A 57,115-nucleotide genomic window follows, 5' to 3' on the forward strand; every position below is an offset into this window, starting at 1 on the left:
GTGGCGCCCCCGCGAGAGGGTGTGGGGGGGGGTGGGGTGCCCCCCCTTTGTCGGGGCCCCCCCCCCACACCCCACCCTTTTCCCTGTGCATGCGAGGCGGCACTCGCCCGTCGGAAAACCCGAAAACACCACCGCACCCCCGAAATGAAAACCAACTCTCCGGGTAGGAGTGAGACAAGCCGGGACGGCCGTGAAGAATGCGGGAGTCATTCGCACCTCCACACGACCGCCCCGGCCCACGCGTCGGGTCAGGTGATCTGGATGCCCACCACGCACGTGTCGTCGTCGGTGTCCGCCCGGCTGTGGGTGAGGAGTCGGTCGAGGCGTTCGTCCAGGGTGGCGGTGACGGCGCGTGCGGCGGCCAGGAGTTGGTCGAGGGAGCTTTCGAGGCAGTGGTCGCGGCGTTCGATCAGGCCGTCGGTGTAGAGCAGGAGTGTGTCGCCCAGGGCGAGGTGGATTTCCTCCTCGGCGTAGCCGGCCTCGGCGAAGGCGCCGAGGAGGGGGCCGTCGAGCAGGGACAGGCGTTGCGTCGTGTCGTCGCGGATCCACACCGGGGGCAGGTGGCCGGCACGGGCCCACCGCATCGTGCGCGTGCCCGGGTCGTACAGGGCGCACACGACGGTGGCGGTGACCTGGTCGGTCAGATGGTGCGTCACGGTGTTGAGCCAGGTGAGCAGTTGCGCGGGGCCGGCGCCGGTGATGGCCAGGCCGCGCAGCGCGTTGCGCAGCACGATCATGCTGGTCGCGGCGTGGATGCCGTGTCCGGCGACGTCGCCGACACACAGCAGGATCTTCTTGGACGGCAGGACGAGGGCGTCGTACCAGTCGCCGCCGACGGCGGTGTCGGATTCGGCCGGGCGGTAGCGCACGGCCACCTGGAGACCTTCGACGTTCAGCGGGGCGGGAGTGGACGGCATGATCGCGTGCTGGAGCTGGCGGGCGAGGCGGTTTTGTTCGCCCACCTGTTGTTCGCTGTGCGCGAGGCGGTCGCGGGTCGCGGCGAGGGCGACCTCGGTCCAGTGTTGGGCGGAGACGTCCTGGTAGGCGCCGCGGATGGCCAGCAGGCGGTTGTCGGAGTCCAGGACCGGTTCGGCGACGATCCGGAAGCGTCGGGTGACACCGTCGGTGCGTTCCAGGCGGAAGGACACGGTGGCGTGGCGGCGGCGGTGGACCAGGGTGTGCAGGAATCGGGCGAGCGCCGCGGTGTCGTCGGGGTGTGCGTGGTTCGGCAGGTCGGCCAGAGCCACGGGGATGGCGGTGGTCGGTAGGCCGTGCAGCGCGAACAGGGAGTCGTTCCAGGTGACGGCGCCGGTGGCGAGGTCTTCCTCGAAGCCGCCGATGCGGCCCAGTCGTTGGGCGTGTTGGAGCAGCCGGGCCAGTCGGGCTGCCTCGTGTTCGATGCGCCAGACGAGCAGGATGGCGTTGGCGTGGCGGCTGAGCGCGACGTCGGCGATCGCGTCGAGGCGGACGTCGTCGACGAGGGCGGTGAGCGTGACGCTTTCGGCGCGGTAGGACTCGCCGGTGGCGTGGACACGCTCGACGATGTCGTACAGCCCGCCGGGGGTCGCGGCGAGGGGGTATGCCTCCAGGAGCAGGGCGCCGTGGATCAGATTGGCCGGGCGTCCGGCGGGGTCGAGGAAGCGCGCGTTGACGTGATGCACCCGGAAGTCGACGAGTTGCCGGTGCTCGTCCACGTGCGGGACGAGCACCAGGGCGGGGTCGTGGAGGCAGTCGGCGATCTCGACGAGGTCGATCGTGGCGGGGTGTGTGACGGTGGGGTCGCCGGGCACCGGGTGGGTTTCGAGGGTGTGCGCGCACAGTTCGGCCAGTGCCTCGATCTGGCGGCGCAGGCGCGGGGGTTGTTCGGGCAGCGGATCCGGCCAGCAGATCTCCAGGATGCCGTGGATCCGGCCGCCGGTGCCCGCCGGGGCGGCGGCTCGGGCGCCGGTGAGGTCGTGTCGGCCGATGGAGGGTGTTCCGGACCGGGACAGGTCGGAGGTCCAGGTCCAGTCGAGATCGGCGAGCGCCTGGCGGGCGAAGGTCGCCACTCCGGGTGGGACGTGTCGCCAGCGGGTGGCCTCGTGGTCGGTGAATCCGGCGCTGCCCGCGAGGGTGAGGGAGGCGTCGGGGGCGATGGCCCATACGGCGACGGCGGTGGCGCCCAGGGGCGCGAGGGCGTGTTCGAGCAGGGATCGGGCCACGGCCTGGGTGTCGTCGGCGGCACAGGCGCCGCTTTCCGCGGTACGCAGGCGCACGCTCACGGTCTTGCCGTCGGGAGGTGTGGCGGGGGCGGCGGTTTCGGTGACGAAGTCGCAGGCGGCTTCGGTGAGGCGGTCCGCGGCGGTGCGGTCGAGGATGTCGGCGGCGAGTTCCATCACGCTCACGCCCGCGTGGTCGGCCAGGGAGGCGAGTTGTCGGGCGGCTTCGGTGGGGCTGCAGTGCAGGCGTTCGATGAGGATGCCCTTGGCCGTCTCGATCAGGGCACGACCGTCCGCTTGGGCGTGTGCGGCGCGGATCTCGTGGCGCAGGCGTTCGACGGTCGCGGCGAGGCGGCCCACGGCCGACGCGTGCTCCGGGGCGCTCTCGCCGCGCGGTGGTACGGGGGCGATCTCGTTCCCGGTGACGGTGTGCGGGCCCGTCGGGGCGTCGCCGTCCTCCCGGGGGGATGTCTCGGGTGGGGGTGCGGTGTTGCTCACGATGGTTTCACTCCCGAAGGCGAGGACGTCGGGCGGGGTCGACCGGCGGGGTGCTCTCAGGAGGGGAGCAGGTGGCGGCGGAGGACTGCGAGCAGGTGGTCGGTGTCGACGGGTTTGGTGACGTAGTCGCTGGCCCCGGCGGCCAGGCTCTTGTCGCGATCGCCCGGCATGGCCTTGGCGGTGACGGCGATGATCGGCAGGTCGGTGTAGCGGGGCATGCGGCGGATTTCGGCGGTGGCGGCGTAGCCGTCCATCTCGGGCATCATCACGTCCATCAGGACCAGGTCGACCTCGGGGTGTTCGACGAGGGTGGTGATGCCCTCGCGGCCGTTCTCGGCGTGGAGGACGTTGACGGCGTGGAGTTCGAGGATGCTGCTGAGGGCGTACAGGTTACGGGTGTCGTCGTCGACGATCAGGACGGTGCGGTCGGCGAGGGCGGCGTCGAGGGTCGGTGCCGCGTGGTGGGTGCGTTCGGTGGCGTGGACCAGGGGCAGCACGTCACCGGGCTGTTCGGCGGACAGGTGCAGGGTGATGCGTTCGCGGAGTTCGTCCAGGCCCGCGAGCAGTTCCAGGGGTTTGGTGTCGGCGCGGGTCTGCAGGGCGCGGGTCTGTTCCCGGGGCAGGCGACGGGTGTTGTGGGCCAGGACGGGAACGTTCGCGGAGGCGCTGTCGGCGTCGAGGGCGTCCAGGAGGGTCAGTGCCTGCCCGTCGGGCATGTCCAGGTCCAGGACGACGCAGTGACAGGGTGCGGCGGCGAGGGTGGCGGCGGCTTCCTGGGCGTCCACGACGGTCAGGACGTCGACGCCCGGCCCGCCGACACCGTCGTGTCCGCCGGTCGCGATGTCGGCCACGGCGCTTTGCGTGACCAGGCTCAACAAACCCTGTGGGCGTTCCTCCAGCACGAGTACGCGCCGCCGGGCGGGTGGCGCGGCGGGTTCGAGGGAGCGCGGCTGCGGATCGGCGTCGATACCGGAGGCGTCGAGGGCCGGGGGGTGTGTGACGAACGCCGGGCCGACGGCGGCGGTGGCGGCGCTGTGTACGGCGGGCAGGTACAGGGTGAAGACGCTGCCCTGTCCGGGGGTGCTCTCTGCGGTGATGGCGCCGCCGAGCAGGTTGGCGATCTCGCGGCTGATCGACAGCCCGAGGCCGGTTCCGCCGTATTTGCGGCTGGTGGTGCCGTCGGCCTGTTGGAACGCGCCGAAGATCGTCTCGAGTTGGTGCTCGGCGATGCCCACCCCGGTGTCGCGCACGCGGAAGGCCACGACGGCGTCACCGCGCGGTACGCCGGCGGGGACCTCGTGCTCGGTGGCCGGTTCGATGCGCAGCGCGATGTGGCCGCGGTCGGTGAACTTGACCGCGTTCGACAGCAGGTTGCGCAGGATCTGCCGCAGGCGTGAGTCGTCGGTGAGCAGGTCGGCCGGTACGCCGGGGCCGATGGTGATGTCGAAGGTCAGACTCTTTTGTGTGGTCATCGGCCGGAACGTCGCCTCGACGTAGTCGAGGAGTCGGCGTAGCGACACACGTTCGGTGTGTACGTCCATCTTGCCGGCCTCGACCTTGGACAAATCGAGGACGTCGTTGATCAGTTGCAGCAGGTCGGAACCGGCGGAGTGGATAATGCCCGCGTATTCGACCTGTTTGGGGCTGAGGTTGCGGGTGGGGTTCTGGGCGAGGAGTTGGGCGAGGATGAGCAGGCTGTTGAGGGGTGTGCGCAGTTCGTGGCTCATGTTCGCCAGGAATTCCGACTTGTACTTCGAGGCGAGGGTCAACTGGCGGGCGCGGTCCTCGAGTTCCTGCCGGGCCTGTTCGATCTGGAGGTTCTTGGCCTCGATGTCGCGGTTCTGCGTCGCGAGGAGCGCGGCCTTTTCCTCCAGTTCCTCGTTGGAGTGCTGGAGTTCCTCCTGCTGGTGCTGCAGTTCCTCGGAGCGCACGCTCAATTCGCCGGCCAGGCGCTGGGATTCGGCGAGGAGTTCGTCGGTGCGCGCGTTGGCGACGATGGTGTTGACGTTGACACCGACGTTTTCCATCAACTGGTCGAGGAAGTCGCGATGCGCGGGGGTGAACGCGGTGATCGACGCGAGTTCGATGACGCCGAGCACCTGGTCCTCGACCACGATGGGCAACACGATCAGCGCGGTGGGGGCGGCGCGGCCGAGTCCGGAGGAGACCACGTAGTCGGTGGGGACGTCATCGACGGCGATGGTGCGCCGACTGCGGGCGGCCTGGCCCACCAGGGTGCGCCCGGGCGGGATGTGCGTCGCGTGGCCGTCGTCCGCGCCGAGCCCGTACGAGCCGATCAGGCGCAGCCCCGTTCCGGTCGCGCCGTCCTCGGCGAGGTAGAAGGCACCGTACTGGGCGCCGACCAGGGGGGTGAGTTCGTCCATCACGAGTTCGGCGACGACGGCCAGGTCGCGGTGGCCCTGCATGAGCGCGGACACGCGGGCGAGGTTGGACTTGAGCCAGTCCTGTTCCTCGTTGGCGCGGGTGGTCTCGCGCAGCGAGCCGACCATCGCGTTGATGTTGTCCTTGAGTTCGGCGACCTCGCCGGAGGCGTCGACGGTGATCGAGCGGGTCAGGTCGCCTTCGGCGACGGCGCTGGCGACCTCGGCGATGGCGCGGACCTGGCGGGTGAGGTTGCCGGCGAGTTCGTTGACGTTCTCGGTCAGGCGTTTCCAGGTGCCCGAGACGCCCTCGACCTCGGCTTGTCCGCCGAGTCGTCCCTCGCTGCCGACCTCGCGCGCCACCCGGGTGACCTCGGCGGCGAAGGAGGAGAGCTGGTCGACCATCGTGTTGATGGTGGTCTTGAGCTCCAGGATCTCGCCGCGCGCGTCCACGTCGATCTTCTTCGACAGGTCGCCGTTGGCCACCGCGGTGGTGACCAGGGCGATGTTGCGGACCTGGCCGGTGAGGTTGTTCGCCATCGAGTTGACGTTGTCGGTCAGGTCCTTCCAGGTCCCGGCGACGTTGGGTACGCGGGCCTGCCCGCCGAGGATGCCCTCGGTGCCGACCTCGCGGGCGACCCTGGTGACCTCGTCGGCGAACGCGGACAGGGTGTCGACCATGGTGTTGATCACCTCGGCGAGGGCGGCCACCTCGCCCTTGGCCTCGACGGTGATCTTGCGGGAGAGGTCGCCACGCGCCACGGCGGTGGCGACCTGGGCGATGGAACGCACCTGGCCGGTGAGGTTGGACGCCATCACGTTGACGTTGTCGGTGAGGTCCTTCCAGGTGCCGGACGCGCCGCGCACGGTCGCCTGCCCGCCGAGGTTGCCCTCGGTGCCGACCTCGCGGGCGACGCGGGTGACCTCGTCGGCGAACGCGGAGAGCTGGTCGACCATCGTATTGATGGTCTCCTTCAACTCCAGGATCTCGCCGCGCGCGTCCACTCGGATCTTCTGCGACAGGTCGCCCTGCGCGACGGCGGTGGTCACCTGGGCGATGGAGCGCACCTGCGCGGTCAGGTTCTCCGCCATCACGTTGACGGACTCGGTCAGGTCCTTCCACGTGCCGGAGACGCCCTTGACGTCGGCCTGGCCGCCCAGGCGCCCGTCGGTACCCACCTCCCGGGCGACCCGGGTGACCTCGTCGGCGAACGCCGAGAGCTGGTCGACCATCGTATTGATGGTCTCCTTCAACTCCAGGATCTCGCCGCGCGCGTCCACCCGGACCTTCTGCGACAGGTCGCCGCGCGCCACCGCCGTGGCGACCTGGGCGATGGACCGTACCTGGGACGTGAGGTTGCCGGCCATGAAGTTCACCGAGTCGGTCAGGTCGCGCCAGGTGCCGGAGACGCCCTTGACGTCGGCCTGGCCGCCCAGGCGCCCGTCGGTACCCACCTCCCGGGCGACCCGGGTGACCTCGTCGGCGAACGCCGAGAGCTGGTCGACCATCGTGTTGATGGTGTTCTTCAGCTCCAGGATCTCGCCGCGCGCGTCCACGGTGATCTTCTGCGACAGGTCTCCCAGCGCGACCGCCGTCGTCACCTGCGCGACGTTGCGCACCTGATCGGTGAGGTTCCCGGCCATGAAGTTCACCGAGTCGGTCAGGTCGCGCCAGACGCCGCCGACGCCGGGCACCTGCGCCTGTCCGCCCAGACGCCCCTCGCTGCCGACCTCGCGCGCCACCCGGGTGACCTCGGCGGCGAAGGAGGAGAGCTGGTCGACCATCGTGTTGACGGTCTCCTTCAACTCCAGGATCTCGCCGCGCGCGTCCACGTCGATCTTTTGCGACAGATCGCCGCGCGCCACGGCCGTGGCGACCTGGGCGATGTCACGGACCTGGGTGGTGAGGTTCCCGGCCATCGCGTTCACCGAGTCGGTCAGATCGGCCCACGTCCCGGACACGCCCGGCACGAGCGCCTGACCGCCGAGGGTGCCCTCCGACCCGACCTCGCGTGCCACCCGGGTGACCTCGGAGGTGAACAGCGCCAGCTGGTCGACCATGCCGTTGAACACCCCGGCGATCTCCCCGAGCAGGCCGTCGCCGTCGTCGGGCAGTCGGCCGCCGAAGTCGCCGTCGCGTACGGCGGTCAACCCGGCCAGCAGGCGGCGCAGTTCGGCGTTGCCCACGACGTCCGTCTCGTGCCGCGTCCGCGCGGGAGGCACGAGCCCGGTGTCCACGTCATCGGTCATCTGATCCGCCCTCGCCTCGGTCGCCGGCCTCCGGGAATTCGCCCCTATTCTGCGGAACCCCCGCACGCCCTCGCCACGCGCTCACCCGACGACACGCGGTCGGCAAACCCGACGGACACGGCCACGTGATCCTGGACACGCCGGCATCGGCCTTTCCGGTGATGGTCGACCTCCTCGACGCTGGGGCAGGCCCGATAAGGTGGCACTTATGAGGCTTAGATGGAGAATTGCCCGTTTTATTCCCAGTGTTGCGTATGGCTGGAGCATAGGACACGGTTGCATGAAGACAACTGTTGTCCAGCGATAGAGAGGTGGTGGGGTGCGCGCGACGCGTTCCCCGGCTTGTGATCCGTCCTTCGGGTACACCCAAGACTCCGCACGATGGTGACGCTCACGTCGCCTCGATATGGGACAGCGCCCCCTGCCCCGTTCTCGTCGTCGACCCCGACGGGGACGTCATCGGATCCAACGAAGGAGCGCGCCGGCTGTTCGCGCACGCCGAGGCGGTCGGCGAAGGTCTGACCTCGGGCGGCCTGCCGCACTGGCTCGCGCGGGCGCACCACCGCCACCTGGACTCGGCCGCGACGCCGCGGGAGGCGGTGTCGGGCGCCGTGGCGGGTCGGACATTCGCGGCGCATCCCTCGCGGATCGAGAACGGGGATGTGGTGTGGTGGCTCGTGGAGGACACCGATCTGCGTCGAGCCGAGCAGGCACTGCGCAACGAGCGTAAGCGTGCCGAGCTGTTGGCGGACGTCTCCGGCGCGCTGCTGTCGTCGCTGAACCTCGAACGATGCGCGGAGGTGACGGCGCGGATGGCCGCGGATCACCTGGCCGACGCCGCGGTCGTCATCGTCGCGGCCCAGGGTCGCCGGCACGCGCTGACCTACGCGCAGGCCGGCGCCGGCATCACACGTACGGTGGTGTCGATCGATCCGCGCACGGTTCCCGGACTGGCGGAGGCATTGCAGGGTTTCCCGCCGGTGCCGACCCGGTGGATCGACCCGGAAAACATTCCCGACTGGAGCGTGCCGCCCGGTTTCGCCGGTCCGATCGGCTCGGTGATCGTCACCCCGCTGCCCGGACACGGAGTGCCGGCCGGGGTGCTGATCCTGCTGCGCGCGAGCACGCACCGGGCGTTCACGGACGGCGAGGAGGTGTTCGCGCGGTTGTTCGCCGCACGGGCCGGCGCCGCCCTGTCCGCGGCACGGCTGTACGCGGAGCAGGCCTCGATCACGACCACGCTGCTGCGGGAGTTGCTGCCGCCGCGGCTGGAGCGGGTGCACGGCGTGGAGTACGCCGGCGTCTATCGGGCCTCGCAGGACCACGAGCGGGTCGGCGGTGACTTCTATGACGTCCATCCCGGGGCGGACGCGTCCCGGGAGACGTTCGTCGTACTGGGCGACGTGGCGGGCAAGGGCCTGGAGGCCGCCGTCCTGACCGGAAAGATCCGCAGTGTCCTGCACGCGCTGGTGCCGATGTCCGGTGATCATCAGCGGGTCCTCGCCCTGCTCAACGACGCGTTGATGAACTCCCACCACACCCGGTTCGCGACCCTGGTGCTGGCCTCGGTGCGGCGCAGCGCGGAGCAGGTGTTGTTGCGGCTGACCAGCGCCGGACATCTGCCGCCGCTGATCGTCCGCGCCGACGGGCGGGTGGAGGAAGCCGCGACCGGCGGCACCCTCGTGGGGGCGCTGCCCGACGTCCGGACGCGGAGCGTGGACGTGGCGCTGGCACCCGGCGAGACCTGCCTGCTGTACACGGACGGGATCACCGAGGCTCGCGGCGGGCCGCTGGGTGACGACTTCTACGGCGAGGAGCGGCTGCGGGAGGCTCTGCGGGAGTGTGCACGCATGCCGGCGGAGGCCGTGGTCGAGCGGGTACAGATGCTGGCGGCCCAGTGGCTGGGCGGCGGTCGTCACGACGACATGGCCACGCTGGCGATCACCAATCCGGCCGACGGTGTCGACCGATTCCCTGTCCCGGACGACCGCGAGGGCAACGAGGGCAACGGACCACGACGGCGGGAACCGTGACAACGAGCACTGTGAAGGCGAGCACTGTGAAGACGGGCACTGTCACGACGGGCACCGTGAAGACGGGCGATGGGAAGGCAGGCGACGGGAAGGCGGGTGCCCCGGCCCCGGACACATCCCGCGATCTCGCGGAGCGACTGTGGTCGGCCGTGATCGGCCGGGACGAGCCGGGCGCGATGGCACTGGCCACCGCGGCGGCCGACGCCGGGGCCGACGGTGAGACCCTGCTGCTGGACATCGTGGCCGCCGTGCAGCGTCGCGTCGGGCTCGAATGGGCGGCGAACCGGATCGGGGTCGCCGAGGAGCACGCGGCCACCGCGATCATCGACCGGGTCATCGCCGTCCTCGCCCACCACCCCGCACCGCCTCCGTCGCCGACGCGGGGCAACGTCACGGTGGCGTGTGTGGATGGCGAATGGCATGCCCTGCCCGCCCGGCTGCTGGCCGAGACCCTCACCGGGCGCGGCTGGCGGGTGGACTTCCTCGGCGCCCACACCCCGACTCCGCACCTGGTCGCACACGTGCATCAGAGCAACCCGGCCGCCGCCCTGCTCTCGGCCTCGCTGCCCACTCACCTGCCCACCGCCCACCAGGCGGTGACCGCCGTGCAGTCGCTGGGCATCCCGGTCATGGTCGGCGGCGCCGCCTTCGGCGCGGACGGCCGCTACGCGCGTCTGTTGGGCGCCGACGCCTGGGCCCCCGACGCGCGAGGCGCCGCGGACCGGCTGGCCCGCGGGATCACCGCCCGGCACGCCGAGCGACGCCACGAGATCGACGACCTGCCCCATCTGGCCGATCAGGAGTACACGTTCGTCAAGTCCAACCGCGCCACCCTGGTGCGGCAGTGCCTGGCCGCCCTCGACGAGCGCGGGCCCGGCATGCGCGCGTACAGCGCCGCCCAGCGCGAACGAACCGCCGAGGACCTGGCCCACATCGTGGACTTCCTCGCGACGGCCCTGTACGTCGACGAGGCGGACCTGTTCACCTCCTTCGTCGACTGGACCAGGGACATACTCACCGCCCGCCACGTACCCGCGGCCGGTTTGCGCCTGGGGCTGGACATCCTCGGCGAACAGTTGCGCGACTTTCCCCGGGCGCTCGGTTTCATCCGCGTCGCGAGCGAGACCCTGCCCACGGCCCCCACCCACGCCGGCCCCGAAACGCCATGAGCTCCCCCACACCCGTCGAGTTCTCCGTCGACGTCGAGACCGGCGACACCCGGTCGCTGCGTCTGGCCATTCGGGGAGATCTCGACTACGACACCGGCGCCACGTTCACCGAGAGCGTCAACGCGGCGCTGGACACGCATCAGCGGCGGTATGGACCGGCGCTGCGTCATCTGCACCTGGACTGGGCGGGCCTGACCGCCATCGACTGCGGCGGGTTGTCCGTCCTGATCGGCCTGCGCCGCCGCACACACGCCGCCGGGATCGCCCTGCATCTGCACCGTCGACCCGTGCGACTGACCCGCCTGCTCGACATCACCGGCGTCGGCGGATACCTCACCGGGCCCACCGCCACGGCTGGGCGCGGCTTCGCCGCAAGCGGCGACGAAGGCCGGTCCGCACCCTCCCCCTGATGGTCGGCGGGACGTCGGCCGGGCGTCGGGACACGACGGCGGATCGTTCACACCCACCCCGGAATACATGTCCGACCGCGACATTTGTCATCAGGCAATAATTCGATACGCTTCGCATCGGGACGCCGGGGCAGGGCAAAGCCGTCGACGTCGGGGGACGACATCGACGTGACGCGCGCATCGCCGGCCTGCAACCGAGCGCCACCGCTCGCTCATCCGACGAAAGGGGGCGCCGCCATGGGACATCGACGTCGGCCGACATACGCTCGGCACGTGTCCGGCCCACGTATCTCGCGCTCCCCGCACGCGGTGGAGCGGGCACACCGCGCCTGTCACCCGAATCGGCCGATCGCCTCAGGCGGTTCGCGCACGCGAGGAGAGGGAGGACGCGTCGCCCGTCGCCTCGTCCATGACCGGCCCGGCGGCGTTGCGCAGAGATTCGAGGCCCTTCAGCAGCATCGCCCGGGACTCGCCCGACATGCGCGCCGTGACGACTGCCAGTTCCTGCTCACGCCGGGCCCGCAGATCCGCCAAAAAGGCGCATCCCCGCCCACTCAGCCGCAACTGGAGTTCACGGCGGCTATTGGCGCTGGGCAGGCGTTCGACGAAACCCACCGCCTGGAGGCGGTCACACAGACGACTCGTCGAGGAGGGCGTGGACCGCAGGCCCGCGGCCAACGTGCGCAGGTTGATGCCCTCGTGCCGCTCCAGCAGAAACAGCACGCGCAGCTGTGAGGGCGAAACGGGTGCCGTGGAAGCACGCCCCAACAACATCTCGAGCAATTCGGCCGCCACGGTCGCCACACGCGCCGTCTCGTCCGACTGGTCGTGTCGAGAGAAGGTAACCCCGCTCACCGCCTTACTCTGACGCCCGCCTCTCCGACGGCCGTGCCGTCACCACAATAGACGCTATAAAGGCGATTGATTCGACGGGCCGTCCGGCCGTTCGCCGAACACGCCATGAGGGTGCCCCCGTACCGCATCCGCAGAGAACGGCTGAAGACAAACTGTGAACGTATACGAGGAAGCCGAGCGGGCGCTGCGCGCCGCACCCGCGCCCGGGCTGCTGGACGCGATCCGCGGCGTGCTCACGCGGCACTGCCGGGCACAAGCCGTCGACCTGCTGATGGCCGACTACAGCCTGACCGTCCTGCAACCGGTGTCCGCCCTCGCTCCGGAAGCCGGATACCTCTCCATCGACAACAGCACTCAGGGTCGGGTCTTCGGCGCGCAGGAACCCGCGCACGAGCGGCACGGAGCGGACACGGTCGTACACCTCCCGGTGACGGTACGCGGCGACCGTCTCGGTGTCCTCTCCGTCACCCTCCCGACCGACGCCTGTTCACCGGCCGTCCGGTCCGAACTCGTCGACATCGCCGAGATGCTCGCCCACGCGGTCACCGTCGCCGAACGCGACACCGACCTCTACCTCCGGGCCCGACGCAAGGACCGGCTGACCCTCGCGGCCGAGATGCAGTGGCAACTCCTGCCCGGTCGCGCCTGTCGCCGCGACGAATACGCCATCGGCGCCCAACTCGAACCCGCCTACGCCGTCCACGGCGACAACTTCGACTGGTCCGCCACCGCCGACCGGCTCACGCTGACGGTGACCAACGGCATGGGCGAGGGCATCGACGCCGCCCTCCTCAGCAACCTCACGATCAACGCCCTGCGCAACGCCCGACGCGCCGGCATCCCGCTCGCCGACCAGGCGGCCCTCGCCGACCAGGCCGTCTATGCCCGGTACCGCGGCGACGCCTACCTGTCCGTCCTGCTGCTGGACTTCGAACTGGCCACCGGACGGGTGCAGGTGATCGACGCCGGTTCCCCACGCCTGCTGCTCCTGCGCGCGGGAACGGTGAGTCCGATCGACTTCGACGCGCAACTGCCCCTGGGCATGTTCGAGGAGACCGACTACAGGGCGCAGGAATTCCGGGTCCGTCCCGGGGACCGGCTGGTCTTCGTCAGCGACGGTGTCCACGCGGTCGCCTCGCCGGACGGCGAAGCCTACGGCGATCGCGCGCTGGCTCGGGCGATCAGCGCCACCCGACTGCTGCCGCCCGCCGAGATGCCCCGCGCGGTGCTGCGTGAACTCACCGGCCATCGCGGGCGCCCCATTCCCGACGACGACGCCCTGATCGTCTGCCTGGACTGGTACGGCCGGCCCACCGCACCCGACGGCCCGCCGCCCGACGACGCCGAACGCACGTGTGCCCACGTGTCCCCGCTCCGGGCCTCACCGCACGCTCCGCGCTGACGGCGCGGCGTGGCACCGAGGCCCGCCCGCCGTCCGGCGAGGGACGGCGGGCGGGCTCCGTTCGGCGCGGCGCGCCACAGGCGGCCGGTCGACGGCAGATGTCACCGGCGTTCCGCGCGCCCTTGACCTTGACGTAACGTCACGGTTTTCCATGGAGTCATGCGAATCGGCGAGATCGCCGCGCTGGCCGGGGTGTCGACTCGGACCGTGCGGCATTACCACAATCTGGGCATCGTCCCGGAGCCTCCACGGCTGCCCAACGGGTACCGGGAGTACCGACTGCGTGACGCGTTGCTGCTTGCCCGGGCGCGGCGCCTGGCCGACCTCGGGCTCCCTCTGGACGAAGTCCGCGCCGTGCTCGACCGGGACCGTGAGCGCGACCTGCGCGACGTTCTCGCCGAACTCGACGCGGACCTGGCGCGACAGCAGGAGGCCATCGCCGCACGCCGCGCCCGGCTCGCCGTGCTCCTGGCGGATCCGGAACTGGACCCCGACTCGACGGTGTCCCCGGCCCTGGCCGACGTACTGCGCGAATTCCCCGCGCACGAATCGCATTTCGCCCGACTCGACCGCGAGTTCCTGGCGCTGATCGACACCACGGCCACCCCGGAGCAACGCGAAGCGTTCGCCGACCTGCTTCGGCCGCTGGCCGAGCCCGCCATGGTCGCCCGCGGCGCGGCACTGACCGCGCGGCTCGACGCGCTGGCCGATGCCGATCCGGACGATCCCCGCGTCGAGCGCCTGGCCCGGGACTTCGCCAACTTCCTTCCGGACGGCCTGACCGACGCCATGCGGGCGACGGAGGCCGCCACGCCGGACTCCGCGTCCGCCTCGACCCCGACTCCGACCGGAAGGGACGCCGAATGGCTCGGCGCGATCGCCACCGAACTGTCCGCCGCCCAAACGGAGGTGTTCCGCCGCCTGGTGGCCCTGCTGAGAAGGGAGCCGTGATGCTCCGTCCGGCCCGCTGGACCATGTACGTCGCGATTCCCGCCGAACTGCTCCTGACCCTCGTCCTCCTCTCCGGCGTCCCACTGCCCGACCCCGTCCTCGCCGCGTCCGGCGCCGCCGCGACCGCCGCACTCGTATCGACACTGGCCGCGGCCGGGCCGATCTACGCCGCGGCCCGGCGGGCGAACGCCGACCGTCGCACCGCGACCCGGCACACCGTCCGCGAGATCGTCCCGACACCGGCACGCCGCGTGGTCTCGTTCGACGCGAAGGGCGTGCAGAGTCTGTGGCTGCTGTGTCTGCGCCGCAAGCACGGCATACCGCCCGACGCGGTGACGGTGCCCTATGCCCGCGAGCCGATGCCGATGATGCTCCTGTGGGTCTTCGTCCTGACCGTGGACGCCGTCGCCACCGAAGTCGTCCTGCGCGGTGTCGGCGCGCCGCCGATCCTTCGGCGCGCCTTCCTGGTCGTGGACGTCTACTCGATATTCACCGCCGTCGCCGTGGCCGCCACCTGGGTGACCCGCCCACACGTCGTCACCGCGGACGAACTCCGGCTGCGTTCGGGCGCGTTCTTCGACCTGCGCATCCCCAGACACACCGTCGCGTCGGTCCGCCTCGCCCGCTGCTTCAACGAATCGTCGGCCATCGCCGTGGCCGGCGACCGACTCGGCGTCTGCGTGGCCTCGCAGAGCAACGTCGTCGTGGAACTCAGCGAACCGGTGAGGTACACCCGCCCGCTCGGCCGTCGGGGCGAAGCACGCACGATCCGGTTCTTCACCGACACCCCGGAGGCGGCGGTGGCGGCCCTGCGTGACGGCGCCGACACCGGGATGGCGAGGTGACACCTACCCCGAACCGACGGCCGGGACGGGCGCAGGGGCCTGCTCCGGGGTTTCCACCTCCGGTTCGATTCCGATCGCGCGTTCGAAGCAGGCGTCGATGTCCTCGACGCGTGCCGTCAGCCAATCGCGCAGACACTCGCCGACGACCGCCCACGCACCGACGAGTGCGTCAAACGCCGCGGTGTAGATCTCGACGGTCCTGGCGATGACGTCCTCGTCGTCACCGGCCGCGTCGATCGCCCGGACGATCTCCTCCAGGTACTCGTCGTCCCCTTTTTGCTGTTCCCGCTTCCGGGCCGTCGCGGACTCCCTGTTCCACTCCTCCGCGCACTCCTGGGTGATCCTCCTTTCCCGGAACTCCCCCAGGATCCGCGCGACGTCCGCCCGTCGGCCCTCCAGGGCGCGCATCCCGCACCGCCCGTACGCGTCGGTCGCGGGCCCGAGGTTCGGGGGCAGGTCGTCCGGGGGCACGTGGCCCCACGGTCTTGCCCACTCGGGTGGTACCGGCGCACCCGGCTCGGCCTCGCCCGCGAACACCGCGTCCAGCCGCTCGCGGTGATGCGCGGCGATCCCGCCACACAGTTCCTTGTAGTCCTGCACGGTGGTCACGGTGTCACCTCACGATTTCCCGGAAGACCCTCCACGACCGGTACCCGCACAACACGGGCGAGCATGCGCGCCGGCGGCGCCCGTCAGGCGGACAGGGTCAGCGCGATGTCGACGATCATGTCCTCCTGGCCACCGACCAGGCCTCGTCGGCCGCACTCCATGAGAAGGTCGCGCACGTCCACGCCGTAGCGCGCGGAGGCGGCTTCGGCATGGCGCAGGAAGGACGAGTAGACGCCCGCGTAGCCCAGGGTGAGGGTTTCGCGGTCGACCCGGACGGGGCGGTCCTGGAGGGGACGGACCAAGTCGTCGGCGGCGTCCTGGAGGGCGAACAGGTCGCAGCCGTGGTCGAAGCCGGACAGGTCGGCGACCGCGATGAACGCCTCCAGCGGACAGTTCCCGGCGCCCGCGCCGTGCCCGGCCAGGGAGGCGTCCACGCGGAAGCAGCCGTTCTCCACCGCGACCACCGAATTGGCCACCGAGAGCGAGAGGTTCTCGTGCGCGTGGATCCCGATCTCGGTCTCCGGCCGCAGCACGTCCCGATACGCACGCACCCGGGCGGCGACGTCGTTCATCGTGAGCCGGCCGCCGGAGTCGGTGACGTAGACGCAGTGCGCGCCGTACGACTCCATCAGTCGGGCCTGTTCGGCAAGTGCCTCCGGCGGGGCCATGTGCGAGAGCATCAGGAATCCGGAGACGTCCATGCCGAGTTCGCGCGCCGCGGCGATGTGCTGCGCGGAGATGTCGGCCTCGGTGCAGTGCGTGGCGACGCGGACCGAGCGCACCCCCAGGTCGTAGGCGCGGCGCAAATCGTGGATGGTGCCGACGCCGGGCAGCAGCAGGGTGGTCAGTCGGGCGCGCTCCAGGACGGAGGCGGCGGCCTCGATCCAGGCCCAGTCGCTGTGCGAACCGGGGCCGTAGTTGAGCGAACCGCCCGCGAGGCCGTCGCCGTGCGCCACTTCGATGGCATCCACACCCGCCCGATCGAGGGCGGTGACGATCCGCGCGACGTCGGCGGGGGTGATCCGGTGCCGCACGGCGTGCATGCCGTCCCGCAAGGTGACGTCCTGGACGAAGATGGGGGTGCTCACGAGGCGGCCTCCACGTGCGGGCGGGTGCCGCGGTCGTTGTCGGCGTTCGGGCCGCGGGCCGCGTCGCGGGCCGCCATCCGTTCGCCGACGCGGAGCGCGGCCGAGGTCATGATGTCGAGGTTTCCGGCGTAGGCGGGCAGGTAGTGGGCGGCGCCCTCGACCTCCAGGAACACCGAGACCTGGTGCGTGGGCCGGTCCGCGCCGGGGGCGAGCAGGGTCTCCAGCGGCTGGTCGGCGGGGACGGGGGTCACCTGGACCTCCTGCTTGAGCCGGTAGCCGGGCACGTACTCGGCGACGGCGGCGACCATCGTGGCCACCGCCTCTCGGATCCGCTCCGCCGTGTCGGGGCCGGGCGCGCGCACCAGCGCCAGGACGGTGTCGCGCATGATCAGCGGCGGCTCGGCCGGGTTGAGCACGATGATCGCCTTGCCGCGCCGGGCGCCGCCGACCTCGACGATCGCGGCCGAGGTGGTCTCGGTGAACTCGTCGATGTTGGCACGGGTGCCCGGTCCGGCGGACTTCGAGGCGATGGACGCGACGATCTCGGCGTACGCGACCGGGGCCACCGCCCCGATCGCGGCGACCACCGGGATGGTGGCCTGTCCGCCGCAGGTGACCATGTTGACGTCGTCGGCGTCGAGGTGCTGTTCGAGGTTGACCGCGGGAATGACGTACGGCCCCAGCGCCGCGGGCGTGAGGTCGATCAGCCGTTTGCCGTACGGGCGCAGCCGGGCCGCGTTGTGGGCGTGTGCCTTGGCCGAGGTGGCGTCGAAGACGATCCCGATCTCGTCGAATCCGGGCATGGCGATCAGCCCCTCGACCCCGTCGTGGGTGGTCGGGACGCCGAGCCGGCGGGCGCGGGCCAGGCCGTCGGAGTCGGCGTCGATGCCGACCATCGCACCCATCTCCAGGTGTTCGGCGGTGCGCAGCACCTTGATCATCAAATCGGTGCCGATGTTGCCCGATCCGATGACGGCGACCTTGGTCCTGGTCATGAACCCTCCTCGTCGAAGTCCGGGCCGAAGTCGATCGCGACCGTGCCGAGCCCGGTGATGTCGGCGCGAACGCTGTCCCCGGGCGCCACGGGGTGCATCGGCCCCAGCGCGCCGGAGAGCACGAGTTGCCCGGCGCGCAGCGGATCGCCGAGGTCGCGCGCCTGCCGGGCCAGCCAGGCCACCGCCTCGATCGGGTCGCCCAGGCAGGCGGCGCCGGTGCCGGTGGAGACCGCCTCTCCCCCGACCGTCATGGTCATCCGCACCTCGCGCGGCACGAATTCGTCCAGGCCCCTGCGCACGGTGCCCAGGACGTACGCACCCGACGAGGCGTTGTCGGCCACGGTGTCGGCGAAGCGGATGTCCCAGTCGCGCACCCGGCTGCCGCAGATCTCCAGGGCCGCGACCGCGTGGTCGATGGCATCGTGCACCTGGGCGAGGTCGAGCGGCCCGTCGGCGAGATCGGCGCCGAGCACGAACGCCACCTCCGCCTCGACGCGCGGTTGCAGCACCGCGCGGTACGGGACCACGTCCCCGTCGGCGTGGCCCATGTCGTCGAAGAGCACACCGAAGTCGGGCCGGTCGACGCCCAGTTGCCGCTGGACGGCGGTGGAGGTGAGGCCGATCTTGCGGCCGACGACCCCGGCGCCGCGGGCCAGCCGGTCGTCGACGATCCGGCGCTGGACGGCGTACGCCGCGGCCAGGTCGCCCGGACCGATCAGGTCGCGGACCGGGGCGCAGGCGACGCCGGTCGCGGCGGCGTCGAGCAGCCGTTCGGCCGCTGCGCGCACCGCGTCCTCGCCGTGGGGGGAAGTACTGGTCATGGCGGCATCGTCGCGACCCTCGCCGATCACCCACAACCAAAGCGTCTCGCTCAGCGATACGCTGGCCGGGTGCCCGACTCCGCAGACCGAGCCCCCGACCGAGCCCTCGACCAAGCTCCCGACCGCAACAGCGTCCTGAGCAAGGCGACCGCCATCCTGGAGGCGTTCACCGTCGACGACCGCACCGTCGCGCTCGCCGAGCTGGTGCGCCGTACGGGCCTGCACAAGGCCACCGTGCACCGGCTCACCGGAGAGCTGGTGGCACTGCGGCTGCTCGACCGGCTGCCGGGGGGTTATCGGCTCAGCGGCACCCTGTTCGAGCTGGGCATGCGGGCGTCCGTCGAGCGCGGACTGCTCGAACTGGCCATGCCGTTCCTTCAGGACCTCTACGAACGCACCCACGAGATCGTGCACCTGGGCGTGCGCGAGGGCACGGACGTGGTCTATGTCGCCAAGATCGGCGGGCATCGGCAGGCCCGCAGCCCCTCCCGGGTGGGCGGCCGGATGCCGATGCACTGCACCGCGATCGGCAAGACGCTGCTCGCGCACGGCGACGAGGAACTGCGCCGCACGGTGCTCTCCGGTGTGCTGGAGCGGCGTACCCCGCACACGGTGGTCGCGCCCGGGTTGTTGCGCCGCCGGCTGGACGCGGTGCTGGAGAGCGGTGTCGCGTTCGAGTACGAGGAGTCCGCGCTCGGTCTGGTGTGCGTGGCCGCGCCCGTCCTGGGTCCGGACGACGAGCCGGTCGCGGCGATCAGCGTGGCCGGGCCCAGCACCCGTTTCCGCCCCGAGGCGCACGTGGCCGCGCTGCGCGCCGCGGCAACCGCCCTGGGCGGCGTACTCGCCCGACGGGACGCACTCACCTGACCCGGGGCTCCGAGGACGCGGCCGGGTGCGCGGCTCAGCCGGCCGCGAGTTCGCGTTCCAGTGCGGTTGCCGCGGAGCGCAGTGTGGCGACCCATCGGGGTCGAAGGCCCGGTTCCCCCAGCGCTCGACCGCGTACAGCGCCTCCAGCTCCGCGCCCTCCAACTCGGCGAGCAGCAGCAGTCCGACGGCGGCCTCCACTCGGTCGCCCGCGACCGGTTCGTCGGCGACGCGCCTGTCAGCTCGTCCTACGTGGCCTACCGCGGCGCGGTCCCCATCGACAACGTCCGCGACCACCGGGTGCGCGAGAACGCCGTCGTCGTATACGTCGGCCCGCGCTGCCACTTCGTGCAGTACGCCCTGCGCGGCGGCGAGATGTTCAACCAGGTCGCCGTGTTCGAGTCGCCGAAGGCCCTTGCCGGCAAGGAGGATTGGGGCACGCCCGACGAACTCGACGAGGCGTTCGCGGACACCGCCGAGCAGGTCCGGGCGGGCATCCCCCTGATGTGGCGGGATCGGTGGTGGCGCATGTTCGACCGCTAACCGGTCGACACGTGGGTGTTCGACCGGATCGCCCTGCTCGGCGACGCGGCCCATCCGCCGCTGCAATACCTGGCGCAGGGCGCGATCATGGCACTGGAGGACGGCTGGGTGCCGGCCCGGCACGCCGCCCGGAACCGCGCGGCCGACAAAACCGTGGACTGGACCGCCGCCCTCGCCGGCTACCAGGCGGTCCGCCCCGGGCACCGCCGCCGCGTGCAGCGCACCGCCCGCGCCTGGGGCGAACTCTGGCACCTCGACGGCCTCGCCCGCGCACAGCGCGACACCATCCTGCGCGAACGCGACACCCACGACTACACGTTCGTCGACTGGCTGTACGGCCCGACGGCGCTGGACCCGGACCAGGAGGCCCCGATGTTGACCCCGATCCCGCTCGACTCCGCCCGCTCGCCGGTCGGGATGCACCCGTCGAACTCTTGACCGAGCACCGCTCACCGCTCACCGCCGCGCCCTCCCGTCGGCCCGCTCGTCCCGAGGTGCCTGCGGGTGTGTGGGGGTGCGGCTTGTACGGTGGGTTTCGTGACCGTCGACCCGTTTCCCGATCCGACCGCCGAGTTCGAGGCGCAGCGGGGGCGGCTGTTCGGGATCGCGTATCGGATGTTGGGGTCGGCGGCCGAGGCCGAGGACGCGGTGCAGGATACGTATCTGCGCTGGCACGCGGCCGAACGGGGACACATCGACGCGCCGGGGGCGTGGTTGGCCAAGGTGCTGACCAATCTGTGCCTCAACCGGCTGACGTCCGCGCGGGCCCGGCGCGAGGAGTACGTCGGACCGTGGTTGCCCGAGCCGGTGCGGACGGACACCGGGGTGCTCGGGCCGTTGGAGACCGCCGAACAGCGGGACGCGGTGTCGATGGCGATGCTCGTGATGCTGGAGCGGTTGTCGCCGCCGGAGCGGGCGGTCGTGGTGTTGCGGGACGCGTTCGGGTACAGCCATCGGGAGATCGCCGAGGTGCTGGACTGGTCGGAGGCCCATTCCCGGCAGACCCATCGGCGGGCCGGGCTGCGCCTCGCGTCCGGGCGGCCGCGTTTCGAGGCTCCCGCGGCGGTGCGGTCCGATCTGTTGGCGCGCTTCCTCGCGGCGGCGGCCGAGGGAGCGCTCGACGAACTGGAGGCGCTGCTCGCGGATGATGTCGTGGCGTGGTCCGACGGCGGCGGGAAGGTCACCGCGTCCACGCGCCCGGTCTTCGGTCGGGACAAGGTGGCCCGGTTCCTCCTGGGCCTGATGGCCCGCTTCGCCTCCGGTATGGAGTTCGGCTTCGCCGAGGTCAACGGCGACACGGCGCTGTTGGGCTGGGAGGGCGGAGCGCTCACGACGGCCGCGGTGGTGGAGGTCGGCTCGGAGGGCATAGCGGGCGTGCGGATGGTCCGGAATCCGGAGAAGCTGAAATTTCTCGAAGAACAATGCCGAGAGTTGTCACGTAACGCGTAGCCGTTCGGTTCCTTGCTGACGAGGGCGACGTCGCGGAGGTGCGGCGTCGCCGTGGCGAGGAGGACCGATGAGCGAGAACGTGATCCTGGTGACGGGCGCGACCGGTGTGCTGGGGCGTGAGGTGCTGGACCGGGCACGGCGCGCCGGCGTGCCGGTGCGGGCGATGACCCGCCGGACGGCTCTGCCCGACGATCCGGGGGTGACCTGGGTGACCGCCGACCTGCGGACGGGTACGGGCCTCGACGCGGCGTTCGACGGTGTCGCGACGATCATCCACTGCGCGTCGGACACGCGGCGGCCGAAGCACGACATCCCCGGCTGGCGACACCTGTTGGACGCGGCGCGGCGGGCCGGAGTCGGGCACATCGTGAACATCTCGATCGTCGGCGTGGACCGGATCCCGTACTCGTACTACCGGATCAAGGTCGAGGGTGAGCGGTTGCTGGCCGAGTCGGGCATCCCGTGGACGAACCTGCGCGCGACGCAGTTCCCCGAGTTGCTGCACAAGGCGTTCGGCGTGCTGGCCAAGGCACCCGTCGTCCTCGTGCCGTCGAAGACCGAGTGCCAACCCGTGGACCAGGGTGAAGTGGCCGACCGCCTGGTGGAGTTGGCGCTGGGTGCGCCGGCCGGGCGGGTCCCGGACATGGGCGGGCCGCGCGTCTACGAGGCGGCGGACCTGGCACGTTCCTGGCTCAAGGCGATGGGCAGGCGGCGAAGGGTCGTGCCGGTACGCATCCCGGGCAAGGCGGGCGCCGGGTTCCGCGCCGGAGGGTTGGTCACGCGGGAGCACGCGGTGGGCGTCCGGACCTGGGAGGAGTACCTCACCACCAAGCAACCCACCTGACCCGGCCCCGCCGCTCCTGTCCCCTCCCCCGGCCCGCGGACGCCCGACCGCGGGCGGGGGCACCTCGCGCCGGTGTTCACACCAGCGCCGCGGCGCCCACGAGTCCGGCGTCCGCGCCGAGTGTGGCCGTCAGCAGCGGCGGGGCCGCGGGGCGCGCGGCCGTATGTTCCGCGTAGACGCGTTCCATCGCCGCGCGCACCGGTCCGGCGGCGCTGCCCAGCCCGCCGCCCACCACGATCGCGGCCGGATCGAGCAGTCGCACCACCGCCGCCAGGACCGTGCCCAACGCGCGGCCGGCGGAGTCCAGCACGGCCGCCGCCTCGGGCCCGCCCGCGGCGAGCACCTCGCGGGTCCCGGCCACCCCGAAACGCTCGCCGATGCCGCGCCCGGAGGCGTAACTCTCCAGGTTGCCCGGCCAGTTCGGGTCCACCGAAGCCGGCACCTCGAACTCGCCGAGCGCGATCGCCTCACCCCGCGCGCCGGTCACGGGCGTACCGTCGAGCACGAACGTCGAGGACAGGCCGGTGCCGAGCGAGACGTAGAAGAAGCCGTCCAGCCCACGACCGGCGCCGTGCCGGGCCTCGCCGAGCGCGCCGCAGCGCACGTCCGACCCCACCGCGCACGGAACGTCGAGCGCGAGCGCGGACAGCACGTCGAGCGGTTGTTTGTCCCACGCCAACACCTCGCGGCTGGTCAACAGCCCGTCGGCGGCCACGTATTCGGGGAAACCGGCGCCCAGCCCGGTCACCGTCAGCCCCAGGCGTCGTGCCGCCGCGAGCAGGTCGCCCGCCGCCGCGCGGGTGCCGGCGAGCCCGGGGTCGCGCAGCCGCCCGGCGGTGAGGGTGGGGCGCTCGTCGCGGTGCAGGACGGTTCCGTCGGCCGTGACGAGCGCGGCGGCGATCTTGGTGCCGCCCACGTCCAGGGCCGCGGTGACGAAGGTACTCAAGGGTTCTCCCACGATGGATTGCTCATCGGTCGTACGCGGCGCGAGGTCCCGCCGGCCGCCCTACTCCGTCCCCCGATGCAGCGTGGCCTCGAATCGATACGCGTCCCCGCGATACACCGCCCGCCCCAGCAACACAGGCGCCTCGCCGCGATCGAAGGTGACCTCCTCGCCGATCAGCACCGGCGAGCCCACGGGCACCCGCAGCAGCTCGGCGGTGGACGCGTCGGCGGCGTCCGCGTGCGCGGTGTACTGGCTGCGCAGGATGTGTACGCCCGTCTCCTCCAGGAGCGCGAACAACGAACGGTTCTCCAGCTCCGCCGTCTCCAGCGCCCGCGCCCGGTCGCGGACCAGCACGGTGGTGTCCAGGCAGACGGGAACGCTGTCCAGGCCGCGCACGCGGGTGATCTCCACCACCTCGGAGGCGGGCGCGACGCGCAGCCGCACCGCCTCCTCATAGCTCGCCGGCCGCACCCGCCGGGTCAGCAGCCGCGCGGTGGCGGTGAGTCCGCGGTCCCGCGCGACGTCGGTGAAGCTGCGCAGCAGGCTCGGCGGTTCGCTGACCACGTCGGTGGAGACGTACCACCCGCGTTGGGCGGAGGCGTGCACCCGGCCGTCGCGCTCCAGACCGGCCAGGGCCAGGCGCAGGCTGCTGCGGCTGACCCCCAATCGTTGGGCGAGCGCGCGCTCGCCGGGCAGGCGGCTGCCCGCGGGGAATTCGCGCCGGTCCAACGCCTGGGCCAGTGCCCGGTAGGCGAGTTGCACGGCGGGTCCCGCGGCGGCGGGGAGATCGTCGCTGACTGTCACAGCGCGAGAACATACCAGAAGAACCAGTAGTCAGACCAGATGCGAATCTGGTCCAATCTCTGGACTAACTGGTCTGCCGTAGGTCATGATCCGGGAAGAAGCGACAAGCGGAACCCGTCACTCCGACAACCCCCTCCTGTCCGTTACGGACAGCCCGTCCGATATGGATGTTCTGTCCACTGTGGACGGCTTCCGCCACACTCACGACGCGCAAGGAACCCTCAATGCCGGTAAGCGAACCCGTCCGTCTCGCCGTCGTCGGTGCCGGGACGATCACCCAGTCGGTGCACCTGCCCGCGATCCGGCGCCTCGGCGACGTCGTCACCACCGCGGTCGTGTGCGACCTGTCGCCCTCCCGCGCGGCGTCCGTCGCCGCGCAGACCGGCGCCGGCGTGCGGGCCGAAACCGACTACGCCCGAGTCCTGGCCGATCCCGACGTGGACGCCGTACTGCTGGCCACCCCCGGCACCCACGCCCGCGACGCCAAGGCCGCCCTGCTCGCCGGCAAGCACGTGCTCGCCGAGAAGCCGCTGTGCCTGACCGTCGCCGAGGCCGACGCGCTCGGCGCGCTGGCCGCCGAGCGCGGCCTGGTGCTCCAGGTCGGCTACATGAAGATGTACGACCCGATCACCGCGCTCGCCGCCGCCGAACTGGACACCCTCGACACCCCGCGCACCGTGCGCGTGACGGTGCTGCACCCGGCCGACGAGCCCCAAGTCGCGCACCTGCGGATGCCGCCGCCGGCCGACGACGCGGACGGCGCGGTGATCGCCGAGGCGATCCGCTACGAGGCCGACCGCACCCTCGACGCCCTCGGCGAGGTCCCGGCCGAACTCGGCCGCTACTACCGCGAGGTGCTCAACGGCTCGGTGATCCACGAACTCTCGCTGCTGCGCGCGCTCGGCTTCACCCTGCCGATCTCCTTCGACACCGCCGACCTGTGGCCGTGGCCCGTCGAGGGCGAACCGCCGTGCCTGCTGGCGTCCGCGCCGCTGGGTGTCGACGGGGCCGCGCGCCTGGTGCTCAACTGGAACTGGCTGCCCGACCACCCCGAATACGGCGAGGAGGTCGCCGTGCTCGCCCGCGACGGCCGGCTGCGCCTGGACATGGCCGCGCCCTACCTCGTGGACGTGCGCAGCACGTTGCGGGTCGAGCGCGCCCACGACGGGGCCAGCCGCGACTCGCTCGTGCGCTCCGGCTACGACACCGGATTCGTCGTACAACTGGCGGAGTTCGCCGCGTCGATCACGCACGGCGCGCCGGTGCGCTCGACCGCGAGCGGGGCCGCGGAGGACGTGCGCTGCCTCCAGGCGCTGATCGCGGCGATCGCCCGCCGCGCCGACGTGCGCGTCGGCGGCGAGGCCGCCCTCGTGGAAGGTGACGCCCGATGACCACGACCCGACCCTCCGGCCCCGCCCTGCGGATCGGCAACGCCCCCGTCAGCTACGGCGTCTACGGCGAAGCCGCCGGCGGCGCCGGCACCTCGCCCGAGGCCCTGCTCGCCTCGATGGCCGAAGCCGGTTACGCGGGCAGCGAGTTGGGCCCGCCCGGGTTCTTCGGCACCCCGGCCGAGACCGCCGCCCTGTTCACCCGGCACGGCCTGGCCGCCGTCGGGGCCTACATCCCCGTGCACTACGCGCTCGGCGACGACGTGGTGGCGCACGACCTGGCCCGGATGGAACAGACCTGCCGCGAGTTGGCCGCATGCGCGGAGGCCGGCGGCGAGACGCCGCTGGCGATCCTGGCCGACGAGGGCAGCGAGGCCCTGCTGCACAACCCGGCCCGCGCCTGGGAGGACCGCTCGCTCGCGCTCGACGACGCCGGGTGGCGGCGGCTGGCGGAGCTGTCCGCGCAGGCCGTCGCGCTGGCCCGCTCGTACGGGCTGCGCACCTCCTTCCACCCGCACATCAGCACCTTCGTCGAATCGCCCTGGGAGGTGGACCGGCTGCTCGACCTCACCGAGGTGGGCCTGACGCTGGACATCGCCCACATCCAACTCGCGGGCGGCGACCCGGTCGAGTGCCTGGACCGCTGGCACGAGCGGATCAACCACGTGCACCTCAAGGACGTCGACACGAGCGTGCTGGCCCGGGCCAAGGCCGAGCGCCGCACCGACTTCGACACGTGGTGGGCGAACGTATGCGTGCCCTTCGGGCACGGCGACGTCGACATCGACCGATTCCTGGTCGCCCTCCTGCGCGGCGGCTACCGCGAGTGGCTGCTGATCGAGCAGGACCGCGCGCCCACCCCCGCCGAGCTGTACCCGACCGTGGCCGCCGAACAGGCCGCCAACCGCGCGTGGCTCGCGGCCAAGGTCGCCGAACTCGTCTGACCCCGACCCCGATCCCGAGGGGCGCCCCGCCAGGCCGCCCCTCGGTCCCTCTTGACCACCCACGGTGGTCGGATCCGGGAGCAACCATGAAATCTCTGCGCTGGACCGCGGTCGCGGGGATCGCCCTGACCGGCATCCTCGCCACCGCGTGTGGCGTCCCCGGCGCGGGCGGCACCACCGTCTCCTCCGACCTCGCCGGCGGTCCCGTGACCCAACGGGTCACCGCCGAGGACGTCAAGGCCATGGGCGACACCAAGCTGCGCGTGCTCGCCGACGCCGGCGAGGAGAACACGCTCAAGGCCCTCGTGCCGCTCTACGAGAAGAAGTACCCGAACGTCAAGGTCGAGGTCGCCACCAAGGGCTTCGACGATCTGATGAAGACCGTCGTCAACTCGATGTCCGGCTCCGACGCGCCCGACCTCGCCCAGGGCAACCAGGGCTACGGCACCGACGGCCCGCTGGTGAAGGCCGGACTGATCCGCCCGCTCGACGACGTGATGCGCGCCTACGGGTGGGAGAACACCTTCACCGAGGGCGCGCTCAAGCAGTACCGCTGGTCGCCCGACGGCTCGATCTTCGGCTCCGGCAGCCTGTACGGCATCAGCCCCGCCACCGAATACGTCGGCGTGTTCTACAACACCGACAAGCTCGCCAAGCTGGGCATCGCGCCGCCGCAGACCTACGCCGAGTTCACCGCGGCGCTCGACCGGGTCAAGGCAGCGGGCGAGCAGCCGATCATGCTCGGCAACGCCGAGAAGTATCCCGCGAGCCAGGTCATCGGCCTGGTCCAGGGCCAGAACGTGCCCAGCCGCGACGTGCGTTCGTGGATCAGCGGAGTGCCCGGCACCACGGTGGCCGACCCCGGCACCGTGGACGCCGCCCGGACCGTGCAGGACTGGGCGGCGCAGGGCTACTTCGGCCCCGGCTACAACGGCATCAGCTCCGACGACGCGGTCGCCAAGTTCGGCGCCGGCGAGGGCGCGTTCCTCGTCGCCGGCTCCTGGAACGCACCTTCGCTCCAGGAGAACATGAACGGCAAGGTCGGCTTCACCCTGCCCGCCCGCGCCGACGGCACCCGCGCGACCGTGGGCTCGCTGGGCCTGGGCTGGCACATCGGCGCCAAGACCAGGAAGTTGCCCGCCGCGGTGGCGTTCCTGGACCTGCTGATGAGCGACGAGTTCGCGCAGACCATCGCCGACGTCGGCCGCACCCCGGTCACCGGCGCGGGCAAGGTCAAGGCCGGCAGCCCCGTGGTCGAGCAGGTCAACACGATCGGCCTGAAGCTCCTGGTCGACGACGGCCAGAACTTCTACCTCGACTGGGCCTCGACCACCATGTACGACACCATCGGCGCCAAGACCCAGGACCTGCTGGCCAAACACACCTCGCCGAGCGGTTTCGCCAAGGCGCTCCAGGACGACCGGGAAGCGTTCGCGGCCAAACAGCGCACGGATCGCAAGGCCGCGTCGTGAGCGGCCTGCGCGCCTGGAGCGCGAGACAGTACTGGCCCGCGTTCTTCTACCTGCTGCCGGCCGCCGTGTTCTACACGCTGTTCGTACTGCGCCCACTGGGCCAGACGGCGTGGGTGTCCCTGTTCGCCTGGGACGGCATCACCGAGGGCCGCTGGGTCGGCGCGGACAACTACACCGCGCTCCTGGACGACGGCCGGATCCCCTCCGCGATCGCGCACTCCCTCGTCTTCGTCGTCTTCTACGCGGTCTTCCCTGTCGCGCTCGGACTGTTCCTGGCCGCGCTGATGTCGCGGATCAGGGTGCGCGGGCTGAGCTTCTTCCGCGCGGTGTTGTTCCTGCCGCAGATCCTGGCGACCGTGGTGGTCGCGGTGTCGTGGCGGTGGATCTACGACATCGACGGCCCGCTGAACGCCGGCCTGCGCGCGGTGGGCCTGGGCTCGCTCGCGCGGGCCTGGCTCGGCGACTACGACACCGCGCTGCCGGCGGTGGGCATCGTCGGCACGTGGGTGATGTACGGACTGTGCATGGTGCTCTTCCTCGCCGGCGTGCAGAAGATCCCCACCGAACTGTACGAATCGGCCCGGCTCGACGGGTGCGGCCCCATCCGGGAGTTCTTCACCGTCACCCTGCCCGCGCTGCGCGGCGAGATCGCCATCGCGCTCGTGCTCACCATCACTTACGCGCTGCGCAACTTCGACCTCGTGTGGAACACCACCGCGGGCGGCCCGGGCACCTCCACCACCGTGCCCAGCGTGTTCGTCTACCAGGGCGCGTTCCTCACTCACGAGGTGGGCGGCGCCGCCGCGATCAGCGTCTGCCTGACCGCCGTGGTGCTCGTCGTCACCGGCGTGATCATGCGCCTCGTGCGCGGCAAGGAGGGCTGACCGATGCCGAGCAACAGTCGCCGACAGACCGTCATCGGTCACACGATCCTCGTGGTCGCCGCGCTCGTCGCGCTCTACCCGTTCCTGTCCGTGCTGCTGCTCGCGTTCGGCGAACCCGGCACGCGCACCAGCGGATTCTCCATCCCCGACTCGGTCAGCTTCGACAACTTCACCGAGGCGTGGCGGCGCGGTCTGTTCTCGGACGCGCTCACCTCGAGCCTGATCGTCGCCGCCGCCGTGGTGATCGGCACGATCGTGCTCGCGGTACTGGCGAGCTATGCCCTCGCGTTCTTCCCGTTCCCGCTCAAGGGCCCGATGCTCGGGCTTTTGCTGATCGGGCTCGTGATGCCGTACGAGGCGACCGTGATCCCGCTCTACTACCAGCTCAAGGACTGGGAACTGGTCAACACCTACTGGGCGTTGATCCTGCCGCAGATCGGACTGTCGTTGCCCTTCGCGGTGTTCTGGATGCGGACGTTCTTCGTCTCCACGCCGCCCGCGCTGCGCGAGGCCGCCTCGGTCGACGGCGCGTCCCGCCTGCGCACCCTGCGCTCGGTGCTGCTGCCGATGGCGATGCCCGCGATCGGCACCCTGGCCACCCTGCTCTTCCTGTTCGCCTGGAACGAGTTCCTGCTCGCCCTGGTCCTGGTCCCCGACGACCGCTCGGTGCAGACCGCACCGCTCGCCCTGTCGTTCTTCGCCGGCAACCGCCGCAACAGCGATCCGGGCGTGACCGCCGCCGCGGCCGTCCTGGTCGCCCTTCCCGTGCTCATCAGCTATATCGCCCTCCAGCGCCGCATGATCAGCGGAATGCTCGCGGGCGCCGTCAAGGAGTGACACCCATGCCAGCCCCCCTTCCCCTCCGGGTCTTCGACGCACCCGCGGACCTCGGCGACGCGCTCGCCCGCGAGATCGCCGACGGCATCGTCGCCGCCGCCGCGGCCGGTGTGCGCTACGTCCTGGGCTGCCCGGGTGGCCGCAGCCCCAAGCCGGTCTACGACGCGCTGGCCGAACAGGTCGCCGCCCGCGGCCTGGACCTGCGGCACGTGGTGATCGCGATGATGGACGAATACGTGGTGGCCAGCCCCGACGGCTACACCGACATCGACCACGGCGCGCACAACAGCTGCCACCGCTTCGCCGCCGAGGAGATCGTCGCCCCGCTGAACGCCGCCGCCGGCCCCGGGCGCGGCGTCCCCGCCGACGCCGTCTGGTTCCCCGACCCCGCCGACCCCGAGGCGTACGACACCCGCCTCGCCGACGCGGGCGGCATCGACCTGTTCATCCTGGCCTCCGGCGCCACCGACGGACACATCGCCTTCAACCCGCCCGGCGCGCCCCGGGACAGCCGCAGCCGCGTCGTCGAACTGCCCGACAGCACCCGGCGCGACAACCTCGGCACCTTCCCCGACTACGCCTCGCTCGACGAGGTCCCCCGGCACGGCGTCACCGTCGGCGTGCAGACGATCGTCTCCCGCTCGCGACGCGCGGTCATGGTCGTACACGGCGAGCACAAGCGCGAGGCGGTGCGCCGCCTGGGCGCCGCCGGCGACTACGACCCGGCGTGGCCGGCGACCCTGGTCGTCACCTGCGAACACCCGTCCCTGTACGTGGACCGTGCCGCGGCGGACGCCCGATGAGCGAGGGCCTGGACCTGATCACCCTCGGCCGGGTGAGCGTGGACCTGTACCCCGAACAGATCGGCGTCGGCCTGGCCGACGTGCGCACCTTCGCCAAATACCTCGGCGGCAGCGCGACCAACGTCGCCGTCGCGGGTGCCCGGCACGGGCTGCGCACGAGCGTGGTCACCGGCGTGGGCCGGGACCCGCTCGGCGACTTCGTGCGGCGCGCGCTGCGCGGATTCGGCGTTGCCGATCGCCACGTGGTCACCGTCTCCGGCCGGCAGACGCCGGTCGTGCTGTGCGAGATCTTCCCGCCGGACGACTTCCCGCTCTACTTCTACCGGCCGAACGCCCCCGACCTCGCGCTGACCGTCGAGGACCTGGACACCGAGGCGCTGCGCGCCGCGCGCATCGTGTGGATCACCGGCAGCGGGCTGTCCGCCGAACCCTCGCGCGGCACCACGCTGCGCGCCGTCGCCGACCGGGTCGAGGGCGGCGACACCGTGCTCGACCTGGACTGGCGGCCGATGTTCTGGGCCGACCCGAGCGAGGCGCCCGCCTGGTACGCCCGGGCGTTGGCGCACGCCACCGTGGCGGTGGGCAACCGCGACGAGGTCGAGGTCGCCGTGGGGACCCGCGACCCGGACGAGGCCGCCGACCGGCTGTTGGCACGCGGCGTGCGGCTGGCCGTGGTCAAGCAGGGGCCGGCCGGCGTGCTGGCACGCACCGCCACGGAGGAGATTCGGCTGGCGCCGATCCCCGTCGAGGTGGTCAACGGCCTCGGCGCCGGCGACGCGTTCGGCGGCGCGCTCGCGGCCGGCTTGGCCGGCGGACTGCCGTTGCGGCGCACGTTGGAGATCGCCAACGCCGCCGGTGCCTTTGTGGCCGGGCGGCATGCGTGTGCCGATGCGATGCCGACTCTCGCCGAGATCGACGCGTTGATCGCGCGCTCTGTCGGCTACGTCTCCGCCCCCGCCGGCGACCCCGGCCCCGGGTCCGCTTCGAGCGCCGCCCTCGGATCCGTCACCGGCTCCACCCCCCGCGCCACCCCCGCTTCCGCCCCTACCGAAGGACAGCTGTGACCATCGCCCCCGACATCGCCTCGGTCGTCACCACCCGTCTGACCGACCCCGGCGCCATCCGCCGCGCCGCGCTGGCCCGACCCCGGTTCGAGCGCGCCGGTTTCGCCCGTCCGCTGTTCATCCTCGCCGCCGACCACGCCGCACGCGGCGCGATCGCCGCCGGTGGCGACCCGACCGCGATGGGCGACCGGCACGAACTGCTCGCGCGCTGCGTCGAGGCGCTTGCCCGCCCCGGGGTGGACGGCTTCCTGGGCACCCCGGACATCGTCGAGGACCTGATCCTGCTCGGCGCGTTGGACGGCAAGCTGGTCCTGGGCTCGATGAACCGAGGCGGCATCCCCGGCGCGAGCTTCGAACTCGACGACCGATTCGGCTCCTACGACGCGCGCGGCATCGCCGAGGGCGGTCTGGACGGCGGCAAGATCCTGCTACGCGTGGACCCCGCCGACGCCGGCACCGCCGAGACGCTGATCGGCACCGCGAATGCGGTCAACGAGCTGGCCGAACGCGAACTCATGGCGCTGATTGAGCCGTTCCTGTCGGTCCGGGAGAACGGCAAGGTCCGCAACATCCTCACCCCCGACGCGCAGATGAAGGTCAACAACATCTCCGCCGCATTGGGGCGCACCTCGGCGTACACGTGGCTCAAGGTGCCCGTCGTCGACGAGATGGAGCGCATGATGGCCTCGACCACCATGCCCACGCTGCTCCTGGGCGGCGAGGGCGGCGGCGACGTCGACGCGATGTACGCCTCCTGGCAGCGCGCGCTGGAGATCCCACACGTGCGCGGCCTGATCATCGGACGCACCATGCTCTTCCCGCACGACGGTGACGTGGCCGGCGCAGTCGACACCGCCGTGTCCCTGGTGCGTGGGGCCACGCGGTGAGCCCCCTGCACCTGCCCGACGGGAGCACCGCCGAGGGCGGCTTCCGGGTGGCGATCACCCCCGAGTCGGCGGGCTGGGCCTACAGTTCGCTGCGCGTGCTGGAGCTGGCCCCGGGCGAGACCCGCCGCCTCGAGACGGGTGACGCGGAGACGATCGTGCTGCCCCTGGCCGGGTCGTGCGTGGTCACCGTCGACGCGGCGACCTACGAACTCGCGGGCCGCGAGCACGTGTTCGCGCGCGTGACCGACTTCGTCTACGCCCCGCGCGACGCGCGGGTGAGCGTGACCTCCGAACGCGGTGGCCGCTTCGCGCTGCCGGCGGCGCGCTGCGAGCGGCGCCTGGCCCCGGCGTACGTGCCGGCCGCCGACGTCGCGGTCGAGGTCCGCGGTGCGGGCGCCGCCTCGCGACAGGTCAACAACTTCGCCGCGCCGGACGGCTTCGGCTGCGACCGCCTGGTCGCGGTCGAGGTGCTCACGCCTGGCGGCAACTGGTCCTCGTACCCGCCGCACAAGCACGACGAGGCTCGCCCCGGGGAGGCGGTGTTGGAGGAGATCTACTACTTCGAACTCGGCTCCTCCGGCGGCCCCGGGCGCCCCTTCGGCTACCAGCGGGTCTACGACGGGCAGGCGGTGGACGTGCTCGCCGAGGTGCGCCAGGGCGACGTGGTCCTGGTGCCGCGCGGCTACCACGGTCCGTCGATGGCGCCACCGGGATACCCGATGTACTACCTGAACGTGCTCGCGGGCCCGCATCCGCAGCGCACGATGGCCTGTTGCGACGACCCCGAACACCATTGGGTCCGGCAGTCCTGGGAGAGCGTGGAACGCGACCCCCGGGTGCCGATGTGCGATGCGGAGGGACCACGATGAACACCGTACGGATGACCACGGGACAGGCGTTGGTGCGCTTCCTCTCCCGCCAGTACAGCGAACGCGACGGGGTCGAACACCGGCTGATCGAGGGCTGCTTCGGGATCTTCGGACACGGCAACGTGGCCGGGATCGGACAGGCGCTCCTGGAGCGGCCCGGCGACCTGACCTACCATCAGGCCCGCAACGAGCAGGCCATGGTGCACGCGGCGGTGGCCTACGCCCGTACCCGCCGCAGGTTGTCGACGCTGGCGTGCACGACATCGGTGGGCCCCGGGGCGACCAACATGGTCACCGGCGCGGCGCTGGCCACGATCAACCGGCTGCCGGTACTGCTGCTGCCGGGCGACACGTTCGCCACCCGGGTGGCCTCGCCGGTCCTGCAGGAGTTGGAACTGCCGTACGCCGCCGACATCAGCGTCAACGACGCCTTCCGGCCGGTGTCCCGCTTCTTCGACCGCGTCCAGCGTCCGGAGCAGCTCGCGCACGCCGCGATTCAGGCCATGCGAGTGCTCACCGACCAGGCCGAGACGGGCGCGGTCACCCTCGCGCTGCCGCAGGACGTCCAGGCCGAGGCGTGGGACTTCCCCGAGGAGTTGTTCGCCAAGCGGGTGTGGCACGTGCGCCGGCCGGTACCCGACCCCGACTCGCTGGCCGCCGCCGTCGCGGTGCTGCGGAGCGCGCGCCGGCCGTTGATCGTGGCCGGCGGCGGTGTGGTGCACGCCGACGCGAGTGCCGCGCTCGCCGCCTTCGCCGCGGCGACCGGGATCCCGGTCGCGGTCACCCAGGCGGGCAAGGCCGCGCTGCCGCACGCACACCCGGCCGCCGTCGGCGGGATCGGCCATACGGGCTCCGTCGCGGCGAACGCGCTGGCCCACGACGCCGACGTGGTGCTCGGCATCGGCACCCGGTGGCAGGACTTCACCACCGCGTCGCGGACCCTGTTCGCCGACCCCGACGTACGCTTCGTCAACCTCAACATCGCCGCGTTCGACGCGGCCAAGCACGCGGGCGTCGCGATGGTCGCGGACGCGCGGGCGGGCCTGGAGGCGTTGACGGCGGCGCTGGCCGGCTGGAGCGCCCCAGCCGAACACCGCGCCCGCGCCGCCGAGGCGGTGCGCCGCTGGGACGCCGAGGTCGACGCCGCGTTCGCCCGCGCCCACACCCCGCTGCCCACCCAGAGCGAGATCATCGGCGCGGTCCGCGAGGCGATGGCGCCGCACGACGTGGTGGTCTCCGCGGCCGGCTCCATCCCCGGCGACCTGCACAAACTGTGGCGCCCGACCGATCCGCTGGGCTACCACGTCGAGTACGGGTTCTCCTGCATGGGCTACGAGATCGCCGGCGGCCTGGGCGTGAAGATGGCCGCGCCCGAACGCGAGGTGTTCGTCCTGGTCGGGGACGGCTCCTACCTGATGATGGCGCAGGAGATCGTCACGGCCGTCGCCGAGGACGTCAAACTGGTCATCGTGCTCGTACAAAACCACGGCTACGCCTCGATCGGGGCACTGTCCGAGGCGGTGGGCGCCGAACGATTCGGCACGCAATACCGCTTCCGGGACCGGCAATCCGGCACCTTCGACGGCGATGTGCTGCCGATCGACCTGGCGGCGAACGCAGCCAGTCTGGGCGCGCACGTACTCCGAGCAAACGGGCTCGCCGAATTTCGCACCGCCCTGACCACCGCCCGCGCCTGCACGCACACGACGGTCGTACACATCGACACCGACCCTCTGATCGGCGCCCCATCCTCGCAAGCATGGTGGGACGTCCCCGTCGCCGAGGTCTCCACAACCCCCACAACCGCCAAGGCCCGCCGAGGCTACGAACAAGAAAAGACCACCCAGCGCCCGCTACTGCGCCCAGCGGACTCCTGACCCCTCCCCCGTCTGTGGTTACGCCGTTGTTCCGGTGTCGGGTAGGGGGATTCTCGGGGGTGTCCAGTCGGCGAATTTGAGGATTGCCTTCATTGCCACTGCCGGTGGGGTCAGGCGCATCGCGGTGTTGCGCATGGCCACCGCCAGGCGGCCTTCCGCCTTTTGGATGCGGCCCATGCGGTGTGAGGCCTTGGTTACGGCCGCGACTCTGGGGCGGCGGGTGTTGTCGTATGTGGCCAGTGCGGTGGCCTGGTTTTGGTGGGTGTGCAGGCACGCGGCCAGGACGACGGCGTCCTCGATGGCCATGCACGCGCCCTGGCCCAGGTGCGGGGGCATCGCGTGGGCGGCGTCGCCGAGCAGGGCGACGCGGCCTGCCACGTACGTGTCCAAGGGGGTGCCCAGGATGTGGATGTCGTGGTGGAGGACGGCTTCCGGGGCGGTGGCCTCGAGCAGGGCGGGAATCGGGTCGTGCAGGCCCTCGAGGCGTCGCCGGACCTCGGCCCACTCGTTGTCGTAGCGCACTCCGGCCTTCGCCTTGGTGACCATGTGCCAGCACACCCGGCCGTCGCGGATGGGCATGACGCCGATCTCGGCTCCGTCGTGCAGGGTCTGCGCGATGTCGGGGGTGGGCAGGAACGCATCGGTCGTCACTCCGCGCCACACGGTCGAGCCGCTGTAGACGGGGGCCGGGGCGTCCGGCCGAAGTCGGGCGCGGATGCGGCTGTTGACGCCGTCGGCGACGACCGCCAGATCGGCCCCGATCGTCGCCGTCCCACCCGGGCCGGTGTAGTGGACGAGAGCCTGGTTCGGGTCCTGCGTGATGTCGGTGACCTCGGCCCCGGTGACGACGCCGCAGTCCACGGGGAGGGCTCCCCGCAGAATGTCGTGGAGTTCGGCCCGGTGCAGTGAATAGATCCCGGTGCCGAGCTTGGCCTCCAGCGCCGTGCCGTCGACCTGGGACAACCAGCGGCCCTCGCCGTCGCGTACTCCGGTGGACAGTTGTGGTCGGCCGCCGGCCTTGACGGCGGGGCCGAGGCCCAGGCTCTCCAGCGCGCGCATCGCGTTACTCATCAGGGCGATCCCCGCCCCGACCTCGCCGCCGACCGCCTTACGTTCGAGGACGGTCACCCGCCAACCGATCCGACGCAGCCCGACGGCAACCGCCAGGCCCCCGATGCCACCACCGACGACCACCGCCGACCGGGCGGTCGCGTGGCTGTTCACGTGTGTGTTCGTTGCGTTCTTTTCCGGCATGGTTCACGCCCCCTCGCTTCTACTTCTGTAGAAGACCGTATACTACGGATGTAGAAAGCAACATGGGGGCCGGAAGGAGCAGGCGTGCGTGCGGAACACGATCGTCGGACGGTTCTCGCGGACGCGGCGATCGAACTGCTGGCCTCCGGCGGCATGCGGGCGCTCACCCATCGCGGCGTGGATGCCCGCGCCGAACTGCCCGTCGGCACCACCTCGGCGTACTTCCGGACCCGGAAGGCGCTGATCACCAAAGCGGTCCAGCGCCTGGTCGAGCTGGATGCCGAGGACCTGCGGCAGGTCGCACTGGCCGCCGACGGACCGCTGCTCGCCCCGCCGCGAGCCGGACTGCTCGGCCCCGCGCACCTGGACCAACTCGCCGACGCCACCGCGGCCTTCGTCGACCACATGCTCGGGCCCGGACGCGTGCGTACCCTCGCGCGCTACCACTGCATCCTGGAGACCGTCCACGAACCCGAGTTGCGGGAGATCCTTCGGCACGGGGACGCGGCCAGGGCGCAGATGTGCGCGCTGCTGACGGCCGCCGGCATACCCCGGCCCCGGGCCGAGGAGCGGGCCCGTCGGCATCTGGCCTGCGTGGACGGGCTGATCTTCGACCGGCTGACGGCCCCACCCGGCACCGTCCCCACACCCGGGACACCACAGAGCAGGGACGATCTACGGGAGGCCGTTCGGGGGCTCCTGGAAATCGCCGTGTCGGGAGAGCGGGCGCTGCCGCGTGGTTCCTCCGCGCGACCCGCACCGCCGACGGTTTGAGCCACCCGAGCGCGGAGACGGTGCTCCGCGATCGGCGTCGTCCGCACGCTTGTTGCGTTCTGTGACCATGTCACCGGTTGGTGACAGCGCTGTCGTGGAACGCCGACGTCGGTTCCCAGGGAGGTCCCCGCCCCGGCAGGGTGATCACGCAAGCACCGGGAAGCCATGCGCCATCGAGGCTTCAACTACGCGATACCAAGGGGTTTTTCATGTCCGCCAACCGCCGCCGGACCGTCCTCGCCTCCGCGACCCTCGTCGCAGGTGTCCTGTTGACGAGCGCCTGTCAGGACTCGGACTCCGGCGCCGCGAAGGGCACTTCGTCCAACGCTCCGGGCGCTCAGGCGCCTGCCGCGCCCAACACGGCGAACCCGGGCGGCAGTCAGGGCGCCAACAGCCAGAGCGGTCAAAGCAGTCAGGGCGGAACCCAGAGCAGCGGCACCCAGGGCGGAGCGAATACCTCCGGCGGACAGAGCAGCGGCGGCCAGGGCACGAGCGCCGGCGCCGCAACCACCTCGGGCGGCGGCGGTAACGGCAAGGCCGCCAAGTGCCGGACCGACAACCTGAAGGCCACCGCAATCGACGGCACCATCGGCGGCGACTCCGACGGTACTGTCGCGGTCACGTTCAAGAACAACGGCCCGGACTGTTCGATGGCCGGCTACGCGGGCGTCGACCTGAAGACCGACGCGGGCGAGATCCCCGCGCAGCGCACCGGCCAACAGCCCGTCTCGTTCGTTCTCGAGAGCGGCAAGTCGGTGTCCTTCGGCATCAACTACCCGCTGGAGACGATGGGCGAGGCCTCCGGCCTGCGCATCACCGGTTTGGTGGTGACCCCGCCGGACGAGACGAAGTCCGTAACCCTGAACTGGCCCGGCGTCGGCAGGCTCCCCGTCAAGAGCGGTGACGCCCCGATCAAGGTCGGCCCGATCGGCAGCGCCGGCCAGGGCGGCTGACCCGCCGTCGTCCAGGCTCCCCAGCCGCCCCACCGGACGACGTCGCGGAGAGTAGCGCGAGACGAGGCCGACGGACATACGCATGATCGGATCTGGGACCGGAGATCACCGAGTGCCGACGGTGGACACCGAGCAGGATTGGAGAAGCCCCGGCCGCGGCGCGGCCCCTAGCGTGATGGTCATGGCAACCGCAGGGCATCCGGGCAAGGGTCCGGACACCCGGCAGGTACGAGACATCCACAATGCAAGGGGCAAGGCATGAAGGCGCACGTCAGCTCGATCCTCCTCGGTGTCCGTGACATGGACCGGGCCAAGGAGTTCTACACCGAGGGGCTCGGCTGGAAGGTCGAGAACGACTTCGGCGTCTCGGTGTTCTTCGCATCCGACGGCGCCTCGCCGGTCGGCTTCTATGCCCGCGAGGGTCTGGCCGGCCAGGTGGGCACCGACCCCGAAGGCAGCGGCTTCAGCGGCCTGGTCCTGACCTACGTCGTCCGCAGCGAAGCGCGGGTCGACGAGATCATGGCCGAGGCCCGCAAGGCCGGCGCCACCATCCTCAACCCCGCCGGCGCCCTGCCGTGGGGCGGCTACGGCGGCACCTTCGCCGACCCGGAGGGCTACATCTGGAGCCTCGGCTACAGCGCCCAGGGAACCGACCAGCCCTACGCCGAGTAGCCGCGATCCCTCACCTCACAGCCGTCCGGAACGGCGCAGCGCAGCGCGGCACGCGCCGCGCCGTTCCGGACGTAGCCGGCGGGCCGAATCGCAGTGAGCCGGCAGAACAACAGGAGAAAGACGAACATCATGAAGTTCATGTCCCACGTCGAGCCGCCCGAGCCCATGCGCGGCCTGGAAGTTCCAGCCGAGGTGGTGGCGGCGCTCGGCAAAGGCGCGCGGCCGCCCGTGACGATCACGGTCAACGGGCATTCCTGGAAGAGCCGGGTCGCTCTCCTGCGGGGCCGCCACCTGCTCGGCCTCAGCAACGCCAACCGGCAGGCCGCGGGTATCGCGATCGGCGACGAGGTCGAGGTCGAACTGAAGCTCGACACCGAGCCCCGCGTCGTCGTCGAGCCCCCGGACTTCGCCCAAGCCCTGGACGACGACCCCATCGCCCGCACCGCCTACGACGACCTGGCGTACAGCCACAAACGCGAGCACGTGCGCGCCATCGAAACCGCGAAGAGGCCCGAAACCCGCCAACGGCGCATCGAGAAGGCCATCACCGCCCTGCGGGGCTGAAACGCGTCAGTCCGGCAGCCAGTGCAGTTCGTGCGCCAGGGTTTTGGCGACGGCACGAATGCGGCGGTGCAGCGGGGACTGCTCGCGGGGGAGGACCAGGTGGATCGTCAGGCCGGCCGCGCCCCGCAGCGGTCGCCAGGTGAGACCGGACGGTTGTACCGTGACCGCGGCTTCTCCGGCCGGCGCGAGGGTGACCCCGTCGCGCAGGTCGTGCTGAGACAGGTCGAACGAGACCGCGGGCGTGTGGAATCGGGGGTGGGGTCGGGCGTCTCGGAACAGTGTGGACAGCTGATCGTGGATCACGGGGTTGGCCGCACGGTCGGGGAGTCGCAGCGGATACGCGGCCGCGTCCGCGATCTCGATCTCCGGGTGTTCGGCCAGCGGATGGTGCTGCGCCAGCTGGACCCCGATGCGCTGACGCCGCAGCAGGTACCGGCGCACGCCACGGCCCGGCTGTTCACCGCGAGTGATCCCGGCATCGATGCGGCCGTCGGCGACCGCGGAGGAGATCTCCGGTGTCGCCATCGGAACCGCGCCGACCTCGAGGCCGCTGTTGTCGCGAATCAGCCTGTCCACCAGGGCCGGTGCCGTCTCGGCCCCGGTACTGAGGCTGTATCCGATGCGCAGCGTGCCCAGTTCACCGGCCGCCGCGCTCCGGGCGGTGTCCCATGCCCGGTCCAGCGCCGCCAGCGCGGGCGGCGCGGACTCCGCCAACGCCGCACCGGCCGTGGTCAATACGACACTACGCGTGTTGCGGACCAGCAGGGGCGTACCGAGTTCCGCCTCCAATCGGCGCATTCGGGCGCTCAGTGCCGGCTGCGCGATACCGATCCGTGCGGCCGCGCGGGTGAAGTTCAACTCCTGCGCCAGCACCAGGAAGTACCGCAGGCTCACCGTATCCGGCGCCACGTGTCCTCCCTGCCGATTGATAACGATCCGTTCTGAGTCTATGCCGTACCGATCTTTCCCTCGGCCGCACATCAAGCCCTAACCTGCGCATATGTCGATCCCACCGACCGCAGCACCTGTCGCGGGGATCGATCGATCCGAGTGTCGACTCGAAGCCGGACGTGTCCGGCCGAACACAGGAGGTTTCCATGGCCAAGGGCTACTGGGTCAGTGTCTACCCCGCCATTTCCGACCCGGAGACGCTGACTGCCTACAACGAGCTGGCCCGTCCGGCTGTCCAGGCCGGCGGCGGGCGCACCCTGGCCGTTGGCGGTCGAGTCGTCGCCCACGAGGCGGGAATCACGCAACGCGTCGTTCTGGTCGAGTTCGACACCTTTGAACAGGCGGTCGCGGCATACGAGAGCGAGGCGTACCAGAAGGCGCTGGTGGCTCTCCCCGACGGCTACGAACGCGACTTCCGCATCGTCGAAGGCCTCGACTGACCGGCGGCCCCGCTTCCCGGTTCGTCGACGACGTCCTCGACGACCTGATCCCTGTCGGCGGCGACCCGTCGGGCCTGACGCGCGACCCTGCGGCTGCGATGAACAGGCCGCCCCCGCACCGGAGTTCGCGCTACCGGGGACGGGCCGGCGCCGCTGTGTCGCAACAGTGGCGCCGGCCCGATCCGGGAGCATACGGCGGCTGCGGCTGCGCGAGGTGTCGTCGGCCGCGTGGCGCAGCGAGGGCACGACAGCACCGCCCGCGCCACGATTGTGGCCGCCGAACCCGTCAGGCCGGGTGGTGGTCGGAGACGGCGCCGAGTTCGATGTCGTATTCCAACAGGGCCTTCATCGCGCACAAGGCTGTGGCGAATCCGCCGACGGTGTCGTTCACCCAGCGCACGGCGTCGTCGCCCGAGCCCTCGAAACCGGTCTCGGTGACCTCCACGAACGTGGCTTCCTCCGCGCGCGGGGTGAACCGCAGCTCGACGGTGGTCGGCTGCCCGTAGTTGCCCCACTCGAACCGGATCAGCCGGGCGTCCTGGACCTCCTTGACCCGGACGTCGGCCGACGCACCGTATGTCTCCCACTCCCAGCGCAACTCGGCGCCCGCGACCATCGGTCCGCTGCTCTTGCTGTACCAGAACCGGGAGGTCACAGCCGGGTCGGCAAAGGCGCGGAACACGTCCTCGGCGGGTTTGCGGACGATCATGCAGGCGTACGCGGCAGGGGCGCGAGAGAGCGCGAGCTCAGGCGTTTCCATATGGATAATCATGCACCACGGGCGCCCTCGGCTCCCGGATTTGGACCTACGCGTCCGGGAACGCCACAGCCGCGACGCCCGAGGCGCCGCAGGGGCAAGTACGGCCTGCGGCTTGGGTGTTCCTTCGGGAGAGCAGGGCCGCAGCGGCCGAGAGCGCGTCGCGGACATGGCCCCGGCACGCACCCGTGCGGACCGGCGGATCCGCCGTCGGCCGTGGCGTCGTGAGCATGTCGCGCTGGGGGGTGCGGTGCCGCCGTCCGGTGCTCACCTTCGCCCGTTCGGGCGACCCGGGGGCGGGTCGCCCGGACGCCGGCGGGCGGATCGGTCACGCTCGGCCGGGACAGGCCCTCGACGATGCGGGGCGTACGGACGGACACAGAGAGCAGGGTGAGCGGCGATGTCGCGCAACGGGTCGATTCGAGGGTTCGTCGGGCGATCGCTGACGGTGGGCTCCGCGCTGGTGGCGCTGGCCGCCGGGCATGCCTGTGCCATCGCTCCCCCGGTCACGGAGCCGGCCTCGGCGCAGGTTGCGGCCGCGGTTCGCCCGACGGGTTCCGACCTGGAGGTGATCCGAATCGACCCGGACTCCGTCGCGCCGGGCAGCACCACCACGGTGCACGCTTTCATCAACAACGCCGGGCCGAACCGGACGGCCTCACCATTCACCGTGGTGATCACGCTGCCGGAGGGCGTGACGCCCGAGGGCCCGTTCTTCCCGGAGGACTGCTCCGTATTCCAGAACGGCCACCGAGTGCGCTGCGTCTTCCCCGCCGGCCTGCCGCAGTCCCGAACCGCCACGGCAGTCGTCCCGGTACGGATCGCCGACACCGTCCCCATCGGCGACCTGGCCGGCGGCTACGTCGCGGTCCGCAGCGAGGACGACCGGAACCCGGGGAACGACAAGCAACCGTTCACGATCCACGTCGTGGAGACCGACCAGGACTGAGCCGGGGCGGAGCCGGACCAGGGCAAAGCCGGGCGCGCGTTGGCGGATCGGTGGTGGCCCCGGTACACCGGCCTGGGCCGCGTCCGAGGCCCGCAAGGCGCCGTACCCCGACGACCCGCACGCCGCACCGCCCGAATTCCCGTCGGACTGCGACGACTTCGTGCGCTCCCTCATCCGGCACGGGATACTGCGCCGGCGAGTTCGTCCGACCCACATCGAACCGTCGGGACCGAGCGGCAGCCCCCCGGCGTCAGCGGCGCCGCAGGGCCGGGTCGAGCAGGGCGGGTGGAGTGTCGTTCTTTTCGTGTGCGGCCAGGTCGGTGCCGGGAGCGACGATCGTGTCGATCGCGTCGAGTACGTCGGCGGAGAGCACGGTGTCGGCGGCGGCGAGCTGCGAGTGCAGGTGGTCCAGTGTGCGGGGGCCGATGAGCGCGCTGGTCACGGCGGGGTGTGTGGTCACGAATCCGAGCGCGAGCTGGATCATGGTCAGGCCGGCCTCGTCGGCGACCTTGGCCAACTGCTCGACGGCGTCGAGTCTGGCGCGGTTGGCGGGGATGTCGGTGTCGAAGCGTTGCGGCAGGAACGTGGAGCGACTGGTGGTGACTTCCCGCCCCGCTCGGATCGCGCCCGACAGCCAGCCCGAGGCCAACGGGCTCCACACCAGCACCCCGAGCCCGTACTGCTCGGTCACGGGCAGCACGTGGCTTTCGACACCGCGCTGCAGGATCGAGTAGCTGGGCTGTTCGGTGACGTAGCGACCCAGGTGGTGCTCGCGGGCGGCCGCCTGGGCCTGCACGATGCGGTATGCGGGGAACGTCGAGGAGCCGAAGTAGCGGATTTTTCCCGCGCGTTGCAGGTCGGTCAACGCCGACAGCGTCTCCTCGTCACTGGTATTCGGGTCCCACCGGTGGATCTGGTAGAGGTCGACGTGGTCGACCCCGAGGCGGCGCAGACTGTTGTCCAACGCGGTGACCAGCCAACGGCGCGAACCGCCCCGGTGGTTGTGCTCCTCGCCCATCGGCAGGCTCGCCTTCGTGGCCAGCACGATGTCGTCGCGGCGGCCGGCGATGGCCTTGCCGACCAGCTCCTCCGACTCGCCGCCGCTGTACACATCGGCGGTATCGATGAGGTTGACGCCGCCGTCGAGTGCGGCGTCGACGATGGCCGTGACCTCGTCCTGGGTGGTGCGCCCCATCCTGCCGAAGTTCATCGCGCCGAGCGCGAGGGATCCGACCTGAACACCGGTGCGGCCCAAAGTGCGGTACTGCATGACCGTGGTTCCTCCGTTGCGGGTGAAGCGTGGTGACGACCGTGGGTGGGCTGCGGGCCCCTTGCTCCGACATCGCGAGCAAACGGAACCCCGTCCCGTTTGACGATACGGAACGAGGTTCCGTTTAGCAAGCGCGGCAACGGACGGCCCGGGCGCGGCGCAGCCGTCAGGCGCCCGCGGCGGTGATCGCGTCCAGCGATTCGGCGAGTACTTGGCCACCGTCGACGATCAGGCCCTGGCCCGTGATGAACCCCGTGTGTTCGGAGGCCAGGTGGGGTCAGGTGGTGCCTCGTGGGGTGGCCAGGCCGGATTCGTAGGCTATGACCACCAGTTGGGCGCGGTCGCGGGCGTGGAGTTTGGTCATGGCTCGGTTGATGTGGGTCTTCGCGGCTGTCGGGCTGATCACCATGCGCGCGGCGATCTCGTCGTTGGACAGTCCCTGGGCGACCAGGGCGACGGATTCGCGTTCGCGGTTGGTCGGTTCGTCCAGTCCGGTGGCGGCTCCGGGCAGTGGCTCGGTGATGTACCGGTCGATCAGCCTGCGCGTGATGGACGGGGCGAGGAGCGCGTCGCCACGCGCGGCGACGCGTACGGCGTGCAGGAAGTCCTCCGGCACGATGTCCTTGACGAGGAACTCGGCGGCGCCGGCACGCAGCGCGTCCAGGACGTACTCGTCGAGGCCGTAGTTGGTCGGAATCACCACATGCACGCCGGCCAGTGCCGGGTCGGCCGCGATGCCGACCATGCGCAGCGTCAGCGCCACGCGGGTCTCCATCGCCGGCGCGGGGTGACAGCAGGTGAAGATCAGCCGGAGCCGGTCGTCGTCGATGGCGCCGAGAGGTTCGGGCGGGGCGTTGTCGTGCAACATCCGAGCCTCCTTGTGCTTGTCGTCCCGCTTGTTCTCGCGCCGGAGCCGGTCAATCGCCTTGTGGGTGGCGGTGGTGGTCAGCCAGGCCCCGGGGTTGGGCGGTACGCCGTCGGCCGGCCACCGCTCGACGGCGGTCGCGAACGCCTCGGCCGCCGACTCCTCGGCGATGTCGAGGTCGCCGAAGCGCCGGGTCAGTGCCGCCACCACCCGGGCCCACTCCTCGTGGTGGGCCCGGGTGATCGCCTCGCGGATGTCGGTCCCGGTCACTGGAACGGCCGCACCTCGATCTTGCGGTTGCACGCCTTCGACCCGTCGGCGGCGAGCTTCAACGCCACGTCGAGGTCGCGGGCCTCGACGATACAGAAGCCGGCGAGGTATTCCTTGGACTCCACGAAGGGCCCGTCGGTGACCAGCGCCGCCTCGCCCCGGTTGTCGATGACGGTGGCGGTGTCGGATGCGGCGAGGCCGCCGGCGAAGACCCGGTTGCCCTCGGCCCGGAGCCGGTCGTTGAACACGTCGATCGCGGCGTCCTCCTCCGGGGTGGCCGGGTCGGGTCGGTCGTGGATCACGGAAATCAGGTACTGCATCCGCGCGGCCCGACCGCCCAGGTAGCCCGGGCGGCCCGGTGGGCCGCCCGCGCGGTCAGGGCATGGTGTGGCCCACGGCCTCGGCGTAGAAGGAGCGGTCGACGAGTTTGTCCTCCGGCAGCGCCGGGGCCTCGATGACCTTGCCCTCGATGTACATGCTCTGGACCCGGTCGGTCGTGCCGCCGCGGATCTCCCAGTCGACCACCTGCGCGGGCACGGCCTTCAGCAGTTCGGGCTTGCTGCCGAGCGTCGTCGCCAACTCCTCGACGAAGGCCGGGTCCTGCTTGTAGTCGCCGGCGAAGTAGGTGTTCACGGTGCGGATGAGCGCGCGCAGGAACGCGACGCCGGCGTCCCGGTTCTTCTCCAGGAGGTTTTGCCCGTAGAGCATGCCGCCGAGCGGCTCGCCGACCGGCTGACCGCCCAGGAAGGTGTACTCCGGCTTGCCCTCGAAGTCCTTCCAGACCGGGTCGAGCAGCCACGCGGCGTCGATGCCGCCGTTCTTGAACGCCTCGGGCACACCCGCACCGTCCAGTTGCTGGAACGAGACCTCGGTGGGCTTCGTCTTGTGCCGGGCGAGCACGCTCTGGATCGGGTACATGATCACCGACGTCTTGCCCACCAGCGTCCCGAAGCGTGCGTTCTTGAGGTCGACCGCGTCGCCGGTCCGGCCGTTCTTGACCCGGGCCCAGACTCCGGTTCTGGATTCGGGCGCCGCCGAGTAGTTGCCCGCGACCCACTTGATGTCGAAGCCCTGCTTGACCGCGTTGACCATGCCGGCCTCGGGCGCCGAATACAGCACGTCCACCTGGCCCTTGGCGAGCAGCGTGATCGCGTCGGTGGCCGGCATCTGCTTGAGCTCGACGTCCAGGCCCTCCTTGGCGAACTCGCCCTTGGCGATCGCGGTGCGCAGCGGGCCGAGGTATTCGGCCGACAACGATCCCGCGGTCACGGTGAGTTTCGCCTTCTGCGCGAGCGGTTTGGCGGCGGGCGAACCCGCCGCACAGCGTGCGGGCTTGCGGGTCGGGGCCAGGTCGGCCGGGTCGGTCCACGCCTTCTCACAGCCCGCGACCGCCTCGATCGCACGCTTGGGTTGCGGGGTCTTGGACCGGTTCGAACCGGAGTCGGATGAGCCGCCGCCACACGCGGCGAGCAGCGCGGTGCACGCCAACAGTGCGGTGGTGGTGAGGAATCCACGTCTCGCCATGATGTGCCTTTCGGGGTCGGTGCGCCCGGTGGTGTTCGGGCCGGCCGGGCACCAACCGGCCCGGCCGAGGTGGTGACGTCGGGTCAGGACTGCCCGGGACCGCGGTCGCGCGGTGCCCACGGGGTGCACAGTCGGCCCACGCGGCGGATCAGTTCGGAGAACAGCACGCCGACGATGGCGACCACGATGATTCCGACGAACATCGCCCGGTTGTCGAAGAGTTGCCGCGAATTGAAGATCACGTAGCCCAGGCCCTTGTTGTCGGGCGAGGCGATTCCTTCGGACGCGATGATGACCAGGACCGCGACGCCCGCCGAGATCCGCAGGCCCACCATCACCTGCGGCAGCGACGCGGGCAACAACACGTGTCGGAACATCTGCCAGGGACCGGCGCCGAAGACCGCTCCGGCCTCGCGATAGCCGTCGGGCACGGCGATGACCGCGGCCATCGTGGCGATCCATACGAAGAAGAACACCGTCACGGCGACGAGCGCGACGTGCGGCGCCTCGCCGAGGCCGAACATGGTCATGAAGATCGGGAGGAGCGCGAGTTTCGGCACCACGTACAGGGCGTCCAGGGTGGGTTCGAGCGCGGCCCGGATCAGGGCGTTGGTACCCATCAGGAGGCCGACGACGAATCCGCCGAGGGCGCCGATCGCGTAGCCGGGCAGGACCCGGGCGAGTGTGGCCCACACGTCCGGCCACAGCTTGCCGTCGGTGGCGTCGGACCAGCCGTCCGCAACGATGGTCGATGGCGCGGGGTAGAGCCGGTCGTCGATCCACCCCTGTTTCGCGGCGAGTTGCCACCACAGCAGGAGCAGCACGGGAACGACGACGGCCAGGCCGACCTCCAGGAGTCGGCGTCGCGCCCGCGCCCGGCCGGGGTCACGCTCCGCGGCGCCCGGTTCGCGGACCAGCACCCGGATCGGCGCGGCGTCCTTCACGGTGACCGTCACGGTGCGACCTCCTTCTTGCCCGATTCCTGATCGTGGTTGCGCGTGCGGCCCCGGGTCGGGTCCCGGACCGGGCCCCGGTCCGTCTCCGGGCCCGTTTCGTGATTCGGTTCCGTCTCCCGGCCCACTCCCCTCCCCTGCTCGACCTCACCGCGCAGTAGTTCCCACAGTTCGGCCTGCATCGCGGCGAACTCCGGTGATCTGCGCACCTCTCCGGTGCGGGGGCGGACGAACGGCGGTACCCGCTCGGCGATCAGTCGACCCGGGCGCGCAGACATCACCAGGACGCGGTCCCCCAGGACCAGCGCCTCCTCCAGGCTGTGCGTGACGAATAGGACAGTGCGCTTGTCGGCTTGGCAGATCTCCAGGAGTTCGTCCTGCAGGATCGTCCGCAGTTGCGCGTCCAAGGCCGCGAACGGCTCGTCCATGAGCAGGATTTCCGGCTCGACCGCGAGGGCCCGCGCGATCGACACGCGCTGCTGCATCCCGCCGGACAGGGCCGCGGGGTAACGGTCGGCGAAGTCCGCGAGTCCGAGTCGGCCCAGCCAGTCGTGTGCCCGGGCGTTCGCCTCCTTGCGGGGCACCCGACGCAGGTCCAGGCCGAACCGGACGTTCGCCAGCACCGTCTTCCACGGGCTGATGCCGTAGTTCTGGAACACCATCGCGGCGGGGTTCGCGGTCGCGGCCGTCACCTCGACCCGGCCGGCGGTCGGCTTGACCAGGCCGGCCACGATCCGCAGGAAGGTGGACTTGCCGCACCCGGACGGGCCGACGATGCAGCAGAACTCTCCGGCCTCGACCTCCAATTCGAGGGGCCCGAGCGCATGCACGCGACTCGCGCCGCGACCGAACCGGCGCTCGACCCCGGCAGCTCGGATCCTGCCGGCCTGCGCGGCCGGCTCGGGCGGTTCCTGGCCCACGTGTCTCACCCCTGAAGTCCGTACGATCCGTCGTTCCTTGCAACCAGAGCCGTATGCGCGCGAGTTCGAGCACACCCGGTGCCCCCACCGGAGTCGATCATTCCGCTCGACCGGCGTGACGATATGACGATGCGTCAGATTTCACAATCGATAGCATCGACAAGGTGACATTGATCTTGAGAAGCACACCACCCCGACCCCGAGCACCCTCACCACCGCCTCCGGAGGTAACCACCCGCAGCCACAACGCTCACCGATCGTGACGGCGGGGGCATGGGTTGGCGCCGGCCGGGCCTGCCTGCCGCTGCTGCGCGAGGTAGGCCCGGCCGGGTGCCGAGGTCGTCCGCCGTGCCCGCGACCGGGCCGGGCCGCCTCGTTGGCTGCCGGGGCGGGGTCGGGTCGGTTGGGGCGGGGCGGAGGGTCAGGGGTTGGTCGGTGGTGGCGTGGTGTCCCGCGCCGGCGAAACGTCCCAGGCGGCGGAGGCCGTGTCCGACGGCTCGGGCTTGCCGGGGCCCTGGGCGATGCCGTTCGAGTAGACGATGTCGATCAGCAGGATCCGGTCGTTGCCCGCCGTGCCGTCCTTGTCCGTGGACGTGGTGAGCCAGATGTCCCCGTCGGGGTCGACCTCCACGGTGCGCAGCCGGTCGTACGTGCCCTCGAAGTACGCCTTCTGTTCGACCAGGTTGGAGTCGGAGTCGATGCGCAGCCGGTAGACGCGCTCACCCCGGGTCGTGGCCACGAACACGTAGTCGTTGATGATGGTCAGGCCGCTCGGCGAGGCGGACGACACCGGCCAGGTCTTCTTCGGCGCGATGTATCCGGCGCAACTACCCTCGGTGCCCTGGCAGTTGGGCCAGCCGTAGTTGCCGCCCTTCTGGATCAGGTTGACCTCGTCCATGATGTTGTCGCCGAACTCCGCCTGCCAGAGCCGGCCCTGGGAGTCGAAGTCCAGGCCCTGCGGGTTGCGGTGCCCGATGGACCAGACGGCGTTGCCGAACGGGTTGTCCGACGGGATCGAGCCGTCCGGATTGATGCGCAGGATCTTGCCGTTGAGGGAGTTCTTGTCCTGCGCCCGGGAGTCGTTCTGGGCGTCGCCCATGCCGGCGTACAGCTTGCCGTCGGGGCCGAAGCGAAGCCGTCCGCCGTTGTGGAAGCGGCTCTTGGCCATGCCGTCGAGCAGCACCTTGTAGCCGCTGAGCGTGTTGTTCTCCAGCTTCATCCGGGCGATGCGGTTGCCGTCGGTCGAGGTGTGCAGGAAGTAGAGGTAGTGGTCGGTGGCGAAGTTCGGGGAGACCTCCAGCCCCATGAGGCCGCCCTCGCCGCCGGTGGTCTGCGAGTTGGGCACCTTGCCGAGTTTTGTCTTCTGGCCGGATTTGGTCAGTCGGTAGACGTCGAAGGTGTTGCGCTCGGTGTAGATCCCGGAGCCGTCCGGCAGGAACGCCAGGCCCCAGGCCACATCCACACCACTGGCCAGGGTCTTGACGGTGCCCGGATCGGGGACTCCGCCCGCCTGGGAACCGGCGGTGGTGACGCTGATCTCCGGGCCGAACGCCGACCGGTTGCCCTTGGCGTCGAAGGCCCGCACCTTGAACCGGTACGCCGTGGCCGCCTTCAGACCGGCAACGGTCGTGGACGCGGTCTCCGAGGTGCCGGCGGCGGCGCCATCGCGGTAGATGTCATACCCCGTGACCTGCACGTTGTCGGTGGACGGGGTCCAGGCCAGGTCGACGCTGGTCGCGGTCTTGCCGGTGGCGCGCAGCCCCTGCGGCACACTCGGCGCCTCGCCGTCGGGCGGCGCGGGCAGCGTGGCGATGGTGACCGCGTTGCTGGCGTCGGAGACGTTCGGGACGGCGTCGCGTGCGAAGACGGTCCAGTCGTAGCTGGTTTCCGGCGTCAGGCCGGTCACGGTCGTGGCGAGCGTGGAGCCGTCGACCTGCTTCATGAGTTGGCCGTGCTGGTAGACGTCGTACCCGGTGACCTTCACGTTGTCGGTGGCCGCGTCCCAGGCGAGCGAGACGGAGGTGGTGGTCGGCTCCTTGTCCTTGCGCAGGTTCTTCGGGGCCGTCGGCTTCTCGGTGTCGGCCGGGCCCTGCGGGGTGACGATCAGGCTGTCGAGGTTGGGGCCGTCCACGCCCGAGGTGGTGGCGCGGATCGTGTTGGTACCGGCGGCCAGTGCCGTCGTGACGGAGGCCGTCTTCCAGGTCGTCCAGGCGCCGGTGCCGGGGAAGGGGAGATCGTTGGCGGCCTGGGTACCGTTGACCGTGATGTCCAACGGTCGGTCGACGGAAGTGCCGTTGGCGTAGCGGAAGTCGAGCTTCGTGGCACCCGGTTGCTGCGCCTGGACGGTGAACTCGACGTACGCGTCGGCGACCGCGTCGAAGTTCACGAAGCCGGTGCCGGTGTAACCGGCGTGGTTGGACTCCACCTTGCCCTTGACGACTTGGGCGGCCTCCGCCTCGTACGTGGCGGCGGCGCGAGGGAGGGGCGCGGAGTGGGCGGCGGGCAACGCCACGCAGAGCGAGGCGGTGGTGGCCGCGGCCACCAGGGCGCCGAATGCCCTGGACGGCCGGGGTTTGCTGCGTCTCACGGTGTCCTCCAGCGAAGAGGGACCGAGCGCGGGGGCGGCTCGGCGGCTCGTGGTGCTCCCCGGGCGGGCCGCTGCGGGCGTCTTCGCGGTGCGCGATTCCGCCAACGGTGTTTCACGCAGGGGAAGTTGGCGCTGGACCTGGATAGTTAGGAAAGTTTCCTAACTGGTGATGGAGCACGTTAGAGCCCGATAGAGCACCTGTCAACGGGTCGCGCGCCACCCGACGCGCGGGCGCGAATCCGTCCGTCGAGGCCGATGCGCGCAGACCCCGAGTCCGCGCCGCGTGGTCGGCGGTACCGCCCCGGCAGCGACGGGGTCCGCGTGGCGACGTGCAACCCTGGTTCGGTGAACGACGCCCTAACAGCCGCGCTACACCGCGCGGCCGCACACCAGCAGCGGTTCGAAGTCCGCTTCGCGGCCTATTTCGACGCCCTGACCGAACCGGCGAGCGGCGCCCTGGACCTGCCACCGCACGGCGCGTTTCCCCGCCAGGCCCTCGACCTGGTACGCGAGTTGTCGCTGCGCGGCGGCAAACGCCTTCGGGTCGCCCTGCTGCACGAGGCCGCCGCCCTGGTCACGCCCGAGTCGGTACCCGGGCTCGACGATGCCGCCGTGAGCATCGAACTGCTGCACACCCACGGCCTGATCCACGACGACATCATCGACGACGCGGCCGTACGCCGAGGCGGCCCATCCACCTATTACGCGTACCGCAGCCGATTCCCCGACCGACCCAACGTCGCCCTCGCCCTGGCCGTCCTCGCCGGCGACCTGGCCGCGTTCCTGTCCCTGCGTGTCCTCCTCGCCGGCGACCTGCCACCCGCCCGCATCGCGGCCATGGCCACCGTTCCCGCCGATGCGGGGGCCGCCATGATCAACGGGCAAATCCTGGACCTGGAACGCGACTTCCATCCCGACGCCGACATCGGATTCCTACACACCGTCACCGAATACAAGTCGACCCGCTACTCGGTGCTCGCCCCGCTGCGCCTCGGTCTGCTCGCCACCGGCGCCGACATCGCTCCGTACGAGGGCGAACTGCGCGCCTACGCCACCGCGGTGGGCATCGCCAACCAGATCCACGACGACTGGCTCGACCTCTTCGGCGACTCGGCAACCCTCGGCAAACCCCTCGGATCGGACATCCGTACCGGGCGACGCAGCTACGTCGTCCGCGCCCTCCTGGCGACGGCCGACGACGCCGAACGCAAGGTGGTGGACGCGGCCCTGGGGGATCCGGCCTGCGACGACGAAGCCCTCGACCGAATCCGCCGGATCGCACGCGCCCGCGGCATCGACGCCGACCTGCGAGCCGACGCCGAGCACCACGCCCGAGAAGCGGCGGCGCGGGCCCGCACGTGGGGTGAGCGATGGCGGCCGGAGGCCGTGGCGTTCTTCGAACATCTGCCGGCCTGGTCCGTCACGCGCGATCGGTAGAAACCGGTGGAAACCAGCCACGATCGCCGCCGGAACATCCGCCCCACGGTCGGGGCGCGCCCGAACCGCGGGCCCCACCCCAACCGGCCGGACGTTCATGATCACTTCACCGGAAGGTCGATCCGAACGCGCCTCCGATCGACGCGGCCCGCATAGCCTCTCTGGACCGGACCGGTTATCCATACGTTATAAATCCCATGGAGAAGCCGCGTCCGCCACCGGAACCAGAGAACAGGAAACCCGTGAGACTCACCCCTCTCGTGATCGCCGCGGCCTCCATCGCGCTCGTCTCCTCCGCCGTCGCCCCGGCCGTCGCGCAGGCCGATCCCGCCACCCCGTCCGCGCCGCACGTGACCGTCCCGGCGGGCGCTACGAGCACGCCGTGGACGTGAAGTTCCAGGTCCAGCGCGGCACGCGGTGCGCTACACGCTGGACGGCACGACCCCGACCCGCGACAGCCGCGTCTACTCCCCCGGCCGTCCGCTGTGGATCGACAAGGACACCAACGTCACGGCGGTGGCCTTCCACGGCAACCGGGCCAGTGTCCCGGTGTCGTACGGCTATCTGATCAAGACCGCCGAAAAGCCCCTCGCCCGCATGGTCGTGATGTCCGACGTCCATGTCGGTGGTCACGCCGCCAACGACAAGAAGTACGAGAGCTTCTTCGACACCATCGGATCCGTCTTCCCCAAGCCGGACGCGATCCTGGTGAACGGCGACATGATCAACGACAACGGCGACGGCAAGGGCCCCGACCACAAGATCGTCTCCGAGATCTTCCAGGCCAACCTGGCCCGCAAGGGCATGACCGACACACAGGTACTGGTCTCCACCGGCAACCACGACGACAGCCTGGCCGCGATACGGGCCGGCTACCCCAAGGCGTGGTTCCCCGACTCCGGCGGCGGCTACTACGACTCCGTGGTGGGCGGCCTGCACGTGCTGACGATCAACAGCGAGACGTACAACTCCGACACGGCCCAGCGCGCCTGGCTCAAGCAGCGGCTCGCCGCGATCACCGCCGACCGGGCGTACGCCGGCAAGCCCGTCCTGGTCCAGGGCCACCGGCCCGCCACGGACACGGTCATGGACGGCCGGCAGGCGAGCAACCCGCGCCTCACGAAACTTCACGTACACCGAGGCCGCGCGCAACACCGTGGCGCCGCAGTTCACCACACGTCAGCCGCTGTCCGCGGTGCGCGACGCCAAGGGCGGCACGGCCGTACGGATCGCCCAGGCCACGGACGACCAGATGGTGCACCACTACAACGTCGACATCACCGACACGGCGACGGGGAAGTCGCTCGTCTCGTCCAAGGTCTTGTCGGACTACTACTTCATGCCCCGCCCGAACACCCTCGACATCCCCGTACCGGGCACGGCCGCGAGCGGGCGGTACGTGGCCCGAGTCGTGGCCGTGGACGCATACGGCAACGCCTCCCCGGCGGCGTCGCTTACGTTCGGCAAGTAACCGGAGCGGGTCCGCGGGCAACCTCCCGGTCCCGTCCCCGCCCCGTCCCGCCACCCGGCCGGGTCCCGCGTCGTCGTCGACCGCGACCCGGCCTCGGCGGCGGGCGGTGTGGGTTCATGGGGCCAAGCCGGCCAGGATGACCACGGTGAGTGGGTCGTCGGGTCGGGCGTTGGCGCGGCAGACCATTACCTTGACCAGGGTCACGATTTCGCCGGCGGTGAGGTCTTGGCGCAGGTCGCCCTCCTCCTGTGCTTGGCCGATCACCTGTTCCAGGAGGGCGTCGACCTCGCGTTGCAGTTCCACCACCTCGGGATCCGCGACCGGCGTTGCGGTCAGTGCGGCGACCAGGGCCAGTGGGAGCCGGGTGCAGTACTCCACGATCTCGAGCAGCGTGCGTAGCCGCGGCTCGTCTCGCCCGGCCGCCTCCAGGGCATGGGCCAGCAGGTCGCGCAGCGTGTCGGCGGCGATCGCGTGGACCAGGGCGTTGCGGTCCGGGAAGTGCCGGTACAGGGTGCCGACAGCGACGCCCGCCTCGCGGGCGATCCGCTCCATCGACACGTCGGCGCCGTGCCGGGAGAACAGGCGAAGCGCCGCCGCGCCGATCAGCGCGCGGTTGCGTTCGGCGTCGGCTCGCACTCGGGGAACCCTTTCTTTGTCTTGGTCGCGGAACGTGCACCGCGACCAACCTGAAGGACGGGTTCAGCTTAGGCTACGCTGCATCGGGCAACATGAATCCACGATTCACTTTGGAGTCGCGATGCGCATCGGAACCCTGGTCAACCCGGAACGACCCGGCCTCGACGACCTCCTGGACGGTGTCCAGGCAGCGGCTCGCGCCGGGCTGGACAGCGCCTTCCTTCCCCAACTCGCCTCCTGGGACGCGCTCACCGTGGCCGCCCTCGCCGGCGCCCGCGTCCCGGGCATCGACGTCGGCACCTCGATCGTGCCCACCTACCCCCGGCATGCGATCGCGCTGGCCGGCCAGGCCCTGACCGCGCACGCCGCCACCGGCGGGCGGTTCACATTGGGGGTCGGCCCCGGGCACAAGCCGGTGATCGAGGGCGTGTTCGGCCACTCCTACGATCGTCCGGCCGACCACATCCGCGAATACCTCACCGTTCTGGGCCCGTTGCTGCGCGGTGAGCGCGTCGAGCACCGCGGCCGCACCGTCACCGCGGTCGGCGCCCTGGACACACCCGGCGCAGGCACGCCCGATCTGCTCCTGGCCGCGCTGGGACCGAGGATGCTGCGCGTCGCGGGCGAACTCGCCGACGGCGTGGTCGTGGTGTGGACCGGCCCGGACGCGATCGCCGACCACATCCGCCCCACCGTCACCGAGGCCGCCGCGGCGGCCGGGCGACCCGCCCCCCGCATCGTGGTCACCGCCATCGTCAGCGTCACCGCCGACCCGGCGCGGGTACTGCGCGAAGTAGGGCAGCGTCTCGGCTTCGCCGGCGAACTACCGGCGTACCGCGCCCAGTTGGACCGCCAGGGGAAGAAGGGCGTGGTCGAGACGGTGATCGCCGGGGACGAGGAGACGGTGGCGCGCGGGATTCGCCGCTACGCCGAGGCCGGCGCGACCGAGCTGACCGCGAGCCTGACCGGCACCGCCGAGGAACGCGCCGCGACACTCGCCCTGTTGGCCGCGGTCCGCCCCGAGGTCTGACCACGCCGGACCCCGGCGCGCGCCCGGCTCGGGACTCACCCGTCGGACGACGTCACGCCGAACGCGCCGACCAGTTCGTCGAACTCCGCCCGCACCAGGGGCGCGTGGGCGTCGGCGCCCGGCAGCACCCAGAACCTGTCCTCGCGGATCGCCGCGGCGACCTGTCCGCCGGCCTCCCTGGCGCTCATCGCCCCCGCCTGCGACCTGCGCATCGCGTCGATCACGTCCCGGGCGGACGGCGTCGGCCCGCCGTCCCCGGGCGTCTCGTCGTCGGCGTCCGCGACCGGGCGGGCGTTGACCCGGTCGAGCATCTCGGACCGCACCTTGCCCGGACACAGCAGCGACACCCCGACCGCGGTTTCGGCCAGTTCGGCACGAAGTCCCTTGGTCAGACCGACGATCGCGTGTTTCGTGGTGCTGTAGGGTCCGGTCATCGCGCCGCCGAGCAAGCCGCCCATCGACGCGGTGTTCACGATGTGCCCGCCTTCCGGTTGCGCGAGCATCAGCGGAACGAACGTGCGCACGCCATGCACGACGCCCCACAGGTTGACGTCCACGACCCACTGCCAGTCGACGAGTTCGGTCTCCCACTGCCTGTTCAACGTCCACACTCCGGCGTTGTTGCAGACGACGTCGACTCGTCCGAAGCCGGCCAGTGCGGCATCCGCCAGGGCCCGGACGGCGGCTGCGTCCCGCACATCGGTGGGCACCGCCGCCACCTCCGCACCGTCCGCCCTCAACAGCGCGGCGGCTTCCTCGAGCCGGGCCGTGTCCGTATCGGCCAGGACCACGCGCATCCCGTCGTCCGCCAGTGCCTGCGCGATGCCGTACCCGATCCCACCGGCCGCCCCGGTGACCACACCGACCCGTCCCGCAAGTTCCCGCATGCTGCCCTCCTCCCATCCGAACGCCCCGCGCCGGCAGCTCACCCGCGCGTCCACCGCTCCGCGGCCCGAGACCTCCACGCGCGGGTCCCGCACCCGTCGGGGCCGGACATCCGACCGGAATCGGCCGGCGAATCGCCCTCTCCCCCAGTGTTTCGGCCTCGTCAAATCCGGTGCCCCGTGACCGGTCACGGGAGGGTATCGACGGGTCCTCCGGCGATGGAGTCGCGGCACGCCAGGCACTCGCGGTCGGGGCAGCGGGTGATGCCCTGGTCCGCGACGATGGCCGCGGTCGCGGCGGCGAGCGTCTGCCGCGCGGGATAGGCCCGCCACCGCGATTCGCCGACGGCCACGGTGCGCGCGTAAGGGTGCAGGGTCCGCTCCAGTCGTGGGAATCCCTCGGAGCAGGATCCGACCTCGAACATGCTCACCCGGCCGTCGGCACTCCGAGCCCAGCGGCGGAACAGGCGGCGTCCCGACCGCTGTTCGGCCAGATGGAGCGCCGTCATGCGATTGAGTCCCACCCCGGCCAGGAGGATCTGCCCCTCGTGGGCGGCCAGTTCGCGGATCGGACCGTACACGTCGGTGGGGCTCTGCGCCGAGATCAGCTTGTCCGCCAGGGGGCCGAGCGCAGCGAACGAATTGAGCGGATGCGTACCGCGCACGATGCCGGGGCGACTGATCAAGGCCGCCGGGAGCATCCCCAGGCCCGGGCCGATGAGCCCGCAGTCGACGGTGTACACGGCGCTGTCCGGAAGGGGCGGCGTGGCGGGGAGCGTGGCGTAGTCGATGCCGTTGCGCGCGGGTCGCAAGGCGGCGGGGGCGGCCAGCTCGAAGTGGGGTTCGGTGAAACTCGGCACCACAACCGTGCGGCCGTTCGCCAACAGCGCGTCCAGTAGGGCATCCGCGCCACCGGCGACGGGCGCTCCGAAGGAGCGCAGCGAGGCGTGCAGCATGACCGGACGATCCGGCGG

At 71.2% G+C, this 57,115-nt stretch carries 52 protein-coding genes and 1 pseudogene (1 of these 53 only partly in view); 30 read left to right on the top strand and 23 right to left on the bottom strand.

The features are described from left to right. Nucleotides 1–248 precede the first annotated feature (248 nt). Together ACH4XV_RS30815 and ACH4XV_RS30820 are read right to left on the bottom strand one after the other, a co-directional pair. On the bottom strand, nt 249–2,696 hold the full coding sequence (locus ACH4XV_RS30815) for a SpoIIE family protein phosphatase (RefSeq protein WP_395795486.1): 2,448 nt from the start codon (nt 2,694–2,696) through the stop codon (nt 249–251). 56 nt (nt 2,697–2,752) lie between these two features. Then, nucleotides 2,753–7,327, bottom strand: coding sequence for a HAMP domain-containing protein (locus tag ACH4XV_RS30820; RefSeq protein ID WP_395795488.1), 4,575 nt, complete (start codon nt 7,325–7,327; stop codon nt 2,753–2,755). 344 nt (nt 7,328–7,671) lie between these two features. On the opposite strand from ACH4XV_RS30820, the gene ACH4XV_RS30825 reads away from it, so the two are divergent. The 3 genes from ACH4XV_RS30825 (at nt 7,672) to ACH4XV_RS30835 (ending at nt 10,939) form a co-directional block, all read left to right on the top strand. Next, nucleotides 7,672–9,360 carry a SpoIIE family protein phosphatase gene (locus ACH4XV_RS30825; RefSeq protein WP_395795490.1) on the top strand — a complete coding sequence of 563 codons (1,689 nt, stop codon included), beginning with the start codon at nt 7,672–7,674 and terminating at the stop codon, nt 9,358–9,360. A gap of 137 nt (nt 9,361–9,497) precedes the next feature. Beyond that, a complete protein-coding gene (locus tag ACH4XV_RS30830; RefSeq protein WP_395795632.1) occupies nt 9,498–10,529 on the top strand; it encodes a B12-binding domain-containing protein in 1,032 nt (343 codons plus the stop codon). Then, the gene (locus ACH4XV_RS30835) at nt 10,526–10,939 is read left to right on the top strand and encodes an STAS domain-containing protein (RefSeq protein ID WP_395795492.1); all 414 of its coding nucleotides are present in this window, start codon (nt 10,526–10,528) and stop codon (nt 10,937–10,939) included. The genes ACH4XV_RS30830 and ACH4XV_RS30835 overlap by 4 nt, the downstream gene beginning before the upstream one ends. A gap of 354 nt (nt 10,940–11,293) precedes the next feature. Here ACH4XV_RS30835 and ACH4XV_RS30840 read toward each other — a convergent pair whose 3' ends face one another. Beyond that, nucleotides 11,294–11,743 (bottom strand): MarR family winged helix-turn-helix transcriptional regulator, encoded by a 450-nt coding sequence (locus tag ACH4XV_RS30840; protein ID WP_395795634.1) that lies wholly within the window; start codon nt 11,741–11,743, stop codon nt 11,294–11,296. A gap of 205 nt (nt 11,744–11,948) precedes the next feature. Here ACH4XV_RS30840 and ACH4XV_RS30845 point away from each other — a divergent pair, with 205 nt between their 5' ends. From ACH4XV_RS30845 to ACH4XV_RS30855, 3 genes are all read left to right on the top strand, one after another. Further along, the gene (locus ACH4XV_RS30845; protein WP_395795494.1) at nt 11,949–13,196 is read left to right on the top strand and encodes a PP2C family protein-serine/threonine phosphatase; all 1,248 of its coding nucleotides are present in this window, start codon (nt 11,949–11,951) and stop codon (nt 13,194–13,196) included. Nucleotides 13,197–13,355: 159 nt separating this feature from the next. After that, nucleotides 13,356–14,147 carry a MerR family transcriptional regulator gene (locus tag ACH4XV_RS30850; protein ID WP_395795496.1) on the top strand — a complete coding sequence of 264 codons (792 nt, stop codon included), beginning with the start codon at nt 13,356–13,358 and terminating at the stop codon, nt 14,145–14,147. Next, nucleotides 14,147–14,992, top strand: a complete 846-nt coding sequence (locus ACH4XV_RS30855) for a hypothetical protein (protein WP_395795498.1) — start codon at nt 14,147–14,149, stop codon at nt 14,990–14,992. Before ACH4XV_RS30850 ends, ACH4XV_RS30855 begins: the two co-directional genes overlap by 1 nt. 3 nt (nt 14,993–14,995) lie before the next feature. Here ACH4XV_RS30855 and ACH4XV_RS30860 read toward each other — a convergent pair whose 3' ends face one another. From ACH4XV_RS30860 to ACH4XV_RS30875, 4 genes are all read right to left on the bottom strand, one after another. Next, nucleotides 14,996–15,601, bottom strand: coding sequence for a hypothetical protein (locus ACH4XV_RS30860; RefSeq protein ID WP_395795500.1), 606 nt, complete (start codon nt 15,599–15,601; stop codon nt 14,996–14,998). Nucleotides 15,602–15,684: 83 nt separating this feature from the next. Continuing rightward, the gene (gene dmpG / locus ACH4XV_RS30865) at nt 15,685–16,689 is read right to left on the bottom strand and encodes a 4-hydroxy-2-oxovalerate aldolase (protein WP_395795502.1); all 1,005 of its coding nucleotides are present in this window, start codon (nt 16,687–16,689) and stop codon (nt 15,685–15,687) included. After that, nucleotides 16,686–17,684: an acetaldehyde dehydrogenase (acetylating) gene (locus tag ACH4XV_RS30870; RefSeq protein ID WP_395795504.1), complete on the bottom strand. Its 999-nt coding sequence runs from the start codon at nt 17,682–17,684 to the stop codon at nt 16,686–16,688. Before ACH4XV_RS30870 ends, dmpG begins: the two co-directional genes overlap by 4 nt. Next, nucleotides 17,681–18,505, bottom strand: coding sequence for a 2-keto-4-pentenoate hydratase (locus ACH4XV_RS30875; protein WP_395795506.1), 825 nt, complete (start codon nt 18,503–18,505; stop codon nt 17,681–17,683). The genes ACH4XV_RS30870 and ACH4XV_RS30875 overlap by 4 nt, the downstream gene beginning before the upstream one ends. Before the next feature lie 69 nt (nt 18,506–18,574). Here ACH4XV_RS30875 and ACH4XV_RS30880 point away from each other — a divergent pair, with 69 nt between their 5' ends. The 4 genes and pseudogenes from ACH4XV_RS30880 (at nt 18,575) to ACH4XV_RS30895 (ending at nt 22,205) form a co-directional block, all read left to right on the top strand. Continuing rightward, complete coding sequence (locus tag ACH4XV_RS30880) at nt 18,575–19,372, top strand: IclR family transcriptional regulator (protein WP_395795508.1); 798 nt, start codon at nt 18,575–18,577, stop codon at nt 19,370–19,372. 189 nt (nt 19,373–19,561) lie between these two features. Then, nucleotides 19,562–20,350, top strand: a pseudogene (locus ACH4XV_RS30885) (3-hydroxybenzoate 6-hydroxylase); the annotation flags it as partial. Between the two features lie 99 nt (nt 20,351–20,449). Continuing rightward, on the top strand, nt 20,450–21,361 hold the full coding sequence (locus ACH4XV_RS30890; protein ID WP_395795510.1) for an RNA polymerase sigma-70 factor: 912 nt from the start codon (nt 20,450–20,452) through the stop codon (nt 21,359–21,361). A gap of 67 nt (nt 21,362–21,428) precedes the next feature. Beyond that, nucleotides 21,429–22,205: an SDR family oxidoreductase gene (locus tag ACH4XV_RS30895; RefSeq protein WP_395795512.1), complete on the top strand. Its 777-nt coding sequence runs from the start codon at nt 21,429–21,431 to the stop codon at nt 22,203–22,205. Between the two features lie 76 nt (nt 22,206–22,281). Here the strand turns inward: ACH4XV_RS30895 and ACH4XV_RS30900 are convergent, their stop codons facing one another. Together ACH4XV_RS30900 and ACH4XV_RS30905 are read right to left on the bottom strand one after the other, a co-directional pair. Next, a complete protein-coding gene (locus ACH4XV_RS30900; protein WP_395795514.1) occupies nt 22,282–23,151 on the bottom strand; it encodes an ROK family protein in 870 nt (289 codons plus the stop codon). Between the two features lie 60 nt (nt 23,152–23,211). Continuing rightward, complete coding sequence (locus tag ACH4XV_RS30905; RefSeq protein ID WP_395795516.1) at nt 23,212–23,955, bottom strand: GntR family transcriptional regulator; 744 nt, start codon at nt 23,953–23,955, stop codon at nt 23,212–23,214. A 224-nt stretch (nt 23,956–24,179) separates the two neighbouring features. On the opposite strand from ACH4XV_RS30905, the gene ACH4XV_RS30910 reads away from it, so the two are divergent. From ACH4XV_RS30910 to iolD, 10 genes are all read left to right on the top strand, one after another. After that, nucleotides 24,180–25,346: a Gfo/Idh/MocA family protein gene (locus ACH4XV_RS30910; protein ID WP_395795518.1), complete on the top strand. Its 1,167-nt coding sequence runs from the start codon at nt 24,180–24,182 to the stop codon at nt 25,344–25,346. Continuing rightward, a complete protein-coding gene (locus ACH4XV_RS30915; RefSeq protein WP_395795520.1) occupies nt 25,343–26,287 on the top strand; it encodes a sugar phosphate isomerase/epimerase family protein in 945 nt (314 codons plus the stop codon). Before ACH4XV_RS30910 ends, ACH4XV_RS30915 begins: the two co-directional genes overlap by 4 nt. Nucleotides 26,288–26,373: 86 nt before the next feature. Then, on the top strand, nt 26,374–27,759 hold the full coding sequence (locus ACH4XV_RS30920; RefSeq protein ID WP_395795522.1) for an ABC transporter substrate-binding protein: 1,386 nt from the start codon (nt 26,374–26,376) through the stop codon (nt 27,757–27,759). Next, on the top strand, nt 27,756–28,643 hold the full coding sequence (locus ACH4XV_RS30925; RefSeq protein ID WP_395795524.1) for a carbohydrate ABC transporter permease: 888 nt from the start codon (nt 27,756–27,758) through the stop codon (nt 28,641–28,643). Before ACH4XV_RS30920 ends, ACH4XV_RS30925 begins: the two co-directional genes overlap by 4 nt. 3 nt (nt 28,644–28,646) lie before the next feature. After that, complete coding sequence (locus ACH4XV_RS30930; RefSeq protein ID WP_395795526.1) at nt 28,647–29,480, top strand: carbohydrate ABC transporter permease; 834 nt, start codon at nt 28,647–28,649, stop codon at nt 29,478–29,480. Between the two features lie 5 nt (nt 29,481–29,485). Then, nucleotides 29,486–30,283: a 6-phosphogluconolactonase gene (locus tag ACH4XV_RS30935; protein WP_395795528.1), complete on the top strand. Its 798-nt coding sequence runs from the start codon at nt 29,486–29,488 to the stop codon at nt 30,281–30,283. Then, nucleotides 30,280–31,347, top strand: coding sequence for a 5-dehydro-2-deoxygluconokinase (gene iolC / locus ACH4XV_RS30940; protein ID WP_395795530.1), 1,068 nt, complete (start codon nt 30,280–30,282; stop codon nt 31,345–31,347). The genes ACH4XV_RS30935 and iolC overlap by 4 nt, the downstream gene beginning before the upstream one ends. 2 nt (nt 31,348–31,349) lie before the next feature. Then, complete coding sequence (locus ACH4XV_RS30945; RefSeq protein WP_380006873.1) at nt 31,350–32,234, top strand: deoxyribose-phosphate aldolase; 885 nt, start codon at nt 31,350–31,352, stop codon at nt 32,232–32,234. Beyond that, a complete protein-coding gene (gene iolB, locus ACH4XV_RS30950; RefSeq protein ID WP_395795532.1) occupies nt 32,231–33,103 on the top strand; it encodes a 5-deoxy-glucuronate isomerase in 873 nt (290 codons plus the stop codon). The genes ACH4XV_RS30945 and iolB overlap by 4 nt, the downstream gene beginning before the upstream one ends. Further along, on the top strand, nt 33,100–34,980 hold the full coding sequence (gene iolD / locus ACH4XV_RS30955) for a 3D-(3,5/4)-trihydroxycyclohexane-1,2-dione acylhydrolase (decyclizing) (RefSeq protein WP_395795534.1): 1,881 nt from the start codon (nt 33,100–33,102) through the stop codon (nt 34,978–34,980). The genes iolB and iolD overlap by 4 nt, the downstream gene beginning before the upstream one ends. Before the next feature lie 18 nt (nt 34,981–34,998). On the opposite strand, the gene ACH4XV_RS30960 is transcribed toward iolD, so the two are convergent. After that, nucleotides 34,999–36,204, bottom strand: a complete 1,206-nt coding sequence (locus tag ACH4XV_RS30960; protein ID WP_395795536.1) for an FAD-dependent monooxygenase — start codon at nt 36,202–36,204, stop codon at nt 34,999–35,001. A gap of 114 nt (nt 36,205–36,318) precedes the next feature. On the opposite strand from ACH4XV_RS30960, the gene ACH4XV_RS30965 reads away from it, so the two are divergent. From ACH4XV_RS30965 to ACH4XV_RS30975, 3 genes are all read left to right on the top strand, one after another. Then, nucleotides 36,319–37,008, top strand: a complete 690-nt coding sequence (locus tag ACH4XV_RS30965; RefSeq protein WP_395795538.1) for a TetR/AcrR family transcriptional regulator — start codon at nt 36,319–36,321, stop codon at nt 37,006–37,008. 209 nt (nt 37,009–37,217) lie between these two features. Then, nucleotides 37,218–37,961 carry a DUF4232 domain-containing protein gene (locus ACH4XV_RS30970; RefSeq protein ID WP_395795540.1) on the top strand — a complete coding sequence of 248 codons (744 nt, stop codon included), beginning with the start codon at nt 37,218–37,220 and terminating at the stop codon, nt 37,959–37,961. Nucleotides 37,962–38,219: 258 nt separating this feature from the next. After that, the gene (locus tag ACH4XV_RS30975; protein ID WP_395795542.1) at nt 38,220–38,633 is read left to right on the top strand and encodes a VOC family protein; all 414 of its coding nucleotides are present in this window, start codon (nt 38,220–38,222) and stop codon (nt 38,631–38,633) included. On the opposite strand, the gene ACH4XV_RS30980 is transcribed toward ACH4XV_RS30975, so the two are convergent. Next, nucleotides 38,621–38,773 (bottom strand): hypothetical protein, encoded by a 153-nt coding sequence (locus tag ACH4XV_RS30980; protein WP_395795544.1) that lies wholly within the window; start codon nt 38,771–38,773, stop codon nt 38,621–38,623. The two genes, ACH4XV_RS30975 and ACH4XV_RS30980, sit on opposite strands and share 13 nt — an antisense overlap. Between ACH4XV_RS30980 and ACH4XV_RS30985 the strand changes: the two genes are divergently transcribed. Continuing rightward, the gene (locus tag ACH4XV_RS30985; RefSeq protein WP_395795546.1) at nt 38,772–39,197 is read left to right on the top strand and encodes a YdeI/OmpD-associated family protein; all 426 of its coding nucleotides are present in this window, start codon (nt 38,772–38,774) and stop codon (nt 39,195–39,197) included. The genes ACH4XV_RS30980 and ACH4XV_RS30985 overlap by 2 nt on opposite strands. Nucleotides 39,198–39,203: 6 nt before the next feature. On the opposite strand, the gene ACH4XV_RS30990 is transcribed toward ACH4XV_RS30985, so the two are convergent. Further along, nucleotides 39,204–40,106: a LysR family transcriptional regulator gene (locus ACH4XV_RS30990; RefSeq protein WP_395795548.1), complete on the bottom strand. Its 903-nt coding sequence runs from the start codon at nt 40,104–40,106 to the stop codon at nt 39,204–39,206. Between the two features lie 188 nt (nt 40,107–40,294). On the opposite strand from ACH4XV_RS30990, the gene ACH4XV_RS30995 reads away from it, so the two are divergent. After that, complete coding sequence (locus tag ACH4XV_RS30995) at nt 40,295–40,588, top strand: DUF1330 domain-containing protein (RefSeq protein ID WP_395795550.1); 294 nt, start codon at nt 40,295–40,297, stop codon at nt 40,586–40,588. A gap of 286 nt (nt 40,589–40,874) precedes the next feature. Here ACH4XV_RS30995 and ACH4XV_RS31000 read toward each other — a convergent pair whose 3' ends face one another. Then, the gene (locus tag ACH4XV_RS31000) at nt 40,875–41,348 is read right to left on the bottom strand and encodes an SRPBCC family protein (RefSeq protein WP_395795552.1); all 474 of its coding nucleotides are present in this window, start codon (nt 41,346–41,348) and stop codon (nt 40,875–40,877) included. A 397-nt stretch (nt 41,349–41,745) separates the two neighbouring features. Here ACH4XV_RS31000 and ACH4XV_RS31005 point away from each other — a divergent pair, with 397 nt between their 5' ends. Continuing rightward, on the top strand, nt 41,746–42,294 hold the full coding sequence (locus tag ACH4XV_RS31005; RefSeq protein ID WP_395795554.1) for a hypothetical protein: 549 nt from the start codon (nt 41,746–41,748) through the stop codon (nt 42,292–42,294). A gap of 250 nt (nt 42,295–42,544) precedes the next feature. Here ACH4XV_RS31005 and ACH4XV_RS31010 read toward each other — a convergent pair whose 3' ends face one another. From ACH4XV_RS31010 to ACH4XV_RS31040, 7 genes are all read right to left on the bottom strand, one after another. Then, on the bottom strand, nt 42,545–43,564 hold the full coding sequence (locus ACH4XV_RS31010; protein ID WP_395795556.1) for an aldo/keto reductase: 1,020 nt from the start codon (nt 43,562–43,564) through the stop codon (nt 42,545–42,547). Between the two features lie 277 nt (nt 43,565–43,841). After that, complete coding sequence (locus ACH4XV_RS31015) at nt 43,842–44,699, bottom strand: LuxR C-terminal-related transcriptional regulator (protein ID WP_395795558.1); 858 nt, start codon at nt 44,697–44,699, stop codon at nt 43,842–43,844. Beyond that, on the bottom strand, nt 44,696–45,019 hold the full coding sequence (locus ACH4XV_RS31020) for a YciI family protein (RefSeq protein WP_395795560.1): 324 nt from the start codon (nt 45,017–45,019) through the stop codon (nt 44,696–44,698). The genes ACH4XV_RS31015 and ACH4XV_RS31020 overlap by 4 nt, the downstream gene beginning before the upstream one ends. A 55-nt stretch (nt 45,020–45,074) precedes the next feature. Then, on the bottom strand, nt 45,075–46,223 hold the full coding sequence (locus ACH4XV_RS31025) for an ABC transporter substrate-binding protein (protein WP_395795562.1): 1,149 nt from the start codon (nt 46,221–46,223) through the stop codon (nt 45,075–45,077). A gap of 83 nt (nt 46,224–46,306) precedes the next feature. Then, entirely contained in the window at nt 46,307–47,179 is an 873-nt protein-coding gene (locus ACH4XV_RS31030) for an ABC transporter permease (protein ID WP_395795564.1), read from the bottom strand. Beyond that, nucleotides 47,176–48,096, bottom strand: coding sequence for an ABC transporter ATP-binding protein (locus tag ACH4XV_RS31035; protein ID WP_395795566.1), 921 nt, complete (start codon nt 48,094–48,096; stop codon nt 47,176–47,178). Before ACH4XV_RS31035 ends, ACH4XV_RS31030 begins: the two co-directional genes overlap by 4 nt. A gap of 421 nt (nt 48,097–48,517) precedes the next feature. Beyond that, a complete protein-coding gene (locus tag ACH4XV_RS31040) occupies nt 48,518–50,521 on the bottom strand; it encodes a PQQ-dependent sugar dehydrogenase (protein WP_395795636.1) in 2,004 nt (667 codons plus the stop codon). A gap of 507 nt (nt 50,522–51,028) precedes the next feature. Here ACH4XV_RS31040 and ACH4XV_RS31045 point away from each other — a divergent pair. The 3 genes from ACH4XV_RS31045 (at nt 51,029) to ACH4XV_RS31055 (ending at nt 53,731) form a co-directional block, all read left to right on the top strand. After that, nucleotides 51,029–52,120 (top strand): polyprenyl synthetase family protein, encoded by a 1,092-nt coding sequence (locus tag ACH4XV_RS31045; protein WP_395795568.1) that lies wholly within the window; start codon nt 51,029–51,031, stop codon nt 52,118–52,120. A 242-nt stretch (nt 52,121–52,362) separates the two neighbouring features. Further along, nucleotides 52,363–52,512, top strand: coding sequence for a hypothetical protein (locus ACH4XV_RS31050; RefSeq protein ID WP_395795570.1), 150 nt, complete (start codon nt 52,363–52,365; stop codon nt 52,510–52,512). 25 nt (nt 52,513–52,537) lie between these two features. After that, nucleotides 52,538–53,731, top strand: coding sequence for a metallophosphoesterase (locus tag ACH4XV_RS31055; protein WP_395795572.1), 1,194 nt, complete (start codon nt 52,538–52,540; stop codon nt 53,729–53,731). On the opposite strand, the gene ACH4XV_RS31060 is transcribed toward ACH4XV_RS31055, so the two are convergent. After that, on the bottom strand, nt 53,706–54,227 hold the full coding sequence (locus tag ACH4XV_RS31060; protein ID WP_395795574.1) for a TetR/AcrR family transcriptional regulator: 522 nt from the start codon (nt 54,225–54,227) through the stop codon (nt 53,706–53,708). The two genes, ACH4XV_RS31055 and ACH4XV_RS31060, sit on opposite strands and share 26 nt — an antisense overlap. Nucleotides 54,228–54,348: 121 nt before the next feature. Between ACH4XV_RS31060 and ACH4XV_RS31065 the strand changes: the two genes are divergently transcribed. Continuing rightward, entirely contained in the window at nt 54,349–55,257 is a 909-nt protein-coding gene (locus tag ACH4XV_RS31065; RefSeq protein WP_395795576.1) for a TIGR03564 family F420-dependent LLM class oxidoreductase, read from the top strand. 35 nt (nt 55,258–55,292) lie between these two features. Here ACH4XV_RS31065 and ACH4XV_RS31070 read toward each other — a convergent pair whose 3' ends face one another. Next, nucleotides 55,293–56,144 carry an SDR family NAD(P)-dependent oxidoreductase gene (locus ACH4XV_RS31070; RefSeq protein ID WP_395795578.1) on the bottom strand — a complete coding sequence of 284 codons (852 nt, stop codon included), beginning with the start codon at nt 56,142–56,144 and terminating at the stop codon, nt 55,293–55,295. A gap of 185 nt (nt 56,145–56,329) precedes the next feature. Next, on the bottom strand, nt 56,330–57,115 hold the 3' portion of the coding sequence (locus ACH4XV_RS31075; protein ID WP_395795580.1) for an AAC(3) family N-acetyltransferase. Its footprint extends 45 nt past the window's final position; only the last 786 of its 831 coding nucleotides appear in the window; its start codon lies beyond the right edge, outside the window — the gene reads right to left on this strand; it ends in the stop codon at nt 56,330–56,332.

This window comes from Embleya sp. NPDC020630 (assembly GCF_044334985.1).
GTDB lineage: Bacteria > Actinomycetota > Actinomycetes > Streptomycetales > Streptomycetaceae > Embleya.

Bases quoted from the DNA above. Each gene is read 5' to 3' on its own strand.
- ACH4XV_RS30820 (WP_395795488.1), bottom strand. From the start codon at position 7,327: ATGACCGATGACGTGGACACCGGGCTCGTGCCTCCCGCGCGGACGCGG.
- ACH4XV_RS30835 (WP_395795492.1), top strand. From the start codon at position 10,526: ATGAGCTCCCCCACACCCGTCGAGTTCTCCGTCGACGTCGAGACCGGC.
- ACH4XV_RS30850 (WP_395795496.1), top strand. From the start codon at position 13,356: ATGCGAATCGGCGAGATCGCCGCGCTGGCCGGGGTGTCGACTCGGACC.
- ACH4XV_RS30855 (WP_395795498.1), top strand. From the start codon at position 14,147: ATGCTCCGTCCGGCCCGCTGGACCATGTACGTCGCGATTCCCGCCGAA.
- ACH4XV_RS30870 (WP_395795504.1), bottom strand. From the start codon at position 17,684: ATGACCAGGACCAAGGTCGCCGTCATCGGATCGGGCAACATCGGCACC.
- ACH4XV_RS30875 (WP_395795506.1), bottom strand. From the start codon at position 18,505: ATGACCAGTACTTCCCCCCACGGCGAGGACGCGGTGCGCGCAGCGGCC.
- ACH4XV_RS30895 (WP_395795512.1), top strand. From the start codon at position 21,429: ATGAGCGAGAACGTGATCCTGGTGACGGGCGCGACCGGTGTGCTGGGG.
- ACH4XV_RS30910 (WP_395795518.1), top strand. From the start codon at position 24,180: ATGCCGGTAAGCGAACCCGTCCGTCTCGCCGTCGTCGGTGCCGGGACG.
- ACH4XV_RS30915 (WP_395795520.1), top strand. From the start codon at position 25,343: ATGACCACGACCCGACCCTCCGGCCCCGCCCTGCGGATCGGCAACGCC.
- ACH4XV_RS30920 (WP_395795522.1), top strand. From the start codon at position 26,374: ATGAAATCTCTGCGCTGGACCGCGGTCGCGGGGATCGCCCTGACCGGC.
- ACH4XV_RS30930 (WP_395795526.1), top strand. From the start codon at position 28,647: ATGCCGAGCAACAGTCGCCGACAGACCGTCATCGGTCACACGATCCTC.
- ACH4XV_RS30935 (WP_395795528.1), top strand. From the start codon at position 29,486: ATGCCAGCCCCCCTTCCCCTCCGGGTCTTCGACGCACCCGCGGACCTC.
- iolC (WP_395795530.1), top strand. From the start codon at position 30,280: ATGAGCGAGGGCCTGGACCTGATCACCCTCGGCCGGGTGAGCGTGGAC.
- iolD (WP_395795534.1), top strand. From the start codon at position 33,100: ATGAACACCGTACGGATGACCACGGGACAGGCGTTGGTGCGCTTCCTC.
- ACH4XV_RS30970 (WP_395795540.1), top strand. From the start codon at position 37,218: ATGTCCGCCAACCGCCGCCGGACCGTCCTCGCCTCCGCGACCCTCGTC.
- ACH4XV_RS30975 (WP_395795542.1), top strand. From the start codon at position 38,220: ATGAAGGCGCACGTCAGCTCGATCCTCCTCGGTGTCCGTGACATGGAC.
- ACH4XV_RS30985 (WP_395795546.1), top strand. From the start codon at position 38,772: ATGTCCCACGTCGAGCCGCCCGAGCCCATGCGCGGCCTGGAAGTTCCA.
- ACH4XV_RS30980 (WP_395795544.1), bottom strand. From the start codon at position 38,773: ATGAACTTCATGATGTTCGTCTTTCTCCTGTTGTTCTGCCGGCTCACT.
- ACH4XV_RS30995 (WP_395795550.1), top strand. From the start codon at position 40,295: ATGGCCAAGGGCTACTGGGTCAGTGTCTACCCCGCCATTTCCGACCCG.
- ACH4XV_RS31000 (WP_395795552.1), bottom strand. From the start codon at position 41,348: ATGGAAACGCCTGAGCTCGCGCTCTCTCGCGCCCCTGCCGCGTACGCC.
- ACH4XV_RS31005 (WP_395795554.1), top strand. From the start codon at position 41,746: ATGTCGCGCAACGGGTCGATTCGAGGGTTCGTCGGGCGATCGCTGACG.
- ACH4XV_RS31010 (WP_395795556.1), bottom strand. From the start codon at position 43,564: ATGCAGTACCGCACTTTGGGCCGCACCGGTGTTCAGGTCGGATCCCTC.
- ACH4XV_RS31020 (WP_395795560.1), bottom strand. From the start codon at position 45,019: ATGCAGTACCTGATTTCCGTGATCCACGACCGACCCGACCCGGCCACC.
- ACH4XV_RS31025 (WP_395795562.1), bottom strand. From the start codon at position 46,223: ATGGCGAGACGTGGATTCCTCACCACCACCGCACTGTTGGCGTGCACC.
- ACH4XV_RS31065 (WP_395795576.1), top strand. From the start codon at position 54,349: ATGCGCATCGGAACCCTGGTCAACCCGGAACGACCCGGCCTCGACGAC.
- ACH4XV_RS31070 (WP_395795578.1), bottom strand. From the start codon at position 56,144: ATGCGGGAACTTGCGGGACGGGTCGGTGTGGTCACCGGGGCGGCCGGT.